Here is a 52,418-nt window from a genome sequence, read left to right as displayed (position 1 = left end):
TCATCCCCCCCGACCTGTCCCAAAAACTGCTGATGATCATCGCTTTGACGATGCTGATCACACCGCTTCTGTTTATCATCTACGATCTTCTGTCGCGAAAGATCAGCGACACTTCCAAAGAACCTGTGCCGGACGAAATTGACGAAAAAGGCCCCGTCATCATCGCCGGGATCGGTCGGTTCGGGCAGATTGTAAACCGGTTGGTGCGGGCCAGCGGGTTCAAGACGGTTGTGCTGGACCACGATATCGAAACCATTCAGTTGATGCGCCGTTTCGGCGTCAAAGGTTTTCTGGGCGATCCTACACGCCCCGAATTGCTGCGCGCTGCGGGGTTGGAAAAAGCGTCGGTCCTTGTTGCTGTCATGGATGACCACAAGCAAGTCACGCGGCTGGTCGGGTATGCCAGACGGCAGCGCCCCGACCTGCACATCATCGCCCGCGCCCGCGACCGGACCCATGTGTACGAGCTTTATCAGGCTGGCGCCAACGACATCGTGCGGGAACTGTTCGACAGCTCATTGCGCGCAGGCCGCTATGTTCTGGAGAATGTCGGGCTGAGTGAGTACGAGGCCGCACAGGCGGAACAGACCTTTTATCACCACGACCGGACGACTGTTCGCGATCTCGCCGAGCTGTGGGTCCCGGGCCTGCCAACGGCCGAAAACAAGAAATACATCGAGCGCGCCCAGCAACTGGAGAAGGATCTGGAAACCGCGTTGCTGGAACTGGCCGAAAAGCACGCCAAGAAATCCGCCTGACCCAAGCCTGCGCCCGGGTCAGGCAAATAGTCAACCGTCGGACACTCCTGCCTCGGCAAAGGTTGCCATACCGGAATGGCAGGCCACGGCGCTTTTGAGAATATTGATCGCCAGTGCCCCGCCCGACCCTTCGCCCAGCCGAAGACCAAGGCTCAACAGCGGTTCTTTGCCCAGCTTTGCCAATACGGCACCGTGCGCGGCCTCGGCGCTTTGGTGGCCGGCCACGGCGTGATCCAGCGCGGTTTCCGACAGCCTCCACAGGCAGGCAGCGGCAGCCGTACAGATGAAACCATCCAGGATCACAGGAATGCGCAATATCCGCGCGGCGGCAATCGCCCCGGCCATCGCCGCAATCTCACGACCTCCGAGGCAGCGCAGGGTTTCAAGGCCATCCTCTGACGTGTGCAACGCAACACCTTCGGCGACAACGCGGGTCTTGTTGGTCAACCCTGCATCATCGACGCCCGTCCCGCGACCTGTCCAATCGGCCGCGTCACCACCGAACAGCGCGCAGGCAATGGCGGCTGCCGGGGTGGTGTTGCCAATACCCATCTCGCCCACGACCAACAGATCTGCCTGCGGATCCACGGCCTGCCAGCCGGTGCGCAGCGCGTCCAGCAATTCGGCCTCCGTCATGGCCGGTGCCCAGGTGAAATCTGCGGTCGGGTTGTCCAGATCCAGCGCGTGAACATCCATCGTTGCACCCGCCGCCCGGGCCAGCTGGTTGATCGCCGCACCGCCATGTTCGAAATTCATCACCATCTGCACTGTCACTTCCGACGGAAAAGCCGAAACCCCCTGTGCAGTGACGCCGTGGTTTCCGGCAAAGACGATGACCTGTGGCGCCGCGATCTGTGGCCGGGCATCTCCGCGCCATCCTGCGTACCAGATTGCCAAATCTTCAAGTCGCCCCAGCGCGCCCGGGGGTTTCGTCAGTTGTCCGTTTCGCTCTGCCGCGCCCTGCGCCGCGGTGGCATCCGGCCCCGGAGCCGCTGCGAGCGCAGCACGGAACGCGTTTAAATCATTCAGTTCAGGCAACATGAAAGCCTCATTGCATCAGAGTGGTCCTGTGTGTTTAACCGAAGCATCGAATCCAACAAGACCCCGAAAGGCACGGGCGTGCATAAAAACGACACCAATCCCTTTTCCCTGTGGGATATTCCGCTGGCTCTGGTGCTGTTGACCCGCCTGCCCCTGCCCCGATTGCCCGAGCCTGTATTCAAGCGGCAGGCACAGGCGGCATGGGCCTTTCCCATCGCCGGGCTGGCGGTCGGAGCGATTGCCTGTCTGGTCGGATGGTTGGCAATGGTCTTTCATCTGCCCCCTTTTGTTGCCGCGACCCTGTTGGTTGCAACGTTGATCATGGCGACGGGTGCGATGCACGAGGACGGTCTGGCCGATACGTTCGACGGCCTCTGGGGTGGGTTCACCCCTGAACGTCGACTTGAAATCATGAAAGACAGCCAGATCGGAACCTATGGTGTTCTTGCTTTGGTTGTCTCTCAGCTTGCTCGGGTGTCCGCAGTTGCCACGATTTTGGCAACCGGGTCGATTTGGGCGATTCTGGCAGCCTGCGTGTTCTCACGCGCCCTGATGCCGGTTTTGATGGCATTCCTGCCAAACGCCAGAAAATCGGGGCTGAGCCATTCAGTGGGAACCCCCGGCGCGATTTCGGTCAGCATGTCCTTGGGCGTGGCCGTTCCAATCGCCGTTTTCCTGTGCGGGGGTGTGGCGATGACCGCCATCATCTCTGCTGCCTTGATTGCTGCCATCTTGGCGCTGACAGCGCGCAAGAAGATCGGCGGCCAGACCGGGGATATACTCGGGGCATCGCAACAACTGGCAGAGATCGCGTTTCTGCTTGCCATCAGCGCGCAGATTTAGGACACGCCGCCCGTTTCAATCCGAAGTGTTCCACCACAATGCTTGCAATGCACGGCATCCGGGTCATGCCGGTACAACCCGCAGCTTGGGCATTTGTGACGTACCTTTTGCGGCATGAAAATCGCCTGCGCCAAACGGACAAACAACGCGACACCCACGACCATGATGAAAACCGAGAACAGCTTGCCCCAAGGGGTGTTCAGCGTGATGTCACCGAACCCGGTTGTGGTCAGGGTGGCCATGGTGAAATACAGCGCGTCTATGTAAGGCGTCTGTGCGTCTTCCGGAATGAAGAACACCAAAACCGCCGTAGAGGTGGCAAAGACAAAAACCATCAGATTGATTGCTGCAATCACCGCGTCTTCGTGGGTGCGAAAAAACGTACTGTCGCGTCGCAAGTCCCTAAGCAGGTGGTATGAGTGGATCAGGCGCAAGGCACGCAGAATCCTCAGGAACGCCAGGTTGCCCGTCAGGAACGGATCCAGAACCAACGAGGCGATAACGACAATATCCGCCAGCGTATAAATCTGGCGCAGCAACTTCCACCGATCCTTTGAAATCCAAAGCCGCGCAGAAAAGTCCAAGAAAATCAAAAAACCGATCAACTGGCTTGCAATCACCAACCCGGGACCATGAGGGACGTGAGCCGTTGCGACAAAGAAAACGATTGTCGCAACATCGAACAGGATCAGAGCGTATCGAAACCAGACCGAAATCGGGTCATGTCCGATATACAGATATCTAACTGTCTGCTTCATGTCCGCCCTGTAGCTTGCTGCACACAAAGTGAAATTAGCGGCACTCGCGGATTTCACCAAGCCACGAAAAAGGCCGCCCCGATGGTGGAGCGGCCTGTTGTCTTGTCGAATTCGCTGTCAGGCAGCGCGAGAGGTCAAAACTTCGTCCACCTGTTTGGCAGCGGATACTTCGCCGGCGCCGGAAACCGCCGCGACCTCACGGGTCAGACGTTCCAGGGCAGCTTCATACAACTGACGCTCGGAATAGCTCTGTTCGCGCTGATCGTCCGTGCGATGCAGATCGCGGACCACTTCCGCAATCGAAATCAGATCACCCGAATTGATTTTCTGCTCGTATTCCTGAGCACGGCGCGACCACATGGCGCGTTTGACCTTTGCCTTCCCTTTCAGCGTTTTCATCGCCTGACTGATCACGTCGGGCGAGCTGAGCGACCGCAGACCGGATTCGGTAACCTTGTTGGTCGGCACGCGCAGCGTCATCTTGTCTTTCTCAAATGAGATGACGAACAGCTCCAGAGAGAACCCCGCGACATCCTGTTCTTCGATCGAGATGATCTGGCCTACGCCGTGGGCGGGGTAGACAACATAGTCGTTCGGGCGGAACTCGAGCTTTTTCGACTTTGTCATTCAGTTTTTTCCTTGCTTTCGGACGGGACACAGACAACAAAAGCACCACATGCGGGGACTATTTCAGCCCCGACAGGCGGCGATATTGTCACAAATTCAATTCTCCAAAGCGAGCATACTTGTGGAGCGCATCCCAATCTCGGTCATCATACAAGAACCAAGTATATCACAAAAATACGACACCCGAAAGTTTACCCGACGGTAAATTTTCATATTCAAACCGTTTTCAACAGGTTGTGCCGCGATCTTTGCACATCAGACAGGGGTTTGAGCGCGAATCGTTCAACCACCCTCGCCCGGTGCTTCCGAGAAATACTTCTCCATCTTGCCTTCTTCACCGTCGCGTTCCTCCGCATCGGGAAGCGGATCTTTTTTGGTAACGATCACAGGCCACATTTCCGAGTACTTGCGGTTGAATTCGACCCATTGATCCATGCCCGGTTCAGTATCGGGGCGGATCGCGTCGGCCGGGCATTCCGGTTCGCAAACACCGCAGTCGATGCATTCGTCGGGATGGATGACCAGCGTGTTCTCACCTTCATAGAAACAGTCCACCGGACATACTTCGACACAGTCGGTATATTTGCAGGCGATACAGTTTTCGGTGACAACATAGGTCATGATCGGATTCCCGTTTGCGGTTTGAGCGTTTAGCTAATTCAGTCTGGCCTACTCTTCAAGATATGATCAGCGATCTTCGGTGCGAGAAAGATCAAGAGACCGGCGATCTTTCTTTGTCGGGCGACCTTTTCCCTCAAACCCCGGATTTTTGGGCGGGACGTCCTGTTTTTCGGTCATATCGAAATACAGCGTTTGCGCTTCGGGGGCCGGACCACGGCGATCCCCGATTTTTTCGATGCGCACGACGCGGACGATACGGCCCTGAGGAAAGGTCAGAACGTCGCCCGGGGCCACGGCCTGCGCCGGTTTCAGCACCCGGTTTCCGTTCAACCTGACATGGCCACCGCTGACCTGTTTGGCGGCCAGGCTGCGGGTCTTGAAGAACCGCGCCTGCCACAACCATTTGTCAACCCGCAGCTTGGCCTCGGCCATTTCGGATCAGTTACCGTCCTTCAAACCCATCAGCGCAGCTGCAAACGGGTTGTCGGGATCAATCGCCTTTTCCTTTTTCGGCGGCCGCGACGAGAAGGTCTTGGCGCCCTGAGGCTTGCCACCCTTCTTGCCATGCGGTTTGCCACGGCCATCCTGCGGCTTGCTGCGCGGTTTGCCCTTGCTTTGCCCCTGCTCGCGGCGCGGGCCTCGGCTGGGCTGTCGCTGACGGGCCCAGGTGAAGGTATAGAACACTTCAACCTCGGGTTCGTCAGACACTGGTTCTGCGGGAAGGCTTTCCGCGCCAGTCTCCGCTGCGGCCTCTGTGCCGTCGGTGGCCTCGGCGGGTACGGCGACCTCTTCTGCCGCGACTTCACTTGCCGGGGCCTCTTCGGCGGTCGGTTTGTCCGCCACAGCTGCCGCCGGCTGTTCGACCGGTACAGGTTTGACTTTCGGACGCTCGCCGCGTTCTGCCTTGTATCCCAGCCCCTGCATCAGGTCTGCAAACTGATCCAGCGTCATGCCGGTGATCGACAGCATGTCAGGCTTGGCTTCGAAACCGCCACGGCTGTCTTCAGCGCGCAGCATGTCCGCCAAACGTTCCAGCATGTCGATACGGATCGAACGCTCGCCGGCATCGCGGTAGCCACACATGGTGTCATAGCCCTGTGGTGCATCCTTGGCGACCGGCACGGTGACCAGACCCGGAGGTGGCGCTTCGGGGAATTCCTGCAACCCGCTGGACAGCGCCCAAAGCACGAGACGCAGACGCGTGGGGGCAGGTTTCAGCAGCAGCGGCATGAAGATGGTGAACTGGCCGAACCGGATACCATGCTTGCGCAAGGCGCCACGGGCGTCCTGATCCAGATCCTTAACCTCTTGTGCGACCCCGGCGCGGGGCAGGATACCCAGCGCTTCGACCATGCGGAAAGCAAACCCCTTGGCAAGGCCGTTGAGTTCCTCATCCCGCGACAGGTTCAGCAGCGGCTCGAACAGTGCGGCCACCTTGCGGTCAATGAAGTGCTGCAAACGGCGCTGCACTTTCTGCTCGACGTCCGGGCCGGCGGCTTCATCCACAAAAACCTCGACCACGGGCTTGAGAGGTTCCGCCCCGGCAACCAGCTTGCCAACGGCGTATTCACCCCACATCAGGCCACCCTGATCAGTGAAATCAATTTCAGTATCGGGCGCGTTGTAGAAGCGATCGGCGCGCAGATGGAATTGCGGCGCGAGTGCTTGCAGAGACGCCGATTTCAGAGCTTTCGCCTCGGTTCCCTGCGCGCTTTTGTCCGGGATGAACCGGAACCCTTCCAGACGACCGACGAATTCGCCTTCGACGGTCACTTCACCCTTGTCATTTACTTCGGCCAAAAGGGCCTCCTTCTGCTTGAGCCGGCGCAACAAAACGGATGTACGCCGATCCACAAATCTTTGCGTGAGACGCTCGTGCAAAGCGTCGGACAACCTGTCTTCTACAGTGCGGGTTTCGTCACGCCAATGTGATTCGTCACGAACCCACCCTTTCCGCTGCGCAACATATGTCCACGTGCGAATATATGCCAATCTTTTAGATAAAGCGTCGATATCGCCGTGGGTCTGATCGATCCGTCTGATCTGCCGTGCCATGAACTCGTCGGGAATAGATCCCCGTTCATGCAGATGGCCATAGATCACCTCCAGCAAGCTGGCGTGTTCCGCATGGCTGATACCGCGAAAATCAGGGATTCTGCACACATCCCACAACAACCGGATGGACGGGCCGTCGCTTGCCCGGGCGACAACCTCGGTCACTTGCGACAGCGATTTCAACGCGTTCAGGTCGTCAGCAGGGCGGGCCTTGATCAGGTGTTCATCATCCGGGCCGACCTCAAGCGAGTCGATCAGCGCATCAATCGAGCCGAACCGAAGGGCGGCATTCCGCCAGTTCAGCTTTTTCATCGGCGTAAACCGGCTGTCCATGATCGCCTGCGCCACGCCCTCGTCCAGCGGCGGGGCCTCTCCGGTTACGCCGAAGGTGCCATCCGACATCCCGCGACCTGCCCGGCCCGCGATCTGCGCCAGCTCATTCGGCGCAAGCGGACGCATCCTGCGCCCGTCGAACTTGGACAGGGATGAAAACGCAACGTGGTTCACATCCAGGTTCAACCCCATCCCGATAGCGTCCGTGGCAACCAGGTAATCAACCTCGCCGTTTTGGTACAGGTCCACCTGTGCATTCCGGGTCCGCGGGCTGAGCGCCCCCATGACCACCGCAGCACCACCTTTCTGGCGGCGCAGCAATTCGGCGATGGCATAGACGTTTTCAACCGAGAATCCCACGATGGCGCTGCGCGCAGGCATCCGGCTGATCTTTCTGGACCCCGAGTAAACCAGCTGTGACATCCGCTCTCGCCGCACGAACTGCGCCTGGGGGACCAGCGCCGAAATGGGGCCACGCATTGTGTCCGCGCCCAGGAACAATGTCTCGTTCGTGCCGCGAGACCTGAGCAGACGGTCGGTGAAGACGTGACCCCGTTCCGGATCGGCACACAGCTGAATCTCATCGATGGCAACAAAATCAGCGCCCATGCCTTCCGGCATCGCCTCAACCGTGCACACCCAATACTGCGCACGGGGCGGTACGATCCGTTCTTCGCCCGTGACCAGAGCCACCACCGACGGCCCACGGATCGCAACGATCTTGTCATAGACCTCGCGCGCCAGCAGGCGCAGCGGCAGACCGATCACGCCGGTCCGATGGCCCAGCATGCGTTCGATAGCGTAATGGGTTTTACCAGTGTTGGTCGGGCCAAGTACGGCCACGATTCGGGATGACCCGCTCACATTCGCCCCCTGCCCCGAGCCTTACAGCGCCTTGCCTTCAACCTGAGGCTTCAGCCGATTCACGGCATTGGTTACTTCTTCGTGATGGGGATGTATAGCCAACGCCCGAGAATAAGCCTCGTAGGCTTTCCGAGGTTCCCCGATAACTTCAAAGATCAGACCCAGACCGTAAATCGCCTCATAGTGATTTGGATTCAGCGTCAGCACATGTTCCAGATCGGCGGCCGCCATACCAAATCGCTCGACCCCGAAAAAGGCAGATGCGCGCAGATGCCAGCCTTCGGCAAAATCAGGCGCGTGATCCGTCAGCGCGGTCAAGTGATCCAATGCAGCGTCGACGTCGCCCTCATCCAATGCCTCGCGTCCCCGCTCCAGCAGCAGATCAGCCGACGCAGACCCCGATTGCGACCACAGCGCCTGCAACTGCCGATCCAGTGCAATTGCCTGTTCCGGGGTCGACTGCGCCAGTTTTTGCAGCAATTCATCCTCGTCCCGTGAATCCGCCTGCTGCGCGAAACAATTGGTGGAAAACGTGACTAGGACAAAAAGTGCCGCAACGGTACCTTTGAGATTGTGAATTGCAATGCTCATAACAATAGTCAGTGTAGCGTTGCGACCGGGGATGTCCATTCACGGCGCACTAACAATATGAGGAAAAGTATGAGCGAGACTCTTGAAAAAGCGGCTGCCGCACTGAACGAAAAACTGGATGGCGGCGCGTTTGATGATACGGCCAAGTTTGCCATCACCGATCTGGGTTCGATCGTTCTGGACGAAAACGGTGCGCGGGTCAGCGATGAAGAGGCCAGTGTCACCATGAGCGCTGACGCAGAGACGTTCGAACAGATCCTCAGCGGTGAGCTGAATCCGACCGGCGCGTTCATGTCCGGAAAGCTGAGCATTGATGGCGACATGGGTGTTGCCATGAAACTTGCATCGGTACTGGCCTGATGGAGTTCTCGCCGGCCCCCCTGTTTGAAGACGCGGCCGGCGGCCCTGCCGGTGGAAAGGCCCATTGGTTGACGACGTCTGACCAAAAACGCATTCGCGTGGGTCACTGGCTTCCGGATGATGGTGCACGTGGCACCGTCATGATGTTCCCCGGACGCACCGAATATATCGAAAAATATGGCAGTACCGCCGGTGAATTCACGAAACGCGGCTTTGCGATGCTGGCCGTGGACTGGCGCGGTCAGGGTCTTGCGGATCGGCTGCTGGAAAACCCACGCATCGGCCATGTCGATCATTTCACCGACTACCAATACGATGTTCAGTCAACTCTGGACCTTGCAAACGCTCTGGATTTGCCCAAGCCGTGGTACGTCGTCGGGCATTCGATGGGCGGCGCCATCGGGTTGCGTGCCGTCATAGAAAAAGGGTGTTTTGCCGCGTGCGCGTTCACCGGCCCGATGTGGGGAATTTTCTTCACTCCGGTCATGAAACCTCTGAGCCGCGTTGCCGCATATTGGGGCACGGCGCTTGGCCTTGGCGAACGCACGCCCCCGACCACGACGCTTGAAAGCTATGTCCTGTCGCAACCTTTCGACAGGAATATGCTGACCCGCGATCCGGACATGTACCGGATGATGCAAAATCAGTTGAATGCGCATCCCGAACTGGCTCTTGGTGCCCCTTCCAACCGCTGGCTGCGCGAGTCGCTGGACGAATGCGAATGGTTGATGGAACAGCCCGCGCCGGCGACACCTTGTCTGACTTTTCTGGGCAGCCACGAGCAAATCGTCGATCGCAAGGCCATACGGGCGCGCATGGCCAATTGGCCAAATGGCACATTGGTCGAAATCCCGAACGGTGAACATGAGGTGCTGATGGAAGCACCCGAGGTTCGAGGGCCGGTTCTGGACAAGATTACGGCGCATTTTCTGGCCAATCAGGCCAATGGCGCATCCGAGCTGGTTTCCTCGTAAACCCTTTCACCTTGGGATTGGCCGCTTGTGATCCGGGCGCACCAGCCCTAGATGTTTGCAAAAGCAGTCTACTAAAGGTGATGCATGCGCGACCTCCCCTTCCCTGTCCGTGACGCGAACGCAATCGGTGGCTCCGGCAATCTGGGCAATCTTCCGGAATGGGATCTGACGGATCTCTACGCCTCCGAAGAGGCGCCCGAACTGGCGCGTGATCTGGATTGGCTGGAAGGCGAAAGTGCCGCCTTTGCTGCTGACTATGAAGGCAAGCTGGCAAAGCTGGACGCCGCGGCTCTTTTGGCCTGCGTTCAGCGCAATGAAAAGATCAACGCCGTCGCAGGCCGTATCATGTCCTTTGCCGGTCTGCGCTATTACCAACTGACCACCGACGCAGAGCGCGCCAAATTCCTGTCTGACATGCAGGAAAAGATCACCGTGTTCACAACGCCCCTGGTGTTTTTCACGCTCGAGATCAACCGGATCGAAGACGATGTTCTGAAAGCGCATTTTGCGGCCAACACGGATCTCGCCCGCTACGAACCTGTGTTCCGTCGCATCCGCGCAATGAAGCCCTACCAACTGTCTGACGAGCTGGAAAAATTCCTTCATGATCTGGGGGTTGTCGGCGACGCGTGGGAACGTCTGTTCGACGAAACGATTGCCGGACTGGCATTTCATGTCGACGGTGAAGAACTGAACATCGAAGGCACCCTGAATCTGCTGACGGAACAGGACTGCGCGAAACGTGAGGCTGCGGCGCGCGAACTGGCCAACGTGTTTCAGGAGAACATCAAAACATTTGCCCGTGTCCACAACACGCAGGCCAAAGAGAAAGAAATCGTCGATCGCTGGCGCAAGATGCCGACCGCGCAAACAGGGCGTCACTTGTCGAACGATGTCGAGCCCGAAGTGGTCGAAGCCCTGCGCGAGGCGGTCGTGGCCGCCTATCCCAAACTCAGCCATCGGTACTATGAGCTCAAGCGCAAGTGGCTGGGTCTGGATGTGATGCAGGTCTGGGACCGCAACGCGCCGCTGCCGATGGAAGACACCCGCACCGTGTCGTGGGAGGACGCCGAGAAAACCGTGATGGAGGCTTACGCCGCCTTCGATCCTCGCATGGCCGACATCGCGGCGCCGTTCTTCTCGAAAGGCTGGATCGACGCGGCGGTGAAGCCCGGCAAGGCGCCGGGCGCCTTCGCGCATCCCACCGTGACCGAGGTGCATCCTTACGTGATGCTGAACTACCTGGGCAAGCCGCGCGACGTGATGACCCTGGCGCACGAGCTGGGCCACGGCGTGCATCAGGTGCTGGCCGCCGATCAGGGCGAGATGCTGTCCTCGACCCCGCTGACACTCGCCGAAACCGCCAGCGTCTTCGGCGAGATGCTGACCTTCCGCAAGATGCTGGACCAGGCCGAAACGCCCGAACAGCGCAAGGTGCTGCTGGCCGGCAAGGTCGAGGACATGATCAACACGGTGGTCCGCCAGATCGCGTTTTACGACTTTGAATGCAAACTGCACGCCGCCCGGCGCGAGGGGGAACTGACCCCGGACGACATCAACGCCCTGTGGATGAGCGTTCAGGCCGAAAGCCTTGGCCCCGCGTTTGAATTCATGGACGGGTACGAGACCTTCTGGGCCTATATCCCGCACTTTGTTCATTCGCCCTTCTACGTCTATGCCTATGCCTTCGGAGACGGGTTGGTGAACGCGCTATACTCGGTCTATGAAAGCGGCGCCGACGGGTTCGAGGACAAGTATTTCGACATGCTGCGCGCAGGTGGATCAAAGCACCACAAGGAACTGTTGGCCCCGTTCGGGCTGGATGCCAGCGACCCGAAATTCTGGGACAAGGGGCTGTCGATGATCTCGGGCTTCATTGACGAGTTGGAGGCGATGGAGGGCTGAGACGCCCTAAACAGAAGGTGGCGACATCTGCCTTGTGGAAATCCTTCGTTCTCGGCAATGTCGCGCCCAAAAGGCTCCTGAATGCCCGCTGCGCGGGACAAAACAGTCATTGCCTCGGGTAACGCTTGGGCTGGGTGCACCCCCAGTTACTCGCCGAGATGTTCGTCCAGAAAACCGATAATGCGGTCACTCAAAGCGCTGCGGGTGCCATCGTCAGCCAGCGACACTGCGCCATGCGGATAGAAGTGGGCGAAACCCGGAACCCAAGCGAGCTGATAATCGACCCCTGCGCCTTGCATCAGACGGACAATTCCGGGGAGTTGTCCGAGTTGCGTGTGTTCATCGAACTGCGAATATACAAGAAGTGTGGGAGGCAGGTCGCCAATCTGAGCGACGGCAATATGCTCAAACAGAATGTCTGTACCGGAAAGCGGAAACACGGCGGCCAATGGTGTCCGTAAACCGAAGGCCACGTTCATCGTAATCCCACCACCTGCCGAGTGTCCGCCCATCGCGATCCGCTCGGGGTCAACGCCGAACTGATCAGCATTTTTAACCACGAAGTCGAAGGCCATCCGCACATCCTCAGCGGCGGCAACACCTGCATCCCAAAGAAACCGCCGCCCCTCGGCTGTGTCCGGCAGTGGTTCCAGCCCCATGGCACCGCGCGCACGCACCGTTGCTGCGAACACTTCAGGTGTGACATAGCTGTCGACATCTTCACGAAGGTTCGCTTGTCCGGGTAACAAGGTCGGAACAGGATTTTCCATCGCCAGCCGATACTCGACGACAAACACGACATATCCAAGCGGGGCGAGCAGGCGTGCATAGTCTTCAGGTCGGGAATGGACAGCAGCCTCAAGCCGGAATGGTTGCTCCCTGCGACCGCCGCGATGATGAGCGCCACCGTGGACGTAAATGACTGCCGGGCGCGTTGTGCTCGGTTGGTAAGCGCCACGTGAGAAATCGGCGTTCTCCTCAGTCGGATAATAGACGTCCATTTTGAGATCGCGTTCAACGTCGACGCCGTCGGGGGCAATGGTCGCCTGACCGAAAACGACATCAAGGTCTGCGCGGTATCCCAGTGAACCTTCCGCAGACGCAACGCCTGCCGTTATGACCAGCGCGCCTAAAGTCGAAATCATGGCAAATGCTGTCTGTCTCATAGTCTCTCCAAACCCTGTGCCGATGGCACGCCGAAACATCTACTATCAGCCGTTCGATGACGGCATGCAGAGCCATATTGGCCAAGACGCTTCTAACCAGGTTGGGTCAATGACCAATGGCCTTATTGGGCTCATAGCAGACATACCCAAGATCACTTCAACTGACTGTCCTTCGACCCCCGCCGATTGACGCCGCCGCGCGCCTTGAACGCGCCGTCCCGCTCTTGCTGGCAATCCAGACACAGCTTTACTCCCGGCAACGCGACGCGGCGCTTTTCCGGTATGGGTTCTTCGCATTCGGCACAATGGGTCAGGCTTTCGCCCTGGGGCCGCCTTTGCGCCTGCATCCGCGCCAGTTCATCTGAGATCGACGCTTCGATCTGTTCGCTCACAGCGCCGTCGCGTGCCCAACCTCCGGCCATCGGTCATCTCCTGAAATTGTGAAACTCAGGATAGCTGAGCCGCTGGCCGCAACGCAAGTTACAGCGAAACCGCGCCTTCGAATACACGATCAATCACCTCTTGCGTCCCGCGTGAAAATTCCAAAGGACAGGGATATTCCGCCCCGTCCCGGATCGAACGGCAAAAGGCCTCGACCTGCAACTTGTAATGGTCTGCTCCGGGGAATCGGGTAACCTGAACTTCAAGCCCCGGCCGGTGCAGTTCGACCCGGGCCTCTCCGAACACACGCGCGTTGAACGGGGTCGTCAGACGGATCAAACCGCTTTCGCCGTGAAACACCATCTCCTGATGGGGATGCATCCGTATGGACACATAGCTGGAATAGGTAAATCCGGGGAACTGGGCGCGAATTTCAGTGAAGATGTCGATATCATCCTGCCAACGGATCGCGGATTGCACCGACACAGGTTCTTGCCCGGTTGCAAAGCGCGCTCCGCCAATCACGTAGACCCCGATGTCACGCAATCCACCGCCGCCCGTTTCCGCACGGTTTCGAATGTTCCGAGTGTCAGAGCGATTGTCGAAACTGAATGCACCGGTCACATGTACCAAATTGCCGATGGCACCATCAGCGATCAGTTTCCTTGCAAGCTGCCATTGAGGGTGATGGACGATCATGTATGCCTCGGCGGCCAGCAGGCCGCTTTGGTCCCGCTTTTGGATCAATGCGTCGAATTCATCCGCCTTCATGGTCATGGGTTTTTCGCACAGAACATGCTTGCCAGCGCTCAAAGCCTTAAGGCTCCATTCCGCATGCATATGGTTGGGCAACGGGATGTAGATTGCGTCAATTCCGGCGTCTGCCAACAACGCATCATAGCTGTCATAGACTTGCAAATCCGGACAAAAGGACTGAAACGGTTCTGCTTTCGCGGCATCCGAGGTTGCCAGCGCGGCCAAGCGCGCGCCATTTGCTGCATGTATCGCCGGGGCCATGTATTCGCGGGCAAATTTCGCTGCACCCAATACACCAAATTGAACCGGTTTTTGCATTGCGCCCTCCGTATTCGGCTTGTTTCAAATAGTGCGCTTCCCGAAGGGTCACCAGCGCCCGTTCTGCTACAAAATCAAAGACAAAACACGTCTTTTTCCTAGCACAGCTTTCGACCTTCAGCCATTGATTTAGGTCTCAGGTTCAGTTTCTGCCAACATTCGCAAAAAACGCCCCCTGAATATCAGAGGGCGTTTTCCGTCATTGCTTGAACGCAAAAGACTCATCCTGTGGGGCAAGCAGGGGCGTAACCGTCAGCTGACACCCAGCATGCCTTTTTCCCGCGCCAGATCCCGCATTTTCTTTTGCAACTTCTCGAACGCGCGCACTTCGATCTGGCGAATGCGCTCGCGGCTCACGTTGTACTGTGCGCTCAACTCCTCGAGCGTGACGGGCTGATCCATCAAACGGCGCTGGGTCAGGATATCCTTTTCCCGATCATTCAGCACATCCAAAGCCGCCGCCAGCAATTCCCGACGCGCTTCCAGCTCATCGCGTGCTTCGTAATCACCGGCCTGATCGGCATCCTCATCCTCAAGCCAGTCCTGCCACTGCATGGTGCCTTCGCCTTCGGACCCGACCGTGGCGTTCAGGGACGCATCACCTCCGGACATTCGGCGGTTCATGCTGATCACTTCCTCTTCGGTCACGCCCAGATCAGTGGCGATCTTCTTGACGTTTTCAGGGCGCAGGTCGCCCTCTTCCAATGCACCGATGCGGGCCTTGGCCTTGCGCAGGTTGAAAAACAGCTTTTTCTGCGCCGAGGTCGTGCCCAGTTTCACCAGAGACCAGGACCGCAGGATGTATTCCTGGATCGAGGCACGTATCCACCACATGGCATAGGTCGCCAGACGGAAGCCCTTTTCAGGGTCAAACCGTTTGACCGCCTGCATCAGGCCCACATTGGCCTCGGAAATCACTTCGGCCTGCGGCAGTCCATAGCCGCGATAGCCCATGGCGATCTTGGCCGCCAGACGCAGGTGAGACGTCACCATCTTGTGCGCGGCTTCGGTGTCCTGCTCTTCGACCCAACGCTTGGCCAGCATGTATTCTTCTTCCGGCTCCAGCAGAGGAAACTTGCGGATTTCCTGCATATAGCGATTCAGGCCGCCCTCGGGCGTCGGTGCGGGAAGATTTGCGTAGTTTGCCATTATATGTGTCCCTCCGACAAATGTTTAGGTATTTAACATAGGATATGGGTAAGGAACCCTTCCCATTCAAGAGGTTCTGCTAACAGTCTGAAATTAATCTTACGTTAAGGAAAGGTAAAAAGCCCCTAATCACAGGACTTTGCTTATTATGACAGCGGTCTGCGCAGCCGTTCGACAAGGTTTTGCATATCTGGCGGCAAATCGGCCTCGAACCGCAGGGATTCACCAGTGACAGGGTGCTCGAACCCCAAAACGGCGGCATGAAGCGCCTGACGGGGAAAAGCGCCTGCAAAACCGGCGGCGGCGGCTGAAAACGCTTTGGCCGACAGCTTTCGCTTGCCGCCATAAACCGGGTCGCCCACCAGCCCGTGCCCTGCGTGGGCCATATGAACGCGGATCTGATGCGTTCGGCCGGTTTCAAGCCAGCATTCGATCAGAGCAAGACCCGCCGGCACACCAAATGTCTCGACAACGCGCGCGCGTGTCACGGCATGCCGCCCGCCATGGAACAGAACCGCCTGTCTCTGACGGTCGGTCTTGTGTCGCGCAAGTTGCGTCGTAACGCGCATGATGTTGCCGGGTTCAAAGCTGATCCCTTTGACGCCGCGCAAACGAGGATCGTTGGCATCCGGCACCCCGTAACACACCGCGCGGTAATACCGTTCGACACTATGCGCCGCGAACTGCTCGGCCAGACCGTGATGCGCAGCGTCTGACTTTGCGACCACCAGAAGGCCACTGGTTTCCTTGTCGATGCGATGCACGATACCGGGGCGCTTCACCCCGCCGACGCCCGACAGATCGTCTCCGCAATGGTGGAGCAAAGCATTCACCAATGTCCCGCTGGGTGATCCCGGCGCGGGGTGTACGACCATGCCTGCGGGTTTGTTGACGACGATTACGTCCGCATCCTCGAAGACGATCTCGAGCGGGATGTCCTCGGGGCCGATATGGCTGTCTTCGGCCTCGGCCACGACAATCGTGACCCGCGCCCCTTCGGCCACCTTGGCCTTGGGGTCGCGTACCTCGGCACCGTCGATCTGCACCGCCCCCCCTTCGATCAGGCGCGCAAGTCGGGTGCGCGACAGGTTTTCCCCGTCTGGCACATCGCGGGAAAGCGCCTTATCAAGGCGAGGCGGCGGATCGGCCGCGATCTGAAACTCAATCTGGCGGGTGCCCATGACTGTCCCTTCCGAACCTCAAGAACCGCAGGAAACTCCGCAACTGCGATTGCTGCGGCGGATGGTCATGCTGTTGACCGCGGTGATGATTGGCGGGGTTCTAGTGACATTCGCCCTGATTGTCATCCGCCTATCGGACCGCACCCCCACCTTGCCGGATCAGATCGAGCTGCCCGACGGGGCCCGGGCGCAGGCCCTGACCATCGGTTCAAACTGGTATGCCGTCGCAACCGATGACAACCGCATTCTGATCTTTGACAAAACAACAGGAAAACTGCGCCAGGAAATCGCGGTCGAATAGACCCCGCCGCCTGTTCCGGCGGCATGAAAGATCCGGGGATCGTCCAGCCTCAGCCGGGAAACAGCCGAGTTCCGGTCCACGCAGCACCCAGACGCTGATCCAGCGCATCCGACCGCATCTTGTGCTTGCCTGACACCGGCGCCAACATGATGTCGCCCAAGCAAATCCTGTCACCAACCGGGAAAAGCTCTACGCTTGCGCATTCAAGGTCTTGCCCCAGGGTTTCAGCGATCCGGATCATGTCTTCAAAGCGTTCGGGCCGGGGTTCAACAGTGCTGCTGGTTGGTGAATACAACTCATCTGCAAGGTAATTGTAGTCGCGATCATGGAGCATCTGGATGCGCCCTCGCCCCCGGTCACGGTCAACCTGCACCAGCTGCACGCGTCCGGCGATTACCCAAAATTTCCAGGTGCCGGCCTGTCGATCCCCGGCGGACAAGTCTTCTTCGATGTAATAGAGGGGCTTTTGCGTGGCGCGCCACCATTCGCCTGTCCAGAAACCTTCGGGCGTTTTTGTCTTGTGCCACGCGGCCAGTTTCTGTTTGGCATCGTCGCGCTGCGTGCCATCCAGCGGGAACGACAGGGCCAGCTTGTGACCATGGCTCATCGTTCCTTTCAACCAATACTGGCCGGGCCCGAGGTCGAGTGTTTCGGGCAATGCCGGAATGTGCGCCTCCCACATGCGCTGTGGGCAGGCCAGCGGTTCCGAGGCGCTGCCCACGTATTTGGACCGGTCAGAAATCAACCCATCAGGGACTTCGCCAAACAGCTTCATGACCACCAGCTTTTCGGCGAATGTCTTTGGCGCGCGCAGATCGGGTAAAGACCGATGGCTATCCGCATAGTTGTACAGTGACATGCCAAGCGCATTCAGCCGTGCAGGATCACTGCCATAGTGTTCCCAACCGCGCGAAAAACCGGCGCGTGGCGGGGTGTTGGCGCCATGCAGATTGTCAGCTGCAATTGCGTCGAGATCAGCCTGAGCCGCCTTGAGATAGTCTTCCCGGTCAGAGAGCAGCGCAACGGACACGACGCCGCCGGTGGCGTCGTGGATTTCTTCGGTCGTCGCGCGCAATGTGGGCAGGTTTGCCGGAAACTCCACCGGTTTGAGGCCCCCACGGCCGTGGCGCGGCAAAGGCGCGTCGCCCGGTCGCACCCCCAGGTTCCTCAAACGTCGATCCAGAAACGAATGCCGCTTGATCCCGTTTGCAATCCACCACCGCATCCGGCGCCCCCACAGATGCACGGCAAGCGTTTCCTCTTTGATATACGCGTCCCTGAACTCTCGGACGTGAATGTCATTGGCGTGCCCTGCCCGTCTGAACGGCAAAGGATAAAAGACCGGTATGGGGCTGGCATGCTTCAACTCGTCGTGGTGGCGGAGAAACCATGTCATGACACCGGGGCCGTAGACACTGTGTTCCTGATCTGACGCATGAGGTAACTCACCGGTCTGTTTCAGGCGTTCCAGTTCTTTTCGTTCTTCCCCTTCAACCCAGGGGCGGATCGGATAGGGGTCCTGGCAGTATTCGGAATACGCGTTCAACGTGGGGCTGTCGTGCGGCAGCCGCATTACTGCATTGCAGATGGTATCGCGGTTGAAATACCCAAAGACATGATCTGCCTTTGGTATCGGGGCAAGCGCCAACACATCCGTGTCGCACCACAGAAAATCCGTTTTCTTCATCAGGTGCAATCTGAAGATATCGGATTGGGGCACCGGCGTCTTGAACTGGTTGTTCACGATGAACTGCTTGGGCTCGTGGATTTCGTTTGCCGACACCAGTTCGATACCGTCCGGAACGTTGTCGACTTGTCCATAGTGAAACAAAACGACCCTGTGCCCGCATTCGACGAATGACAGCATGCACATCTGTTCCAGAAAGCTCAGGCTGCCTTCCATCCACAGCATCCCAATCGTCGGAAGAGAGTGATCCGCAACCATTCGTCTATTTCTCCAGGGGCTGTTTTGTCAGGACTCTGTCCGGTTTTCGTCAGTCGAAGACGGCGCGCTAGCCGACAGGCGTTCCCTTACGCCACGGTCCTTTGCGACAAAATCCACAGCAGGTTTTTCAAGAAGTTTCTGGTACAGCGCATCATACTCTGGCAGTTTCAGCAGATCGTTGATCAGGGCCTTGTGCCAGCGGAACGCTCTTCTATGTAGCCGTCGAAGCCTGTCGTCAGCGCGAAACTCTTCCAGCACCGCATCCACTTCATCCTTGTACCTCAGGATTGTTTCATCCTTGGCACCGCCGCGGTTCCAGCGGTCCCAATAGTCGGTTCCAAGTGTTTGCGAGGAATGATTTGCCCGACCTCGGCTGCGCTTGGCCAGATAGGCCTGCGTGGATCTGACGGCATAGTGGTTGATCTGTGCGACTTCAAAACCAAACGGAGGCGAGACATGATTGCCGAAGGGCGCAGGTTCCGTGGCGTGCCCTCCGGGCACCGACCGGAACACGCCGGCCTGAAGTTCGGGACGGGGGTGCGGGTTGTGCAATCCGAAGCGAAGATAGAAATCGCCCTGCCTGAACAGGGATTTGACAAACCGGCGCCCTGCCCCGCCCTGTTCGAAATCCAGTTCACAATCGTAAAACTGCCGCGTCACCAGCGTATCGCGCATAACATGCCGACCACTGTTCGAGAATATCTTCCAGGGGATGGAAATGACGTCAACGCCAGGCGTTGCCTCGATCAGATCATCAACCCTGTGATTTCCCACGTGAATATTCAGAAATTCATCCGCGTCGCCGACATATATCCACTTTGCGTCTTTCACCACCGGCAAGCGCCGTGCCTGCCTCAGCGCAGACCGGTGAATACCTCCGGTTCCGACCCGGTTTCTGTGAAACTCCACATGACCCAAGTCCTGCAACCGTCTCAGAATCTGGTTGGTGCCGTCTGTACAATCATTGGTGTAGACAATGATCCGATCAAACCCCAGCACCTTGTGATGGGCCACCCATTCCAGAATATAGGGGCCCTCGTTCTTCATCGCAGTAATGAGGATTTTTTCAGGCTTTTCCATCGCTGCCACTTATCCCCGCCGCCTAGTCGTTCTGACCTTTGCTGTCATCTTGCGGGACGATCTTTTCGATGGCGATCTGCGCGCCGGCAATCGCGCGGATGCGCAACTCTCGGGGGTGCTGGCCCAGAAACTCGTTGACCGCACGGATCACCCCGTCGCCCCACCAGCCGCGGCGGTGGTAGTCGTCGAATGCCATGATCCCACCGGGTTTGATCTTGGGAAACAAAGCGGCCAGATCGGCGGTGACGCCTTCATATGAATGGTCTCCGTCGACATAGGCGAACGAGATGCTTTCATCATCAAAAAGCTCCAACGCAGGTACCGAAAAATCGCGTATAATACCAACCTTGCCTTCTTCGATCTCGGCCTCGAAAGTCTTTACGACCTTCTGGAAGATGGCCTCCATCTTTTCGTCTTCGGTCCGACCCACAAACGCGGTTGTGTGCGACTCCTCACCAATATGCTTCCACGGGTCGATCAGAAAAAGCTGACTGGGCTCGATCAGTTTCAGAATGGTCGGAGAGAACTCACCCTGCCAGACGCCGATTTCAACGGCCAAGCCCCCCTTTGGCAAACGTGAAAGGAATGTGCGGCGGATTGCGTCTTTGCTGTTTTTGCGCTTGGTCGCCTTGTCAGCCTTCGGTTTCTTCTGGCTGCCGGGCGCAACACCGATAACCTTGGATTCGTTTGACATCTCGACCTCACTTGCAGACGGGTATCCCATTCACTCAGAACCCGTTTTGTTCATTGCGCCATGGCTAACACGCCACAGCCTCAAGAACCAGAAGCTATGTTTCCTTTTTGCCAAGCGGTGGCAACTTGTCGATGCCAAGCCACGGTGGCTGCAAGCTGGTTATCCGGTATCGTGCAGCATTGCGCCCGAGGAAACTATTTATTGCCGCATTCATACCCGTATACGACCCGCCTCCGTGACGGCGATAGGATGTGAACGCGATACTCCCCCCGGGCGCAAGAACCCGGTCGATCCGACGCAACAGCTGGTTCATTACCTGCTCTGCCCGCACCCCGCGGATGATGACGACGCCGACGCTTTCGTCTTCAAACAGCTTCAGCATCAAAGGGGGCAGCGCCCGGTAGACATGCAATCGTCCGGCGAGAATGGGATCGCGGAAATATTCCAGCAATGCATAAAACGTGCGGTCCAATTCCTGTAGCTCGGGATCCTGAGTTGCATCCGGACATGTGAAACCGTCCCATGACAGCCCCCACGGCCCTATGACCGTCAATTTCTCGACAGCGTCCAGATCAAGTATTTCTTCAATGATTTCAGTCTCAACATGCCCGATCAGCAACCAGTTCTTCTTGCCGCTGATTGATCGAAGAAAACTCTGCCGCTGGTCTTTTGTTCTTTCAACTTCCGGAGGGACAGCAGGCAGGTAAACAGGATCCTTTGGATCGAACGGCACCGAAACCTGTTTGGCATCCGTGATTTGCGTGTGCTGCGCGGCGGCCTCTTCGTAATCGAACGAGGTTGCGAGGGAATCGAGCCGAACGAACCAAGGAAAATTGTATGGCTTGGAGTTCTCGGGCTTGGACATCTTACCGAGCCGCGTCCATTTCGCGACCTGGGCAAAGGTAATTTCCGGGTCCTTGTACATTTCAGCGTTGAAAGACAGATCGCCATCTTCCATCACGCCGAGTTCCAGCGCCTTGACATAGCGCCCGCTGCGGAAGCGGCTGAACTTTGCAACAAAATCCTGCGCCACCTCGGTTTTTCTGAGGCCTGCGATGCGTTCCTTGTGAAATGCAACCGCCCGCTGATGCAATTGCCCCAGAACAGGATCGGATCGCAGTTCTTCGTAAACCTTCCGCAGTCGCGCGACTTTGGACAGGATCGAGGTTTCTTCGATGTCGTTATAGCAATGCAGCTTCCAGTAGGCCTGACCTGTTGCCTCCATCTTCGGATGAAAACTCGAGGTATTCACATCCCCGCGCAACCGTTTCATCAGATAGCTTTCCACAGATCTCACCGCATAGTGGTTCATCCGAAAAAGCCTGCGCCCGAACCCGGCGCCCGTTGATGAATACGCCCACCCTCGCCTTCGCATGGCCGGCGGCAACGGATCACCGTCCCCGTCGACCCAGGCAAATCGATCCGCCTTGCTGGGTATCGGACCGCGCGGTCGATGCGTGCTGATTGTGCGATACGATCCGTTGTTGCGAAACAGCGATTTGAACGCCCGCAAGTTGTGGGGGCTGACGGCGCCAAGCTCGCCCGCACGGGTGAATTGCTCGACAACGAACCTGTCTTCGAACTCGACGATTCCGTTGTGTCCGAACAAATGCCAGATTGCGGCAAATCCGTCCGCATGTGGCAACGCACGAAACAAATCGTCCAGTGTTCCGTCGCCGACGCGAATATCAAGGAATTCATCCACGTCGCAGACCAATATCCATTCGGCTTCTTTGCACCAGGGGTGTTCCATGGCGTTTGCATAAGCTGAAGCCTGAGGTCCAAATTCCCACGGGCCGGGGTTGTCGATTTGCGCCAGAAACCCCAGTTCCTGGCATCGCTGAAGGATCGCGTCGGTGCCATCGGAACAATCGTTCGAATTGACGATAAAGTGGGTGAAGCCAATCGAAAGATAGTATGCAATCCATTCCAGGATGAACGGCCCTTCGTCTTTCATCGTGGATATGACAAGTCTCATCGCGTCTACCTGTACCCGTGGCCCGCAAATTCAGGATAGCGGGAAAAAACGCATCTTTGCAGATGTATAGCGCGCATCCCTGCCTGCGGCTTTGTTACGGGCCCCGGAAATGCATTGCAAGTGGACGAGCCCGCCGGTTCAGCGACTGCCAACTCCAAATTCCGCAGACAATCGCAGCCCCGCAGGCAGCGATCCCCCAGCGAGTCTCCGCCTTGAAACCGTCATTCGGATTGCCATCGCGCGCCAACCATCTATAGCTGGCATTCACTGCTGCCGAAGTCCTATGGCAGCAAAGGCGCGGCATCTCGAATGGATCATGACAGGTAATCTCAAAGATCAAAGGGCGCATGGCCTTGATGCACTGCGCGGTATCGCAGCGTCTGCGGTCGTGTTTGTACACGCGGTGAAAATTCATCCGCTTGGTGTCAATTACACAGATTGGGGGGACGACTATTTTTTGATGGGAGTGCCGCTGTTCTTCATAATCAGCGCGATGTCCATGTCGCTGGCTTATCCAAAAGGGATTTCTTTTGATCGAAGCTGGGCCTATGCCTTGCGCAGGTTTTTTCGGATTGCACCACTCTTTTACCTTATGCTCTTTGCTTGGCTCTACGTAGGTCTCCAAGCTGAAACGGGTACGATCATCAGAAATATGGCATTTCTGTTTGGTTTTTTTCCCAGTGAACAAACCAGTCTCGTTCCTGCGGGATGGTCAATTGGCGTCGAAGCTATCTTCTATCTTCTGTTCCCCTTCCTTTGGGTTTGGCGGAACATATGGTCGGCAGTGTTTCTCTTATTAATTGCCTGCTTGGGATGGGCGGCAGTAAACGCAAATGGCCAGGGCGAAGTTCCTGACTATTACTATTGGACCAGCTTTTTCACGAACGCCCCATATTTTGCGTTGGGCCTGATCATCTGGTGCATCTACAGTTCGACACCCGCGTCGTTAAAGCGGCCAATTGGATATTTGACCCTCGCGGCGGGAATGGCCGGGTTGATTTGCCTATACTCGTATGGGCCAGTCGTTGATCAGACGCGAACGCAATACAAACCGGTTCCGCTCGTACTGGTACTGGGTTGGGGCTTCGCCTTTGCAAGCCTTGCGCTATCGCAGGCACTTCGACCCGTTTCTTTTCTCTATAACCCTTTTACCCGCTTTCTTGGAAAGATCAGTTACAGCCTATATCTGATGCATCCGTTTCTTATCTATAACACTAACCTGACCCGATGGGCCGCAACGCTAACGGACAACCCGGATCTTGTGGTGCCCGTGGTCTGCGCAGTTACCCTTGCCGTGGCAGTACCCATTGCAACTGTTATTTATTATGCCGTCGAAGTTCCGTTCATGCGTCTGGCCCGCCGGATAACCAAGCCAGATCTGAGAGATACAATGTCACGACGACAGGCGTCGTGATGGCAGAGCACACCCACCGGCACAATGCGGATCTATAGTACCAGGGGAATAATCTCGCCTCGATTGCGGGCGATCTCGGTAATGTCAAAATCACCGCTTTGCATTTCAGCCTCGCCCCGAACAACCATTGCAGAGTGATTTTTCACGATGACTTCGCGAACGATATCTGGCCGGCAGGCGCAGGACATGACGCATTGAAGTACCAGGTTCGCCAGCGCCTCTTTCCCGTCGAAATAGTCGGAGTTGTAATGTTCTTCCATTGTGGACCATTGCCAGTCTTCAATGACGAAGACGCCCCCTTCCGACATGCGCGGAAAAACGAGGTTGAACGACAACAACGTTTCCAAATACTGGTGCGATGCGTCATCTATGACGAGATCAATCTTCTCGTTGCCGAACTCTGCATCCAGCAATTCGCCGAACCGGTTGATGTCAGCCTGACTGACCCCCTTGTAAAGGCGCACGTTGTCCTGCCGCGTATACCTTTCTATATAAGCGTCAAGGTGAGGCAGTTCGCGCGTCGAATATTCAACTGCAACCAGTTTATCGGGCCGAAAAACACGATCGAGGAGAGCGACGCTCCCACCCTGCCATACTCCGATATCGACGATATTGTTAACATCAATCTTCGAGGTGCAATCCAGTTCAGCCTCGATCATTTCGCGGGTTTTCACCAGCAGAAACTCGTTATCGTTCGATGTGATTTCGTGGTATTCCGCAATATCGACCGTGGCGAAAAAATTGACGCCGTCAACGGTACATCTGTTCCGCTCGGACCAGACTATCGGTTGAATTTTCTTCTGTTGCGAACCGCCTGAAACTGAGCGCAAGACAGTCGAGACAACTTCCGTAAATTTGCTCACCACTATGCCCTTACCTGATGGCTAGTGTGCTTCATCTCCTGAAAGGCACGGGTTTACAAGCTTCCTTTACATCAAACGCAGAAAGAAGCGCGAGGCAGCCGTTTCACGGCCTTGAAAATGGGCTGGGTCAGAATATGATCGCCGAGAACGGTGCAAGCCTTCATGTATTGCCCGGCGTTGAAAAAGATAGGTTTTATTCTGCATGCCAAGGTTGAATAAAACCGGATGCCTGAGTTGAATAAGGCATATTTTGCCGAAAATGTGACTCTGATTAGCCAAGCCCCCAGGCCATTTCCCGCGATTCTTGTTGAATCTTTATAATAGAAAGGCCAGAACCAGCCGGACATCTATGCAAGGTGATAATCTATGCTCGCGGAACTTCGGGAACAATATCTGACCACGGTTGCCCGTGCCCTGGATGGCACGATCTATGAAGACCCACCAATTCTGTTTGGAGACACCAAACCGGATTATGACTCCAAGAACCGTGAATACGGCTGGGATTGGCCGTCTGTTGCGTTCACTATGGTGGGCAGCAAGCGGTTGGCCAATGTTCGCGCCATGGTGGAATCCGTCATTGGCAACCAGGTTCCCGGCGATTTTGTAGAAACCGGTGTATGGCGTGGCGGTGCCAGCATCTTTGCGAAAGCGGTTCTCTTTACATATGGCCAGAATGACAGACGTGTCGTTCTGTGTGACTCTTTCAAGGGACTGCCCGAGCCGAACGAAGAACTTTACCCTCACGACAAGGGGTCTGATTTCCACAAGTACGATGCCCTGGCCGTGTCAGCCGATTCTGTAAGGGCGAATTTCGAAAAGTTCGGGCTTCTGGACGATAATGTCGTGTTCATCGAGGGCTTTTTCAAGGACACCATGCCCTTGGTGCCCAGCGAACAGATTGCAGTGCTGCGTCTTGACGGCGACATGTATGAATCAACCATTGATCCTTTGCGGCACCTTTTCAGCAAGGTCTCGAAAGGCGGATGGATCATCGTTGACGACTATCACGTGGTTCCCGCAGCCAAAGCTGCCGTTCATGACTATCTTGACGAAGTGGGCTATCAGCCACCCGCGATCAACGAAATCGATGGTGTGGGCGTCTATTTCCAAAAGGTCTAGAGAGGACCGGGCCTTGGGTTCTGGTCACGGGTCAGGTTGCGCCCGCCGCTTGCGGGCGCAGCTGACGCCGGCGCCCGTCACCTGAACACCTCAAACGTCACGCTCAGCAAGGCTGCGGCCCGTTCGTGTTTCAGAATGGCCGACCAGGCAAACACCCTGGGGGTGCTACCGGGCAGAAACCTCGACATTCCGATGAACGTCCAGAATGTGGAACTGATTCAAGTTCTGAAAGCGGATCTTTCACATGGTACCGCTGTCTTCGGCAACCCTTTCGGACGTCGCACGGTGGGCACCACACCGAATGCAATCCTCGCACCCGCCCTCAATTTCCAGTTCATTCACTGAAAGTTGGTGCGGTCGAGAAGACTCGAACTTCCACGGGAGTTACCCCACAGCGACCTCAACGCTGCGCGTCTACCAATTCCGCCACGACCGCACTGCCAATGACTTGGTAAAGCGGCGTATAGACGTTGGTGCGCGCGATGTGAAGAGGCAAAAACGCAGTGGTTTAAATTCCTTCGCCACGGGCATATCTCTCCAGTGAACAACACGCCATTGACCTGACAGGAGCCACACGATGCCCCCGCCCGATAACCGCCCGATCGTTCAGATCGATATTGTCTCGGATATTGTGTGTCCCTGGTGCGTTGTCGGGTTTCGACAGCTTGACATGGCGTTGCAGCAACAGGGTGTCCTTGCCCGGCTTCGCTGGCATCCGTTCGAGTTGAACCCGGACATGCCCCCCGAAGGCCAGAACCTGCGCGAACATATCATGGCGAAATACGGCTCAACCGCCGAGCAAAGCCAGCAGGCCCGGGACAAGCTTACCTCGATCGGGGCCGAGCTGGGTTTTGCCTTCAACTTCGACGATGACAGCAGAATGGTGAACACATTCGCGGCGCATCAGTTGCTGGATTGGGCGGAATCAGCCGGCCAACAACATCCATTGAAACTGGCTCTGTTCGACGCCTATTTCACAAAGCAGAGGGATGTTTCCGATATGGATGTTCTGCTGGAAGTTGTTCGATCCATCGGGCTGGACGCAGATATGGCGCGACAAGCGCTTGAAAGCGGAAAACACATAGCCCCGGTGCGTGAAAAGCAGCTGTTCTGGACCAGCCGGGGCATTTCAGGCGTGCCATCCATGGTTTTTGGCGGAAAATATCTGCTGACCGGCGCACAGGGTTCTGAAACCTATTCGCAGGTTCTGCAACGTTGCCTGTCCGAGGCCGCCTGACCCCTTTTCTTGACCGATCCAGACGGATATGAGACCGGCATGGAATGGAAAATCACCGATGGTCTGACCAGCTATGACGACGCCGTTGCCTTTATGGAGGCGCGCGTCGCCGCAATCGCAAATGGCGAAGCCGACGAATGTGTCTGGCTGTTGGAACACCCGCCGCTGTATACGGCCGGAACTTCGGCCAAGATCGAGGATCTGACCGACCCCGATCGTTTTCCCGTTTACGAAAGCAAACGCGGCGGCGAATACACCTATCACGGGCCCGGTCAGCGTGTCGCCTATGTCATGCTGGATTTGAACAAACGTGGTCGCGACGTGCGTCAGTTTGTGAAACAGCTGGAGACCTGGGTGATCTCGGCGCTGGCGGAATTCAACGTGCAAGGCGAGATCCGTGATGGGCGCGTTGGGGTTTGGGTTCGGCGTGATGACAAGCCGTTGACAGTGACCGGCAAACCGGCGGAAGACAAGATCGCCGCCATTGGTCTGCGCCTGCGCAAATGGGTCAGTTTTCACGGAATCTCGGTGAATGTCGAACCGGATCTGGAACATTTTTCCGGCATCGTCCCTTGCGGGATCAGCGAATACGGCGTGACCTCATTGGTCGATCTGGGGTTGCCGGTAACGATGGCAGACCTTGATGCCGCACTGAAAAAGACATTCGCAGACGTTTTCGGTCCTGTGGCACCCTGAATCCATCCGTCGATCACTGCGCAGCGAATCGCTGCGCGCCACTGTCGCAAACAACAATCCCTGTGACCGGCTGGCTCTGTTTCCCACGCGTAAGGCAATTAACCCTGAATTCGGTGGATTTATGGAAGTCTTTAAGCATTTTTTAACTCAGGTGGATACAAAGGCTCTGTTAACGAGTAATATGGAACTGCCAATCAAGAGTGAGTGGTATGTTAACCGGTGATCCTGGGCTCGCCCTCGAAATCCGAGAAGTGTTTGGTTACGAGTCTGCCGTTCCGACCCCAAATCGGAACGGCAATTCTCTTTGAGGCACCGCTATTCTTCCTGATGCCCAAATCGGGAAGAACCGACGCAGGCGCGGCCGGCCTGTTCCAGTTCGAGCGTCGCATGACCCACCCCGAAACGGACTTGCAGCGTGTGCCTGACACTGTCCCGTACCATTTCGGCATTTGACCAGGCGTTCGCATCGATGACCAGATGCGCCGTCAGCGCGGGCTGCCGTTCCTGCATGCTCCACAAATGCACGTGATGCACTTCGGACACCCCATCTGTTTCTTCGATCGCCGCGGCAACCTGCTCTGGCTCCAGGTCGGGCGGAGCGCCCAGCATCAGAACGCGGACCGTCTCGCCTATCTCTTCTTTGACATGCCACATGATGTAGACCGAGATCAGGATCGTCACCGCCGGGTCCACCCACGTCCAGCCGAACAGGATCACTGCGGTGCCCGCTACGATCACGGCGATTGATCCCAAGGCGTCCGCAACATTATGGATGAATGCGGCCCGGATATTCATGCTGTCCTTGGCCATGGTATACGTCAGAGCAGCGGTTACGAGATCGACCACCAATGCCAGCGCGGCGACCCAGACCACAAGCCATCCGTTGATCGGCTCGGGTTCAAAAAACCGCATGACGCCTTCGTAGAACAGATAGACCGACAACACGATCAACGTGGTGTAGTTGATCAATGCCGCAACGACCTCCGCCCGGCCATAGCCAAAGCTCATCCGAGGATCAGCCGGACGCCGTGCAATCTTGCGGGCGAAAAACGCGATGATCAGCGCAACAGCGTCCGAAAAGTTGTGCAGCGCGTCGGCAATCAACGCCAGAGAACCCGAAATGATGCCCCCGATGACCTGAGCCAATGTCAGGAACATGTTCACCGCAATCGCCCAGGCGACGCGCGCATCGCCTGCGTCTGGATCAATGTGGTTGTGCTGGTGACCATGCCCGGTGTGGGAATGCTGGTGTGCCATATCGTTTCATGTCCCTTGTTACGGCTTCCGAGAACATGTAATTCCTCTAGCTACTAGAGGTTCAAGGGGTCGCAACGGAAAAATGTATTCGATCGGGGACTTATCGCGCCGAACCGGAGTGAAAATTCCGACAATCCGGTTTTATGAAGACAAAGGCCTGTTGCCCATGCCAGAGCGAACCGTGGGCAATCAACGCCGGTATGACGATGCGGCGTTGAAACGGCTGATCTTCATTCGCCATTGCCGTGATCTGGGATTGCCACTGGCCGACGTCGTGGGTTTGCTGTCCCTTGAAGGCGCGTCTGGCAGCGACCTTAACCGGGCGCACGAAATTGCCGAAAAGCAACTGGCCGACCTCCGGGACCGAATTGCCCGTCTGCAAAACCTCCAGGCTGAACTGACCCGAATTGCAGCGGCCTGCGACGGGCAGCACGATCATGTCTGTGCCGTGCTGCACGCGTTTCAGGATCATGGCGAATGCATGGGGCCCCATGGCGCCGAATGATCAGGCGAGAGCGGCGCTGATCTTTTTCGCGTGTTCACCGATAAGCTCGAAATCCCCCATCTTGCCCGGCGGGCGCATGGAAACCCCTTCGTGCCGCGGCAGGACGTGAAAATGCAGGTGGAAGACTTCCTGCCCGCCTGCCGCCTCGTTGAATTGCTGAATCGTCACCCCGTCCGCGTCAAATGCGGACTTGACCGCCCGGGCCATCTTCTGAACCGTTTTCATGACCGCCATCAGTTGCTCGGGTGTGGCATCCAGTACGTTGCGGCATGGTGTTTTGGGGATCACCAACAGATGCCCGTCCGCGCGCGGCATGATATCCATGAAAGCCAGCGTTTCATCATCCTCGTACACGCGCATGCACGGGATTTCTTCGCGCAGGATTTTGGCAAAGATATTGTCGGGGTCGTAATCAGCCATCTCAAACCTCTGAATTGCGGGTCTTGTCACAGTTCTGAGACGCGCGCGGGCAACGGTCAAGGTGGAACTCTGCCACCGGCCTTGCCACATCGACGGGCCGGGCTTGAATTCTCATCCGCCATGCCCAGATAACCCACGTTCAAGGCCGGAAAATCGTGCGGCACCCGCCTGCCCGCGACAATTAATCTTGATCCAGATCAAACTCGGCCATTGAAGGTGCCCTCTTCACATTCTAAAACCAGCAGGAATCCCGCGCGTTGGAGAGGTCCGACTGCGCGGTGCAGTTGCAACAGGAGGCACCTATAATGGCAGACGCAGCCATTCACGGTCACGACCATGAAGATCAGCGCAGCTTTTTCCAGCGCTGGTTCATGTCGACCAACCACAAGGACATCGGGATTCTGTACCTGGTCGTTTCGGCCCTTGCCGGTCTGATCTCGGTGGCGATGACCGTTTACATGCGGCTCGAGCTGATGCACCCGGGCGTTCAGTACATGTGTCTGGAAGGCTTCATGGCCGACCCGTGTACGCCCAACGGGCATCTGTGGAACGTGATGATCACCTATCACGGTGTTCTGATGATGTTCTTTGTTGTCATCCCTGCCCTGTTCGGCGGATTTGGCAACTATTTCATGCCGTTGCAGATCGGTGCGCCGGATATGGCGTTCCCGCGGATGAACAACCTGTCCTTCTGGCTCTATGTCGCTGGTACCTCGCTGGGTGTCGCCTCGCTGCTGGCCCCCGGCGGCAACGATCAGATGGGATCGGGCGTGGGCTGGGTTCTGTACCCGCCGCTGTCGACGACCGAAGGCGGCATGTCCATGGACCTGGCGATTTTCGCCGTGCACGTATCGGGCGCCTCCTCGATCCTCGGCGCGATCAACATGATCACCACCTTCCTGAACATGCGTGCCCCGGGCATGACCCTGTTCAAGGTGCCGCTGTTCAGCTGGTCGATCTTCGTCACTTCGTGGCTGATTCTGCTGTCGCTGCCGGTTCTGGCTGGCGCGATCACCATGCTGCTGATGGACCGCAACTTTGGTTTCACCTTCTTTGACCCGGCCGGTGGCGGCGACCCGATCCTGTATCAGCACATCCTGTGGTTCTTCGGACACCCGGAAGTGTACATCGTGATCCTGCCCGGTTTCGGCATCATCAGCCATGTCATTGCGACCTTCTCGCGCAAGCCGATCTTCGGCTATCTGCCGATGGTCTGGGCGATCATCGCAATCGGCGTGCTGGGCTTTGTCGTGTGGGCGCACCACATGTACACTGTCGGCATGTCGCTGCGTCAGCAGGCCTATTTCATGCTGGCCACGATGGTCATCGCGGTTCCGACGGGGGTCAAGGTGTTCTCGTGGATCGCGACCATGTGGGGCGGCTCGATCGAGTTCAAGACACCGATGCTGTTCGCCTTCGGCTTCCTGTTCCTGTTCACCGTCGGCGGTGTGACCGGTGTGGTTCTGTCGCAGGCCGGTGTCGACCGTGCCTATCATGACACCTACTATGTGGTGGCACACTTCCACTACGTGATGAGCTTGGGTGCTGTTTTTGCGATCTTTGCTGGGGTGTACTTCTACTTCAGCAAGATGACGGGCCGTCAGTATTCCGAGTTCTGGGGCAAGGTTCACTTCTGGCTGTTCTTCATCGGCGCCAACCTGACCTTCTTCCCGCAGCACTTCCTGGGCCGTCAGGGCATGCCGCGCCGTTACATCGACTACCCCGAGGCATTTGCCCAGTGGAACTTTGTATCGTCGATTGGTGCGTTCATCTCGTTCGCCTCGTTCCTGCTGTTCTTCGGCATCGTGTTCTACGCCCTGTTCCGTGGCGCGAAAGAGACACGTCCGAACCCGTGGAACGAATACGCGGATACGCTGGAATGGACCCTGCCGACGCCGCCGCCCGAACACACGTTCGAGCAGCTGCCCAAGCAGGAAGACTGGGACAAAGGCCACGCGCACTGATCCCGATCTGATACAAGGAAACCCCGCCCAAGTGGCGGGGTTTTTCGTTTTCCACCTCTGCCGGTTCGCCAAGTGTGCCAAAATCCGCTATGATACCCCCACAGAACAGTCGGAGGATCGGCAATGCCGGAAATCGACTTTTGGTATTCAATCGGCAGCACTTACAGCTTCCTTACCGTGATGCGTCTGGACGACTGGTGCGCAGAACATGACGCCACCGTTAACTGGCGGCCCTTTAATGTGCGCACGGTCATGTCAGCCCAGCAGAATATCCCGTTCGCCGGAAAACCCGAAAAATCCGCATATATGTGGCGTGATATCGAACGTCGCTGTGCCAAGTATCACATCCACGCCAGCCTGCCCGCGCCCTATCCGATTTCCGATCTTGCCTTGGCCAATCAGGTCGCTCTGCTTGGTATGATGGATGGATGGGGCAAGTCTTTTACCCAAAACCTATACCGCATCTGGTTCGAGGAAGGCGTCGAGGCGGGCAGCGAAAGCGCCTTGTCCGAAGCTTTGCTGCGGTGCCAGCAGGATCCTCGTCTGACACTGGCACGCGCGCGCAGCCCGGACATCGTCACCGCGCTGGAAGCTGAAACAGACATCGCCGTAAAACTGGGTGTTTTCGGCGCCCCCAGTTTCGTGGTGAGACAAGAGGTGTTCTGGGGCGACGACCGTTTGGATGACGCCTTGTCCTGGGCGCGTGTAGGCCACGTGGTCTGATCAAAACCCGTCGACTTGACGCAGCACTGCGATATGTTTCCGGTATGCCGTACAAATGGAATCAGACATCCGAAACCGTACACGAGTTGCGCCTCTGGCCGCACAACTCTCTGCCGCGACGTGGGGCGATGATTACCATCCTGTCCGTGTTTCTGTTCGGTTTGATCCCGTTGCTGGCCGTGCTTGGGTCGGTCGTGTTGTGGGGCCTGTTGCCGTTTCTGCTGTTGACGGTGCTTGGGCTTTGGCTGGCGATTCAGGCGAACTATCGCGCGCGCAGTACGTTTGAGGTTTTTACCTTGTCCGATTCACAAGCCCGCCTGGTGCATCACACCCCGGGCAAGGACCAACAGGAATGGTCGTGCAATCGCTATTGGGCACGACCTGAAATGTACGAAAAAGGTGGTCCGGTGCCACACTACGTCACGCTCGTCGGAGACGGGCGTGAGGTCGAAGTCGGGGCGTTTTTGTCGGAAGACGAGCGTATCACGCTCTACGACGACCTGGCCAGGAAACTGCGCGACCCCGTCGCGCAGTAGGTGTTTCAGCCTGATATCTCAGCAGTCGCTGTTGGACGCAGCGCAAAGGTGGTCCTTGACCATGGGTCCGACCTTGCCGAAGTCCATCTGTCCGGTATAGCGGGTCTTCAGCTCGCCCATGACCTTGCCCATGTCCCGAATGGAACCGGCACCGGTTGAAGTGATCGCAGCCTGAATCGCCTTTGACACTTCGTCATCATCCAGTTGCTTGGGCAGAAACTCTTCGATGACGGCGACTTCCTGCATCTCGCGCTCGGCCAGGTCCAGGCGTCCGCCCTCTTCATAGGCGCGCGCACTTTCCTTGCGTTGCTTGGTCATTTTACCAAGTATTTCAAGCACCTCTGCATCGCCGCAGCCCTTGACCTCTTCATTGTCCGAGGCGCGCGCGGCGATGTCGCGGTCCTTGATGGCCGCGTTGATCAACCGCAGTGTCGACAGACGCTCGGCTGCTTTGTCTTTCATTGCTTGCTTCAGGGCGGCATTCACCCGTGATCGCATGTCCATTTGGCTTGTCCATCCCCATGACAACGGAACCCCGAACATATCTAAACAAAAAGCGTGTTACAACCGGGGGCGACCAAGCTTAACCCATTGAAAAATAACAATAGCCCAAAAATTGAACAGACTTGACCCAAGCGCTTAACCCCCTTAGGTATGCGCCGGTTTACCTTGCAGGAGAGTCGCGCCATGGCCCAGAACGCCCCGTCCAAGCCCACCGCATGTCTGGCTTTGGCCGATGGAACGCTGTTTTACGGCATCGGTTTCGGTGCAACCGGACAGACCGTGGCTGAACTCTGCTTCAACACAGCGATGACCGGATATCAGGAGATCATGACCGACCCGTCTTATGCCGGGCAGATCGTCACCTTCACCTTCCCCCATATCGGCAATGTCGGCGTGAACCCGGAAGACGACGAAACCGGTGATCCGGTCGCCGCTGGCATGGTCGTCAAATGGGATCCGACCGAGCCGTCCAACTGGCGCTCGGCCGAGGAGCTCAAGGGCTGGCTTGCCCGCCGTGGACGCATCGCCATCGGCGGCGTTGATACCCGCCGTCTGACCCGCGCCATCCGCCAGCAGGGCGCGCCGCATGTGGCGCTGGCTCATGATCCCGAGGGCAATTTCGACATCGAAGCACTGGTTGCTGCGGCCCGCGGCTTTGCCGGGCTAGAAGGTATGGACTTGGCCAGGGATGTCACCTGTGCCCAGAGCTACCGCTGGGATGAAATGCGCTGGGCCTGGCCGGAAGGGTACAAGCGGCAAGAGGCCCCCGCCCACAAAGTCGTGGCTGTCGACTATGGTGCAAAGCGCAATATTCTGCGCTGTCTCGCCTCGGCTGGATGTGATGTAACCGTGTTGCCAGCGACGGCGACGGCTGCCGAAGTGCTGGCCCATCAGCCGGATGGCGTTTTCCTTTCGAACGGTCCCGGCGACCCGGCCGCAACGGGTGTCTATGCTGTGCCGATGATCAAGGAAATTCTGGACACAACCGATCTGCCCGTCTTTGGTATCTGCCTTGGCCACCAGATGCTGGCGCTGGCGTTGGGCGGTCATACAGTCAAGATGAACCACGGCCACCACGGCGCGAACCACCCGGTCAAAGATCTGGACACCGGCAAGGTCGAAATCACGTCGATGAATCACGGTTTTGCCGTGGACGCGCAGTCTTTGCCGGAAGGCGTGGTCGAGACCCACAGATCGCTGTTTGACGGCTCGAACTGCGGTATCCGCATGACTGACAGACCTGTATACTCGGTACAATACCACCCCGAAGCGTCGCCCGGACCCCAGGACAGTTTTTACCTGTTCGAACGTTTCGCCGATGCGATGGAAAAGAAAAAAGAGCAGGCATAAACCCTTAAGTTACCAGAGTTAACGGCACATTAACCTTGTTTGATCAACCCTGAGCGCAGGTAACTGTGCCAGGGTTTCTTTATGGTTGAACTTAACCTTCAGGATTTTACAAACGCGTCCCCGATCCCGGCGCCCGGATTTCGCAAACCGCTGGGCACATGCCTGCTGGAAACCGAGGTCATCACCCGTTCGCAACTGGACCATGCGCTGAGCCTGCAAACCAGGCAGAAAGCGCCGCTTGGCGAGATTCTGGTTGGCGAAGGGTATGCCACCAGGCAGGACGTTCTGAAGGCCCTGTCCACACAGTTCGGGTGGCAGATCGCGGACCTCGAACAAATTCCACCGATGCCCGGATTGTGCAACCTAAAGCCGGTGGATTTCTGGCTTGAGCACAATGTCATTCCCTGGATGCGCATCGGCCCTCTGGTTTTGGTCGCCACTGCCCGGCCCGATCGTTTTGCAACCGTGATCGCCGAGATACAGGACTGCGACTATGCCATCCTGCCGGTTCTTGCGGATTCTCATCAGATCGACCGGGTCATTGCACAGCACTTCCCGCGGACACTTGCAAAGGCGGCCGAAACCCGAGTGAACGCGGCGCAAAGCTGCCGCAACTGGACCGCCGGGCCCCGGCTTGTATCATCTGCGACAACGCTGGGTGTGCTGTGTCTTTTCGCCCTGTTCCCCTCGTTTGGATTGATGGTTTTGTTGGGCGCGGCCGTAGGCAGTTTGGTTCTTTTTGCGGCCTTTCGGATAATGGGCACCCTGGCCTGTCTCAGTGACCGCCTGAAAAAGCCGACTCAGCCAACAGAGGCGGCAATCGCACTCCGCCACCCCTGCGTGTCCATCATGGTGCCGTTGTACAAGGAGCGAGAAATCGCGAATGCTCTGGTGCAACGGCTGCAAAGGCTGACCTATCCCAAAGCGCTGCTGGACGTCATTCTCGTGCTCGAGGCGACGGATGACGTGACGCGCGACGCGCTTGCGCAGGTGGCTCTGCCCAGTTGGATGCGTGTTGTTGAAGTCCCGGAACTGAACGGACTGACCACCAAACCGCGCGCCATGAATTACGCGCTGGACTTTTGCCGTGGTGACATCGTTGGCGTTTGGGATGCCGAAGACGCACCACAGCCAGATCAAATCGAACGTGTGGTTGCGCATTTCACCCAAGCTTCACCCGAGGTGGTTTGCCTGCAAGGTGTTTTGGACTACTACAACCCCCGCACGAACTGGCGGTCACGCTGTTTCACCATCGAATACAACAGCTGGTTTCGGGTGATCCTGCCGGGCATCGCACGTATGGGGTTGGTCGTCCCGCTTGGGGGAACGACGTTCTTTTTCCGCCGCGAAAAGCTCTTGGAACTGGGCGGCTGGGACGCTCACAATGTCACCGAAGATGCGGATTTGGGCGTGCGGCTTTGCCGGGCGGGTTACCGGACCGAGATGGTGGACACCGCCACCTTCGAAGAGGCGAATTTCCGAGCCTGGCCGTGGGTGAAGCAACGCTCACGCTGGCTCAAGGGGTTCATGGTCACCTATCTTGTGCACATGCGGGACCCGCGGAAACTGTATGCTGATTTGGGTGCGGCCAAGTTTATCGGGCTACAGGCGTTCTTTCTGGGTACTCTGGGTCAGTTCTTGCTGGCCCCTGTTCTATGGATTTTCTGGCTATGCACCTTGGGTATACCCAATCCGATGGAGCAAATCCTGCCGCAGCAGATCACGACAGCGCTGATCTGGCTGTTTCTGGCAACCGAGGCCCTGAACATATGCGTCGGGATCATCGCTGTATCCGCGCGTGAACGTCGGTTTTTGCTGCCGTGGGTACCGACGATGTGTCTGTATTTCCCTCTGGGGGTGGTTGCCGGTTACAAAGCCCTGTGGGAACTGGCGACAAATCCGTTCTTTTGGGACAAAACCCAACACGGGCAGGCCAGTGAAGACGTTCCACTGGCCTGACGTTCATTTATCGCGACGACTGGCATCCTGTTTCAGACGTGTCATGAACGCGATTGAAATATGTTCCTTCAACGCCTGCCCGGCGGCTTCCTCGTCTCGGGCTGCGATGGCCTCGACGATTCCCTTATGCTCACTTTGCGCAATCTCGCCACGCCCCTGAACTGCCAGCGAAGTGGTCGCCATCAAAGCCATGGTCCGGTGGACCAGATCGAGTTGCTGAACCAGATAGCGGTTGTGTGACGCCAGATGAATCTGTTCGTGAAACCGTCGGTTGGCGCGCGACAAGGCCGTAGGGTCATCGATCAGCTTGTCGTCTTCGACGACCATGTCCTGAAGAACCTTGATTTCTTCTTCGGTGGCGTGTTTTGCAGCCAGGCGCGCAGCAAGCCCTTCAAGTTCCCGGCGCACGATGTAAAGCTCGGCCATCTGGTTGTGATCCAGGGACGCGACGATCAACGACCGCCCGTCCCGTTCCAGCAAAGACTGGGTTTCCAACCGTTGCAGCGCTTCGCGGATCGGGGTGCGTGACACTCCGAAACGCTCTGCCAGCTCGCTTTCGACCAACCGATCACCGGGCTTGTAGACGCCCACATCGATGGCTTCCAGGATAAGGCTGTAGGCGTCCTTGGTCGGGGATCGGGTCTGGCTCATGGGATCGTTTGTCTCCTCGTTCGGACATGTCTAGCCGTGACAGGGGGCGGCGATCAAGTACAGCATTGAAAACCGCCCGGCTGCGCCCTAAACCCAAACCATGGTCAAACCTTCGTTTCGTCATGTCACACAATGGGTGTTCGATCTGGACAACACCCTGTACCCACCGCATATGCGGCTGTTCGATCAGATAGAAGTTCTGATGACGGATTATGTGGTGCAAGCCATCGGTGTTGACCGGGCCGAGGCCGACCGGCTACGTGCGCATTACTGGCGGGAATACGGAACCACGCTGGCCGGGTTGATGGCCGAACATGATCTGGACCCCGACCCCTACCTGCACGCGGTACATCAGGTTGACATGAGCCACATGGACCCGGATGCGGAACTGGCCGATCACATCCGCGCCCTGCCCGGGCGACGTATTGTCTATACCAACGGCAGCGCGCCTTATGCTGAACGGGTTTTGCAGGCTCGAGGACTTTCAGGCCTGTTCGACGCGATCTATGGCGTTGAACATGCCGAGTATCGCCCCAAGCCGGAAAAGACCGCCTTCGAGACGATCTTTGCCCGCGACGGTATTCAGGCCGACAAAGCCGCGATGTTCGAAGATGACCCGCGCAATCTCGCGGCCCCGCACGAGATGGGAATGCGCACGGTTCATGTTTCTCCGGACCCGCATGAAGCCGATCACATCCACCATCACACGGACGATCTGACCGCGTTTCTGGCGCGCCTGCGATAGGCTGTCACACTGCGACGATCTGCACGTTCTGCCCGCGCATCCACACCCCTATATGCGCGGCAGCGACGAACAGATGGAGACCCCGATGAGCGCGATTGACATGCCGCTGCGCCTGCCGATTTGGCAGCGCCTTTTCTTTGCAATTCCCGTCTTTGGATGGTTGGCGCGCGACGCGGTCAACGCCAAGGCAGAAGACTTGTATTACACCGCCGCTGCGATTTTCAGCATGTGGGGCTGTTCCATCATGTTGTTCGGCCTTCCCGGCCTCTACATCCCTGCCCTTATGATGGTGCCGCTGATGTTTCTGATCCTCATCCTGATTTCACGGGGCTGAAATACGGGACAGGATGTCACTTGGCACTCGGGGCAGATCCGAACTAGGTTTTGCCCAGAATGATGAGAGGCGCCATGTCCGACAGCTGTGACATCCTGATTTCCGGTGGCGGGATCGCCGGTCTGACCGCCGCGGCGGTATTCGGAACGGCAGGTTTTGAAGTGATCTGCGTTGATCCGAGCCCTCCGATCACCGAGCGGGACGTGGACGGGTCAGACCTGCGCACCACGGCTTTTTTGCAGCCTGCGCGCGGCCTGCTGGAACAATGCGGTCTGTGGGCAAGACTGGATGCACAGGCGGCCCCGTTGCAAGTCATGCGGATCGTTGACGCCGGGGGTGACTTGCCCGAGCCACGCGTCGTCCGCGACTTCAACGCGGCCGACATCTCCGAACAACCTTTCGGCTGGAACCTGCCCAACTGGCTGTTGCGCCGTGAAATGGTGGCAAGACTGGCCGAGTTGCCAAATGTCGATTTCCGCCCCGGCACCGCGACCACCAGCCTGTTCACCCGAACCGCCGAAGCCCGCGTGGGCCTGAGCGATGGAACCCGCGTACGGTGCAGACTTGTGCTTGCTGCCGATGGTCGCAATTCGCCAATGCGCGAAGCGGCCGGCATCAAGGTGCACACAACTCGATATGGGCAAAAGGCGCTGGCATTTGCGGTGACGCACCCAATTCCACACGAGAATGTCTCGACCGAGATTCACAGATCCGGGGGACCGTTCACGCTGGTGCCTCTGCCGGATTGGAACGGCCAGCCCTCGTCCGCCATCGTCTGGATGGAACGCGGCCCGAAGGCCGTTGAACTCCTGAACCTGGAACCCGAGTCATTCGAGGCCGCCATGACCTCTCGGTCCTGCGGTTTGTTCGGCCCGCTGAAATTGGCATCCCGCAGAACGATCTGGCCGATCATCAGCCAATCGGCGGAACGGTTGGCGGGTGAACGCGTCGCGCTGATGGCCGAGGCGGCGCATGTGGTGCCTCCCATCGGGGCCCAGGGATTGAACATGTCTCTGGGCGACCTGCGTTGCCTGCTGGATTTGGCGCAGGCCCGGCCCGAAGGTCTGGGAGACGAACAGATGCTGGGCGCCTATCACAAGGCCCGTCACACCGAAGTCGAGATGCGCGTCAAAGGTATTGATTTGCTGAACCGCGCCTCGATGATCGAGACGCGGCCGCTGCGGGATGCACGGGCGATGGGGCTGAGCGCGCTCTATTCCCTGCCACCAGTGCGCAAGACTTTGATGCAGATGGGCCTTGGCGTTCGCTAAGGCCCGGTCCGCTTACAGAACCTGATCCAGCACCCGTTTCAAACGCGCGATGGTGCCGTCCACGTCGTACAGCTTGTCGAGCCCGAACAGACCCAACCGAAACGTGCTGAACCCTTCAGGCTCATCACATTGCAATGGAACACCCGCGGCAATCTGCATGCCCAGTGCCGCAAATTTCTTGCCGTTCTGGATTTCCGGATCCGAGGTGTAGCTGACCACAACTCCGGGCGCGCCGAAACCGTCGGCCGCAACCGAAACAACACCCTTGTCCTTCAGCATCGACCGCACACCGTCACCCAGCGCCCACTGCGCCGTCCGCAACCTTTCGAACCCGTATTCACGAGTCTCTGCCATGGTGTCGCGGAAGGCCAGCAACGCATCGGTCGGCATCGTGGCGTGGTAGGCGTGGCCGCCGTTTTCATAGGCTTGCATGATCTGCCGCCATTTCTTCAGATCAATGGCGAAACTGTCAGAACTGGTCTGCTCCAGACGTGCCTCTCCGCGTTCAGACAACATGACCAGACCGGCACATGGCGACGCGCTCCACCCTTTCTGCGGCGCCGAGATCAGAACATCGACACCGGTGGCTTTCATGTCCACCCAGGCGCAACCCGACGCAATGCAATCCAACACCATCAACGCACCCACCTCATGCGCCGCGCTTGCCAGCGCGGTCACATAATCATCCGGCAGAATGACCCCCGCCGACGTTTCGACATGCGGAGCAAAAACAACACCGGGCTTTTGTTCGCGAATCGAAGCGACGACCTCTTCGATCGGAGCAGGCGCAAAAGGCGATGGGCTGGAATTGCCAGTCTCGCGCGCCTTCATCACGGTGGTCGAGCTGGTCAGGGCACCGCTTTCGATGATCTGGCTCCACCGGTACGAGAACCATCCATTGCGAACCACCAGCACATCCGCGCCGCGCGCAAACTGTCGGGCGACCGCTTCCATGGCATAGGTTCCACCGCCGGGAATAACGGCAACGCCATCCGCGTTGTACACGCCCTTCAACATATCCGAAATGTCGCGCATCACCTGCTGAAACTTCTGCGACATATGGTTCAGCGAGCGGTCGGTAAATACGACCGAGAATTCTTCGAGCCCGTCCGGGTCAACGGTTTCCAGCAAGCCTGGCATGGCGCATCCTCTCCAAAGCGTTTTCGAAGTCTTGTCCGCTTTGTCAGTGCGGGTAAAGCCCTTTCGCTGCAAAATTTGACCCAACGTAAAGCTTAACAAACACTTAATTTTTCTCACTTAGTTTCCTGAAAACAGGAAAATGACGCCAACCAGTGTCACTTCCCCTTTACACTTCTACTTGCTTCTGAACAGATGCGCACACTTTATACTTGAAGGGATAGATTCACCCGTGACGATACAAAAGCGGATCAGCTTCCAGTTCGTTCGAGACGAAGTAAAACGACGCATTGAAAGCCGTGTCTGGCCACAAGGATCGCTTTTGCCGACGGAGACCCAGCTGGCAGAGGAGTTCAATTGCGCCCGGGCCACTGTGAACAGAGCCTTGAGAGAACTGGCCGACCAGGGCTTTGTCGAGCGCAAACGCAAAAGCGGCACACGTGTCAAGAAAGAGCCCAGCAAACACGCCAAACTCGAATTGTCACTGGCGCGGCAAGTGGTCGAAAGCCGGAATGCAAACTATCGTTATGCGCTTGTTGAAAGGAATGTGGTCACCAGCCCTAGGTGGCTTTCCTCGCAGATCAACGTGGCACCGGATGCGCGTGTTCTACATGTAATCTGTATGCACTATGCAGACAATCGGCCCTTCCAGATGGAAGAACGATGGATCAACATCGAGGCCGTACCTGATGTGGAGGACGCGGACCTGTTCGAACAGGGGCCACATGAATGGCTGTTGACAGCCGCACCTTTCACCGATGCCGAGGTCGCTTTCTGTGCCATTTCCGCAGATGCGCGACTGGCAGAATTCATGGGCACCACGGCGGGAACATCCATGATTCAAATGGAGCGCACCACCTGGAAAGAAGACAGGCCGCTTACCTTTGCGCGCATGACTCACCATCCGGGGTACTGCATCCGCACGAAATACTGACTCTGTTCAGCCAATGGGACCGGGCAGACGTTCTTCGCTCAGCAGAACGTTGGCCTCGACGTCGCCTGCACCCGGCAGAGTCATGATCCTGCGCCGCAATACACGTTCGAAATCGGCCAAGTCCCGGGCCACGACACGCAGTCGATAGTCATACAGCCCCAGCACGTGTTCGACTGTCTGCACCTCGGGCACGGCACTGACAGCGCGCTCAAAATCTTCAAGACTGACTTGGCCCTTGCGCCCCAGCTTGATGCCCAGAAAGACTGTGACACCGAACCCCAGCGCCTCGGCATTCAGACGCAGCCGACGGCCCTTGATTATTCCTGCCTCTTCCAGCCGGCGAATGCGGCGCCACGTGGCGGGTTGGGACAACCCGAACCGGCGACCCAATGCTCCGGCACTTTGCGTGGCATCCTGTTGCAGCGCGCGAAGCAGACGGCGATCAACCTCATCCAGCTCGATCATACCGGCAGCACCTCGTCCCGCTTGACCCGCGCGATGTGCATAAGGGCCTCGATATCGGCAATATGAGGCAGGGTCAGAATCCGGTCGCGATAAAGCTGCTGATAATGCTTCATGTCTCTTGCAATGACGGAAAGACGAACATCGACACGACCCAGAAAGGTCTGGATTTCGATTACCTCTGCCACGTCACGCGCCGCCTGCGTGAAATCGTCGAAAGCTCGGGCCTGCGTCTTGTCGAGCGTGATCCGAAGCGAAACCTCAACAGCATATCCCATCGCGGCCCAGTCTATCACGGCCTCCTGCCCTTCGATGATCCCTGCGGTCTGCATCTTTTCGATTCGCCGCCAGCAGACGCCCGCGCTGATCCGGCAAAGATCGGCCAGTTCCGCTGTTGTCAGGCTCGGGTCTGCTTGAAAGTGGCGCAGAATGCGCCGATCAATATCATCAAGCATGATTTTTTCACTTTCTCCGATTATTGCGAATTATTCTTCATCTTTTTCGTAAATACTCAAGCCCAACCCTATCGCCATTGCACGAACAGGCAGATACAACCGCTGCAATCAAACCAGAAAGGACCGGCGAAATGCGCGTCTATTACGATCGCGATTGCGATATCAACCTGATCAAAGACAAGAAAGTGGCTATCCTGGGCTATGGCTCGCAAGGCCACGCCCACGCGCTGAACCTGCGCGATTCAGGCGCAAAGAACCTGGTCATCGCCCTGCGCGAAGGCTCGCCCTCGGCCAAGAAAGCCGAAGCGGAAGGTCTGCAAGTGATGGGTATTGCCGAAGCGGCTGCCTGGTGTGACGTCATCATGTTCACCATGCCCGACGAGCTTCAGGCCGAGACCTACAAAAAATACGTCCACGACAACATCAAGCCGGGCGCGGCCATCGCCTTTGCCCACGGCCTGAACGTACATTTCGGCCTGATCGAGCCGAAAGAAGGTGTCGACGTCATCATGATGGCCCCCAAGGGCCCCGGCCATACCGTGCGCGGCGAATACACCAAAGGCGGCGGCGTGCCCTGCCTGGTCGCTGTCCACAACGATGCAACCGGCAAGGCGCTGGAAATCGGCTTGTCCTACTGCTCGGCCATCGGTGGCGGGCGCTCGGGCATCATCGAAACCAACTTCCGTGAAGAATGTGAAACCGACCTGTTCGGCGAACAAGCCGTTCTGTGCGGCGGTCTGGTCGAACTGATCCGCTGCGGCTTTGAAACTCTGGTCGAAGCCGGTTACGCCCCTGAAATGGCCTATTTCGAGTGCCTTCACGAAGTGAAACTGATCGTTGACCTGATCTACGAAGGCGGCATCGCCAACATGGATTACTCGATCTCGAACACCGCTGAGTACGGCCAGTATGTCACCGGCCCGCGCATCCTGAAATACGACGAGACCAAAGCCCGCATGAAAGCGGTTCTGGACGACATCCAGCAGGGTAAATTCGTTCGTGACTTCATGCTGGAAAACGCCGTTGGCCAGCCGACCATCAAAGCGTCGCGCCGTGCCAACGACGAGCATATGATCGAAGAAACCGGCGCCAAGCTGCGCGGCATGATGCCGTGGATCTCGGCCGGCAAAATGGTCGACAAAGAAAAGAACTAAATAGGGCGGAAGCCTGTCACAGGGCGGCCCAATTGGCCGCCCTTTTCGTTTGCACAAAGGTCCGGCAAGGCACATAAACATCCGGTCAGGTTTAATTTTTTTTGGCGCACCCGCGCGTTCCAACAGGACAATCAATGGTTCAACAGCCGACAAGACAGGACTGGAGCGGCGTCTTCACGTTGGGCCTGATCTGGGGCGCGACCTTCATGGTCGTCGCCATGGCACTTGAAGAGTATGGCCCGATCACTGTTGCCACCTCACGAACCACTCTGGGCGCTGTTACCCTGCTGCTGATGATGAGGGTGACCGGTCGCGAGCTGCCGGTTCTGACACCAGCGCTGAGTGTTTCGATTGTCCTTATTGGCGTGCTGTCTACCGCCGTGCCATTCATGTTGCTAAGCTGGGGGCAGCAATTTGTGCCATCTGCCTTTGCGGGGCTGTCCATGGCTGCGATTCCGCTGATGGTGTTGCCGCTTGCGCATTTTTTCTCGGATGAACCACTGAACCTGCGCCGATTTCTGGGGGTGTGCCTTGGGTTTTCAGGCGCATTGGTTCTGATCGGCCCCGGCCTTGCACAATTGGGCCAGGGGGCAGAACCCGTTGCGCAACTTGCCTGCATCACGGCAGCGCTGTGTTACGCAAGCTCATCCGTGCTGACGCGTCGCTGCCCGCCGGTAGACCCTTTGGTACTGGCCGCTCTGACGCTGGTTGTCGGGGCCGTGATTCTTCTGCCCATAATGCTGGTCACCGAGGGACTGCCGACCTGGCAAGGCCCACGCCCGACAATCGCCCTGATCGTTCTGGGATTGCTGCCAACCGCGTTTGCCACCCTTCTGCGCGTTTCGATCACCCGCAGCGCCGGGTCGGTTTTCCTGACTTTGGTGAATTACCAGGTGCCGATCTGGTCAATGGTGTTCGGCGCATGGATCCTGTCCGAGGCCCTTCCCCTGCGCTTTTTCATCGCTTTGGCGCTGATCCTGACCGGCATGGCCATCAGCCAGTGGTTCAGCCTGCGAAAGGTATTGTTCGGGCACTAACTTGTGGCGGCTTCGACCTCTGCCACGATGCTGTCGACAACTTGGGTCAGCAACCCATCGTCTTCGCATTCAGCCATCACGCGGATCAGCGGCTCGGTGCCGGATTTGCGGATCAACAACCGGCCCTGCCCGTTCAGTCGCGCCTCGGCATCGGCGATGGCCGCCTGAACACTTTGAACCTCCAACGGTGTTTGATCGCTGGAATAGCGCACATTCTTCAGCAACTGCGGAACGGTTTCGAACTGCTTGGACAGATCAGATGCCTTGCGCCCCGACAGAACCATTTCCGCCAGAAAATGCAGCCCTGCCATCAACCCATCACCGGTTGTGGCATAATCGCTCATCACGATATGGCCGGACTGTTCCCCACCAAGGTTGAACCCACCTTCACGCATCCGTTCGACCACATAGCGATCGCCGACGGCTGTTCGCTCGAGGCGCAAACCCTGCGCTGTCAGATGGCGTTCCAGACCCAGGTTGGACATGACGGTCGCGACCAGAGCGTCGCCCTTCAACTGGCCCGATTTCTTCCATGCCGTCGCCAGCAAAGCCATAAGCTGATCGCCGTCAGCCACCTGGCCGGTTTCGTCGACCACAACCACCCTGTCCGCGTCGCCGTCCAGACATATGCCCACGTCGGCGCCATGCGCGACAACGGTTTCTGCGGCCAGTTGTGGCTTGGTCGATCCGCAGTTGAGGTTGATGTTCTTGCCGTTGGGCGCGATTCCCACGGGAATCACGTCTGCGCCCAGCTCCCACAGAACCTCCGGCGCGGTGCGGTGGGCTGCGCCGTTTGCACAATCGATCACCACCTTCAAACCATCCAGACTGACGTTCCGCGGCAACGACGATTTCACACGTTCGCCATAGCGGAACCGTGCGTCATCGACCCGGCGCGCCCGGCCGATATTCTGCGCCTGGGCTGGCCTGACGCCTTCGTCGATCAGCCTTTCGATCTCGACCTCGGCCTGATCGGACAGTTTATAGCCGTCCGGCCCAAAGAACTTGATCCCGTTGTCTTCGGCAGGGTTATGGCTGGCCGAGATCATGACGCCTAGATCAGCCCTCATGGACCGCGTCATGAGGCCAACGGCGGGTGTCGGAACGGGCCCCAGCAGCAGCACGTTCATTCCGGTGGACGTCAATCCGGCCGTCAGCGCGTTTTCCAGCATATAGCCGGACAAACGCGTATCCTTGCCAATGACAACCCGGTGCACCCCTGTCGCGTCGCGTCGGAAATACCGCCCGACCGCGGCCCCGATGCGCAACGCCATCTCTGCCGTCATCGGATGCGTGTTGGCGGTGCCCCGCACCCCGTCGGTTCCGAACAGCTTGCGCATAGGTGTCACTCCGTGATTTGCCGTGCGACCGGATTACCGGACAGCAGCCCATAGGCGCAAGGCCTGAGAGGTCTCGGCCACGTCATGAACGCGGATGATCTGCACGCCCTGAGACAATCCCGCCAGAGCCACCGCGATTGATCCCGGCGCGCGGGCAGTCTTGCAAGGCTCTTTTCCGATGGTGCCAATAAAGCCCTTGCGCGACACGCCCAGCAGGATCGGGCAGCCCAAGCCGTGGAACAGGCTGAGATTGCGCAAAAGGGTCAGGTTGTGATCCTCGGTCTTCCCAAACCCGATCCCGGGATCCACAACGATCTGATCGCGGCTCAGGCCAAGACGCTCCAGCAACGCAATCTGGCCTTCGAGAAAATCGTAAACACCCAGCAATACGTTGTCGTATTGCGGATTGATCTGCATCGTCGCCGGATCACCCTGCATGTGCATGACACAGACAGGCACACCCTGCGCGGCACAGAACGGTGCCAATGCCGGATCGAAGGTGAAGCCCGAGACGTCGTTGACCAACCCCGCCCCGGCCGCGCAGGCGGCCTTGGCGACATCGACCTTTCGTGTATCGATGGAAATCAAAGCGCCTGTTTCCGACCGGATCGCTTCGATCAACGGGCGGGTTCGCGCGATCTCTTCCCCGGCCGGGACAAAATCCGCACCCGGACGGGTGGACTCTCCGCCGATATCCAGAATCGTGGCACCATGCGCCACCATATTCACCGCAGCCACGCGAGCCGCATCTACCGAGCTGTGAACACCACCATCCGAGAAACTGTCCGGCGTGGCATTCAGAATCCCCATGATATGAGGCACCTGCATATCAAGGCCCGCCACGTCAGCCCGCGGTTGGATCAAACGGCTCAGGTGATCTGACGGAACGTCCGAGGCCGCGACGATTTCAGGTTCAGATCCGCGCCGCAGGGCCTCGACATGGGTGAACCAAAGGGGTTGCCCCGCCAGCGGCACAGCGCCTGCGGGACGGGTCGCTCCATGCTGGACCAGTGGTCTGAAATAGGTTCTCACAGCTGGGCCTGATCCACCGCAACAGCGCGCAAGGGCGTTTTGGGTTCCGTCGGCAATGCGCCGCCGATCACCATCATTTCGCTCGCTTCGAAGGTCGCCGCGAACCATGCAGCCAGTGCCACGGCATCCGACGGGGCGGCTGACGGGCCGTCAACGGCGTCCAGTACGATCTTGGATGGCGCCCAGACACAGATCTGGCCATTTTTCATCGCCCAATCCAATTCGGTCCGCGTTGAGACCACCACACAGCGATGATCCCGTGCCGCCAGAACCCAGGCATTCTGTTCAATTGCCAACAGGTCAATTCGGCGTTGCGTCATCGCATGACCCGTTTGCGGAGCGGCCAGTTCAGACGCTCCGACACACAGGATCAGCGGGCGCTGACGGTTCTCCAACTGATCGATCCAACCCTTCAGGTTTTCCGAGGCGATGGCGTCATTCGACAGGAAGACAAGGCGGGGATGCGGGCGTTCTTCTTCGGTCACCTCATGATGGACCGAGTCTTTTCCGCGCACGATCTCAACCCCCAACGCACCCGGGCCCCGATCCAGTTTTTCGATGCGAACAAAAACCCTTACAGCCTGAGGTTCAAGCAGGATGCGTTCCGCAACGCGTTCGGCCAATGTCTCAAGCAGGTTCAGGCGTTCGGCCGCCAGCTCATAGGCGATGGATTCCGTTACGCGGTCATATGACAGGATGCGATCCACATCATCATCAATCGGGTCCGTCAGAGGCCGGACTTCGACGACGATATTAAAACAGATCCGCTGGGTTGTTCCCCGCTCGGCCTGGAAGGCACCGATTTCGACTTCGACGATATGGTCGCGCAACGAGATACGATCCAACGGCCCCCGAGGAGACGTCGCCTCGGACCGTTCGGACGGGTGTGCGAATGCCAGACGGATTTCAGAACTCATGGGTCAGGCCTTTTCGGGCTCGTTGCATAGTTTGCCTACTATAGGCGTCGCGAGGGCCTATAGCATTCAAACAAGCGCCATTCCAACCGCCGAATGCGGCGTCACGAAATCCGAAACCAGCTCATCATCCCGGAAGCAGCATGCCCAAGCATATGACAATGCAGCAACCAATTCCCGGGGTTGTCCGCGATCAATGCGATTTGGCGCGTCTGTCCCCGCCCGACCAGAACGGTATCACGCCACGGGCCAAGAGAACCATCGTCCATAATCAGCCGGAAGTGATGCCCGTGCAGATGCATTGCGTGCGGAAATGCGGTTTCATTCACGAACTCGATCCTGTGCAAACTGCCGACGGCCGCATCCAGAAACGGATCTTCGGGGCGCTCAGCGTAACCGTTCAGCGCCCAGAATTTGCCCAACTGCGCCAGCTCGCGGCCTGACAGTTCCGTTTCACCCAGCCGGGCGCTTTCCAGCCAGCGCATTGCGCCACCTTGAAGAACCATCTGGTGCAATGGAGCGGATGAGATATCCTTAATGACTGGCAAAGGGTTGGGCGGCAGCGCTGCCATGCCTTGTCGCGGCGCAGGTGCGAGAGGTTCGTCGACATCGAACCGAACGATGCCAAAGGCACCGTCGCGTTCAACACTCACCAGACTTGCCGTATCACCCGCAGCCACGACATCCACAACAAGATCGATGCGTTGTGCAGGGGCGATTGGGAAAGCCCCCGACAATGGGATCGGTGTTTCCAGTGGCATACCGTCAAGGGCGACGATCCATCCTGACAACCCATCGAGATTCAGGTCAAAAATCCGCGCGTTGGAGGCGTTGATCAGGCGTAGCCGGAGACGGTCGTTCCGTCGCGCCTGAACGCGCGGGTCAAGGGATCCGTTGACAGTGATGATATTTCCCAGTCGGCCAGCGTGGCTGAGATCATGGCCATTGTCAAAATCATCCGTGATCTGGGCGGTTTCCGGATCAAGCCGCCAGTCGTCCAGCATCAGCACCAGATCCTGATCCACATCGGGGGCCACGGCTTCTTCGACAATCAGCGGCCCGTAAAGCCCGCGCGCAACCTGTTCCATCGACTGGTTATGCGCATGGTACCAATAGGTCCCTGCATCAGGAACGACAAAGGAGTAATCAAAGCTTGCGCCCGTCTCGACCGCGTCCTGCGTCAGGCCGGGCACGCCGTCCATGGCGTTTTCAATGCGAATGCCGTGCCAATGGACTGACGTGGCTTGCGGAAGCTGGTTCATCAAGGTGCGCTGGATGCGGTCGCCCTGCCTGACGCGCAGTTCAACGCCGGGAACAGACCCGTCATATGTCCAGACTGCCGTTTCAGGATAACTTGCCGGCGCGATCGGGTGTTTGGCTACACGCGCATTAAGCGGTGCAAAACCCGCGCTGGCCACACGCGGCATCAGCAATGCTGCGGCGGCGGATTGCAAAAGGTGTCTGCGGTTCAAAATCATCACGGGCCTCCTGGCCCGCAATATAGGATGCAACCTGCCCCACGCCAGCAAGCTTCCAGCGCGGGTGCGTCAATCAGTTGCTCGCTGTCCGATAGTTGTGGCGGTAGAAAATGTGCACGCCGATTTTCGCCGTCTGTTTATAGACCCGCGACCAGGATGGGCGAACCGATGTCGTGTGATAGTGCGTCGCCCCTTCGGTCAACTCATCCGCCACACCATCAATGGCTGCCCGCGCGACTTTTGCCACACGCTCATACGCCGTTTTCTCGTGGATGACCTCTTTGCGGCCATCACAGGTGTATGTGAATTGGCACTGGTATTTCTTGCCGGTCCCCTGATGGATCACTCCGCACAGAGAATCCGGGAAACGGCTGCTTTTGACCCGGTTCAGGATCACTTCGGCAACCGCGAACTGGCCGCGCACGCTTTCGCCGCGCGCCTCGAAGTACAGGGCTTCGGACAGGCATTTCCAGTTTTCACCACCCGAGGCCTTTGGTTGCTGGTCAAGCCAGTCTTTGGAGAAGGACACTTCGACAGGTTCAGCAGCCTTGCGGGGCTGGAACAGCTTGAAATAGTCCCGGAAACTTTGCGCCGGCAGCTCACTGCGGGCGACAAGTTCTTTCTTTGCAGTATCAATTGCTTCCCTCTCGGCGAAGGACGCACTCGGCAGCACGGTTGCCGCCATTGTGGCAACAGCCATTATGTAACGTAGCATCAGATAACCTCGCACAGGCACATCACGCGCCATACCCTCCCCCGGCGGGCGCGACGAGGCATCTAACGCAATCCTGCGCAAAGGTCCAGTATCCTGAAAAAAGCAAGTGGAAAATTGCCCGTGGCGAAAATATTATTCGCCTACGAGTGACCGAATAACCCACTAATCCTTGGGGTTCAGCGCGGTGTCAACCCCCAAGTCTGGAGGAAATCGCCAGTTGAGCGGCAGCCAGCCGAGCGACCGGAACCCGGAACGGTGAACACGAAACATAGTCGAACCCCAAATCCCTGCAAATGGCGATTGATTCGGGGTTCCCGCCGTGTTCGCCACAGACCGAAAGGGTCACATCCGGTTTCGCGGCACGCCCACGTTCCGCCCCGAGTTTCAGCAATTCCCCGACCCCATCCGGATCAAGAACGTGGAACGGATCTTCGCCAAAGACTCCCTGCCGAACATAGGCGGACATGAATCGGCCGGCATCGTCGCGGGACAGACCATAAGTCATCTGCGTCAGGTCGTTTGTACCAAAACTCATGAAGGCCGTCTGCGGCGCGATCTCTTCCGCGCGCAGACAGGCGCGTGGCGTTTCGACCATGACGCCCAGCCGATATTCGAACTTCTGCCCCCGTTCAGATTCAACGGCGGCGGCGACCGAGTCGATGCGGGATTTGACCAGTTCAACTTCGCGCTTGGCAGATACCAGCGGGATCATCACTTCGGGCACCACCGGGGCACCGTTTTTTCTGGCCTCAAGCGTGGCTTCGAAAATCGCGCGCGCCTGCATGTCGTAAATCTCGGGCACGGTAACACCCAGACGAACGCCGCGCAGGCCCAGCATTGGGTTGTATTCGGTCATCGCCTCAACCCGGCGTTCGACGTCGGACACGGGCAGGTCCAGCGCCTCGGCCAGTTCCCGTTGCCCAGTGCGCGTTGTCGGCAGGAATTCATGCAAGGGTGGATCGAACAGGCGGATGCAGACAGGCTGGCCTTCCATGATCCTGAACAGCTGAACAAAATCCTCGCGCTGCATCGGAAGCAGGCGTTCCAGCACCGCCGCCCTGCCCGCCGAGGTTTGCGCAAAGATCATTTCGCGCATCACGATCAGACGGCCGGGATCAAAGAACATATGTTCTGTCCGGCACAGACCGATCCCCTGAGCCTGAAAATTCCGAGCTGTCTGCGCGTCAGCCGGTGTGTCGGCATTGGCGCGGATGTCGATGTCACGCTCAGCATCGGCCCAGCCCATCAGCGTCTGGAAACAGTCATCCAACGCGGCCTCGAGCATGGCGGGCTGACCGGCCAGCACCTGACCCGAGCTGCCGTCGATGGTGACAATATCGCCGGTTTTAAATACCCGCCCATCCGGTGCGGTCAGCATCTTGTCTTTCGTCTGAAACCGCATTTCCGAGGCCCCGACGATACAGGGCAGACCCAATCCGCGCCCGATTACGGCCGCGTGGCTGGTCATGCCGCCCTTTTCCGTCAGAACTGCAACGGCGGCGTGCATCCCGCGCACATCCTCGGGCGAGGTTT

General features: G+C 57.9%; 53 protein-coding genes and 1 tRNA gene (1 of these 54 only partly in view). 23 read left to right on the top strand and 31 right to left on the bottom strand.

All coding sequences use genetic code 11. From position 1 onward, the window contains the following. Window positions 1-758: NAD-binding protein (locus AC2FNN_RS02035; protein ID WP_496756245.1), on the top strand; the 758-nt coding region annotated here is incomplete at its 5' end. 30 nt (window positions 759-788) lie between these two features. On the opposite strand, the gene cobT is transcribed toward AC2FNN_RS02035, so the two are convergent. Further along, window positions 789-1,799 (bottom strand): nicotinate-nucleotide--dimethylbenzimidazole phosphoribosyltransferase, encoded by a 1,011-nt coding sequence (cobT, locus tag AC2FNN_RS02030; RefSeq protein WP_496756244.1) that lies wholly within the window; start codon window positions 1,797-1,799, stop codon window positions 789-791. Window positions 1,800-1,877: 78 nt separating this feature from the next. Between cobT and cobS the strand changes: the two genes are divergently transcribed. Continuing rightward, entirely contained in the window at window positions 1,878-2,642 is a 765-nt protein-coding gene (gene cobS / locus AC2FNN_RS02025; protein WP_496756242.1) for an adenosylcobinamide-GDP ribazoletransferase, read from the top strand. Here cobS and AC2FNN_RS02020 read toward each other — a convergent pair. The 6 genes from AC2FNN_RS02020 to AC2FNN_RS01995 all read right to left on the bottom strand — a co-directional run bounded on the left by AC2FNN_RS02020 (window position 2,639) and on the right by AC2FNN_RS01995 (window position 8,530). Then, window positions 2,639-3,400: an ion channel gene (locus tag AC2FNN_RS02020; protein ID WP_496756241.1), complete on the bottom strand. Its 762-nt coding sequence runs from the start codon at window positions 3,398-3,400 to the stop codon at window positions 2,639-2,641. The two genes, cobS and AC2FNN_RS02020, sit on opposite strands and share 4 nt — an antisense overlap. Window positions 3,401-3,517: 117 nt before the next feature. Further along, entirely contained in the window at window positions 3,518-4,027 is a 510-nt protein-coding gene (locus AC2FNN_RS02015) for a CarD family transcriptional regulator (RefSeq protein ID WP_209504207.1), read from the bottom strand. A 282-nt stretch (window positions 4,028-4,309) separates the two neighbouring features. After that, a complete protein-coding gene (gene fdxA, locus AC2FNN_RS02010) occupies window positions 4,310-4,648 on the bottom strand; it encodes a ferredoxin FdxA (RefSeq protein ID WP_152457680.1) in 339 nt (112 codons plus the stop codon). Between the two features lie 66 nt (window positions 4,649-4,714). Next, on the bottom strand, window positions 4,715-5,080 hold the full coding sequence (locus tag AC2FNN_RS02005) for an RNA-binding S4 domain-containing protein (protein ID WP_496756240.1): 366 nt from the start codon (window positions 5,078-5,080) through the stop codon (window positions 4,715-4,717). Window positions 5,081-5,086: 6 nt separating this feature from the next. Continuing rightward, window positions 5,087-7,900, bottom strand: a complete 2,814-nt coding sequence (locus AC2FNN_RS02000; protein ID WP_496756238.1) for a helicase-related protein — start codon at window positions 7,898-7,900, stop codon at window positions 5,087-5,089. Between the two features lie 21 nt (window positions 7,901-7,921). Further along, the gene (locus tag AC2FNN_RS01995) at window positions 7,922-8,530 is read right to left on the bottom strand and encodes a tetratricopeptide repeat protein (RefSeq protein WP_496756236.1); all 609 of its coding nucleotides are present in this window, start codon (window positions 8,528-8,530) and stop codon (window positions 7,922-7,924) included. A gap of 30 nt (window positions 8,531-8,560) precedes the next feature. Between AC2FNN_RS01995 and AC2FNN_RS01990 the strand changes: the two genes are divergently transcribed. The 3 genes from AC2FNN_RS01990 to AC2FNN_RS01980 all read left to right on the top strand — a co-directional run bounded on the left by AC2FNN_RS01990 (window position 8,561) and on the right by AC2FNN_RS01980 (window position 11,730). Further along, the gene (locus AC2FNN_RS01990) at window positions 8,561-8,851 is read left to right on the top strand and encodes an SCP2 sterol-binding domain-containing protein (protein WP_152457676.1); all 291 of its coding nucleotides are present in this window, start codon (window positions 8,561-8,563) and stop codon (window positions 8,849-8,851) included. Beyond that, complete coding sequence (locus AC2FNN_RS01985) at window positions 8,851-9,825, top strand: alpha/beta fold hydrolase (RefSeq protein ID WP_496756234.1); 975 nt, start codon at window positions 8,851-8,853, stop codon at window positions 9,823-9,825. The genes AC2FNN_RS01990 and AC2FNN_RS01985 overlap by 1 nt, the downstream gene beginning before the upstream one ends. A gap of 84 nt (window positions 9,826-9,909) precedes the next feature. Beyond that, complete coding sequence (locus AC2FNN_RS01980) at window positions 9,910-11,730, top strand: M3 family oligoendopeptidase (RefSeq protein WP_496756233.1); 1,821 nt, start codon at window positions 9,910-9,912, stop codon at window positions 11,728-11,730. Between the two features lie 146 nt (window positions 11,731-11,876). Here AC2FNN_RS01980 and AC2FNN_RS01975 read toward each other — a convergent pair whose 3' ends face one another. From AC2FNN_RS01975 to AC2FNN_RS01955, 5 genes are all read right to left on the bottom strand, one after another. After that, window positions 11,877-12,896, bottom strand: coding sequence for an alpha/beta hydrolase (locus tag AC2FNN_RS01975; RefSeq protein WP_496756231.1), 1,020 nt, complete (start codon window positions 12,894-12,896; stop codon window positions 11,877-11,879). 152 nt (window positions 12,897-13,048) lie between these two features. Next, on the bottom strand, window positions 13,049-13,318 hold the full coding sequence (locus AC2FNN_RS01970; protein ID WP_496756229.1) for a DksA/TraR family C4-type zinc finger protein: 270 nt from the start codon (window positions 13,316-13,318) through the stop codon (window positions 13,049-13,051). A 58-nt stretch (window positions 13,319-13,376) separates the two neighbouring features. After that, entirely contained in the window at window positions 13,377-14,351 is a 975-nt protein-coding gene (locus AC2FNN_RS01965) for a Gfo/Idh/MocA family protein (protein WP_496756227.1), read from the bottom strand. Between the two features lie 252 nt (window positions 14,352-14,603). Then, on the bottom strand, window positions 14,604-15,500 hold the full coding sequence (gene rpoH, locus AC2FNN_RS01960) for an RNA polymerase sigma factor RpoH (protein ID WP_496756225.1): 897 nt from the start codon (window positions 15,498-15,500) through the stop codon (window positions 14,604-14,606). Window positions 15,501-15,646: 146 nt separating this feature from the next. After that, complete coding sequence (locus AC2FNN_RS01955) at window positions 15,647-16,681, bottom strand: RluA family pseudouridine synthase (RefSeq protein WP_496756223.1); 1,035 nt, start codon at window positions 16,679-16,681, stop codon at window positions 15,647-15,649. Here AC2FNN_RS01955 and AC2FNN_RS01950 point away from each other — a divergent pair. Beyond that, entirely contained in the window at window positions 16,680-16,982 is a 303-nt protein-coding gene (locus AC2FNN_RS01950) for a DUF6476 family protein (RefSeq protein ID WP_224855318.1), read from the top strand. The two genes, AC2FNN_RS01955 and AC2FNN_RS01950, sit on opposite strands and share 2 nt — an antisense overlap. 49 nt (window positions 16,983-17,031) lie before the next feature. Here AC2FNN_RS01950 and AC2FNN_RS01945 read toward each other — a convergent pair whose 3' ends face one another. From AC2FNN_RS01945 to AC2FNN_RS01930, 4 genes are all read right to left on the bottom strand, one after another. Then, window positions 17,032-18,927: an ATP-grasp fold amidoligase family protein gene (locus AC2FNN_RS01945; protein ID WP_496756221.1), complete on the bottom strand. Its 1,896-nt coding sequence runs from the start codon at window positions 18,925-18,927 to the stop codon at window positions 17,032-17,034. A gap of 27 nt (window positions 18,928-18,954) precedes the next feature. Continuing rightward, complete coding sequence (locus AC2FNN_RS01940; RefSeq protein ID WP_496756219.1) at window positions 18,955-20,007, bottom strand: glycosyltransferase family 2 protein; 1,053 nt, start codon at window positions 20,005-20,007, stop codon at window positions 18,955-18,957. 22 nt (window positions 20,008-20,029) lie between these two features. Further along, window positions 20,030-20,701: a class I SAM-dependent methyltransferase gene (locus tag AC2FNN_RS01935; RefSeq protein WP_224855312.1), complete on the bottom strand. Its 672-nt coding sequence runs from the start codon at window positions 20,699-20,701 to the stop codon at window positions 20,030-20,032. Window positions 20,702-20,795: 94 nt separating this feature from the next. Then, window positions 20,796-22,679, bottom strand: coding sequence for a glycosyltransferase family 92 protein (locus tag AC2FNN_RS01930; protein ID WP_496756218.1), 1,884 nt, complete (start codon window positions 22,677-22,679; stop codon window positions 20,796-20,798). 283 nt (window positions 22,680-22,962) lie between these two features. Between AC2FNN_RS01930 and AC2FNN_RS01925 the strand changes: the two genes are divergently transcribed. Further along, the gene (locus AC2FNN_RS01925) at window positions 22,963-24,093 is read left to right on the top strand and encodes an acyltransferase family protein (RefSeq protein ID WP_496756217.1); all 1,131 of its coding nucleotides are present in this window, start codon (window positions 22,963-22,965) and stop codon (window positions 24,091-24,093) included. 32 nt (window positions 24,094-24,125) lie between these two features. Here the strand turns inward: AC2FNN_RS01925 and AC2FNN_RS01920 are convergent, their stop codons facing one another. Further along, window positions 24,126-24,767, bottom strand: a complete 642-nt coding sequence (locus AC2FNN_RS01920) for a class I SAM-dependent methyltransferase (RefSeq protein WP_496756216.1) — start codon at window positions 24,765-24,767, stop codon at window positions 24,126-24,128. A gap of 555 nt (window positions 24,768-25,322) precedes the next feature. Here AC2FNN_RS01920 and AC2FNN_RS01915 point away from each other — a divergent pair. Together AC2FNN_RS01915 and AC2FNN_RS01910 are read left to right on the top strand one after the other, a co-directional pair. Beyond that, a complete protein-coding gene (locus AC2FNN_RS01915) occupies window positions 25,323-26,075 on the top strand; it encodes a TylF/MycF/NovP-related O-methyltransferase (protein WP_496756214.1) in 753 nt (250 codons plus the stop codon). A 135-nt stretch (window positions 26,076-26,210) separates the two neighbouring features. Then, entirely contained in the window at window positions 26,211-26,420 is a 210-nt protein-coding gene (locus tag AC2FNN_RS01910; RefSeq protein WP_496756212.1) for a hypothetical protein, read from the top strand. A 4-nt stretch (window positions 26,421-26,424) separates the two neighbouring features. On the opposite strand, the gene AC2FNN_RS01905 is transcribed toward AC2FNN_RS01910, so the two are convergent. Beyond that, window positions 26,425-26,511: transfer RNA gene (locus AC2FNN_RS01905), tRNA-Leu, on the bottom strand. Window positions 26,512-26,652: 141 nt separating this feature from the next. On the opposite strand from AC2FNN_RS01905, the gene AC2FNN_RS01900 reads away from it, so the two are divergent. Together AC2FNN_RS01900 and lipB are read left to right on the top strand one after the other, a co-directional pair. After that, window positions 26,653-27,312, top strand: coding sequence for a DsbA family oxidoreductase (locus AC2FNN_RS01900; RefSeq protein WP_496756210.1), 660 nt, complete (start codon window positions 26,653-26,655; stop codon window positions 27,310-27,312). A 39-nt stretch (window positions 27,313-27,351) separates the two neighbouring features. Further along, on the top strand, window positions 27,352-28,008 hold the full coding sequence (gene lipB, locus AC2FNN_RS01895) for a lipoyl(octanoyl) transferase LipB (protein ID WP_496756208.1): 657 nt from the start codon (window positions 27,352-27,354) through the stop codon (window positions 28,006-28,008). 315 nt (window positions 28,009-28,323) lie between these two features. On the opposite strand, the gene AC2FNN_RS01890 is transcribed toward lipB, so the two are convergent. Beyond that, window positions 28,324-29,265 carry a cation diffusion facilitator family transporter gene (locus tag AC2FNN_RS01890; RefSeq protein WP_496756206.1) on the bottom strand — a complete coding sequence of 314 codons (942 nt, stop codon included), beginning with the start codon at window positions 29,263-29,265 and terminating at the stop codon, window positions 28,324-28,326. 82 nt (window positions 29,266-29,347) lie between these two features. Between AC2FNN_RS01890 and AC2FNN_RS01885 the strand changes: the two genes are divergently transcribed. Further along, window positions 29,348-29,770, top strand: coding sequence for a MerR family transcriptional regulator (locus AC2FNN_RS01885; protein ID WP_496756205.1), 423 nt, complete (start codon window positions 29,348-29,350; stop codon window positions 29,768-29,770). Here the strand turns inward: AC2FNN_RS01885 and AC2FNN_RS01880 are convergent, their stop codons facing one another. Beyond that, window positions 29,771-30,190 (bottom strand): HIT family protein, encoded by a 420-nt coding sequence (locus AC2FNN_RS01880; protein ID WP_496756204.1) that lies wholly within the window; start codon window positions 30,188-30,190, stop codon window positions 29,771-29,773. It lies immediately after the preceding gene. A 305-nt stretch (window positions 30,191-30,495) separates the two neighbouring features. Here AC2FNN_RS01880 and ctaD point away from each other — a divergent pair, with 305 nt between their 5' ends. From ctaD to AC2FNN_RS01865, 3 genes are all read left to right on the top strand, one after another. Further along, window positions 30,496-32,154 carry a cytochrome c oxidase subunit I gene (gene ctaD, locus AC2FNN_RS01875; RefSeq protein WP_496756203.1) on the top strand — a complete coding sequence of 553 codons (1,659 nt, stop codon included), beginning with the start codon at window positions 30,496-30,498 and terminating at the stop codon, window positions 32,152-32,154. A 123-nt stretch (window positions 32,155-32,277) separates the two neighbouring features. Further along, on the top strand, window positions 32,278-32,877 hold the full coding sequence (locus AC2FNN_RS01870) for a 2-hydroxychromene-2-carboxylate isomerase (RefSeq protein ID WP_496756201.1): 600 nt from the start codon (window positions 32,278-32,280) through the stop codon (window positions 32,875-32,877). Between the two features lie 44 nt (window positions 32,878-32,921). Further along, on the top strand, window positions 32,922-33,413 hold the full coding sequence (locus AC2FNN_RS01865; RefSeq protein WP_496756199.1) for a DUF2244 domain-containing protein: 492 nt from the start codon (window positions 32,922-32,924) through the stop codon (window positions 33,411-33,413). Between the two features lie 18 nt (window positions 33,414-33,431). Here AC2FNN_RS01865 and AC2FNN_RS01860 read toward each other — a convergent pair whose 3' ends face one another. Further along, complete coding sequence (locus tag AC2FNN_RS01860; protein WP_496756197.1) at window positions 33,432-33,917, bottom strand: GatB/YqeY domain-containing protein; 486 nt, start codon at window positions 33,915-33,917, stop codon at window positions 33,432-33,434. 183 nt (window positions 33,918-34,100) lie between these two features. Here AC2FNN_RS01860 and carA point away from each other — a divergent pair, with 183 nt between their 5' ends. Further along, window positions 34,101-35,267: a glutamine-hydrolyzing carbamoyl-phosphate synthase small subunit gene (gene carA, locus AC2FNN_RS01855; protein WP_496756196.1), complete on the top strand. Its 1,167-nt coding sequence runs from the start codon at window positions 34,101-34,103 to the stop codon at window positions 35,265-35,267. Between the two features lie 81 nt (window positions 35,268-35,348). Next, a complete protein-coding gene (locus AC2FNN_RS01850; RefSeq protein ID WP_496756195.1) occupies window positions 35,349-37,226 on the top strand; it encodes a glycosyltransferase in 1,878 nt (625 codons plus the stop codon). A gap of 3 nt (window positions 37,227-37,229) precedes the next feature. On the opposite strand, the gene AC2FNN_RS01845 is transcribed toward AC2FNN_RS01850, so the two are convergent. After that, window positions 37,230-37,877, bottom strand: coding sequence for a GntR family transcriptional regulator (locus tag AC2FNN_RS01845; RefSeq protein WP_171633258.1), 648 nt, complete (start codon window positions 37,875-37,877; stop codon window positions 37,230-37,232). 100 nt (window positions 37,878-37,977) lie between these two features. Between AC2FNN_RS01845 and AC2FNN_RS01840 the strand changes: the two genes are divergently transcribed. The 3 genes from AC2FNN_RS01840 (at window position 37,978) to AC2FNN_RS01830 (ending at window position 40,227) form a co-directional block, all read left to right on the top strand. Next, the gene (locus AC2FNN_RS01840; protein WP_496756193.1) at window positions 37,978-38,622 is read left to right on the top strand and encodes a pyrimidine 5'-nucleotidase; all 645 of its coding nucleotides are present in this window, start codon (window positions 37,978-37,980) and stop codon (window positions 38,620-38,622) included. 85 nt (window positions 38,623-38,707) lie between these two features. Next, window positions 38,708-38,956: a hypothetical protein gene (locus AC2FNN_RS01835; protein ID WP_171228521.1), complete on the top strand. Its 249-nt coding sequence runs from the start codon at window positions 38,708-38,710 to the stop codon at window positions 38,954-38,956. 74 nt (window positions 38,957-39,030) lie between these two features. After that, a complete protein-coding gene (locus AC2FNN_RS01830) occupies window positions 39,031-40,227 on the top strand; it encodes a UbiH/UbiF family hydroxylase (protein ID WP_496756192.1) in 1,197 nt (398 codons plus the stop codon). A 12-nt stretch (window positions 40,228-40,239) separates the two neighbouring features. Here the strand turns inward: AC2FNN_RS01830 and AC2FNN_RS01825 are convergent, their stop codons facing one another. Beyond that, entirely contained in the window at window positions 40,240-41,367 is a 1,128-nt protein-coding gene (locus AC2FNN_RS01825) for an aminotransferase class V-fold PLP-dependent enzyme (RefSeq protein WP_496756191.1), read from the bottom strand. Window positions 41,368-41,596: 229 nt separating this feature from the next. Here AC2FNN_RS01825 and hutC point away from each other — a divergent pair, with 229 nt between their 5' ends. Further along, window positions 41,597-42,298, top strand: coding sequence for a histidine utilization transcriptional repressor HutC (gene hutC, locus AC2FNN_RS01820; protein ID WP_496756190.1), 702 nt, complete (start codon window positions 41,597-41,599; stop codon window positions 42,296-42,298). 6 nt (window positions 42,299-42,304) lie between these two features. Here the strand turns inward: hutC and AC2FNN_RS01815 are convergent, their stop codons facing one another. After that, on the bottom strand, window positions 42,305-42,763 hold the full coding sequence (locus AC2FNN_RS01815) for an Lrp/AsnC family transcriptional regulator (RefSeq protein ID WP_496756189.1): 459 nt from the start codon (window positions 42,761-42,763) through the stop codon (window positions 42,305-42,307). Next, window positions 42,760-43,215: an Lrp/AsnC family transcriptional regulator gene (locus AC2FNN_RS01810; protein ID WP_209833413.1), complete on the bottom strand. Its 456-nt coding sequence runs from the start codon at window positions 43,213-43,215 to the stop codon at window positions 42,760-42,762. The genes AC2FNN_RS01815 and AC2FNN_RS01810 overlap by 4 nt, the downstream gene beginning before the upstream one ends. A gap of 131 nt (window positions 43,216-43,346) precedes the next feature. Between AC2FNN_RS01810 and ilvC the strand changes: the two genes are divergently transcribed. Together ilvC and AC2FNN_RS01800 are read left to right on the top strand one after the other, a co-directional pair. Next, window positions 43,347-44,369, top strand: a complete 1,023-nt coding sequence (gene ilvC, locus AC2FNN_RS01805; protein ID WP_480570502.1) for a ketol-acid reductoisomerase — start codon at window positions 43,347-43,349, stop codon at window positions 44,367-44,369. Window positions 44,370-44,503: 134 nt separating this feature from the next. After that, complete coding sequence (locus AC2FNN_RS01800; protein ID WP_496756187.1) at window positions 44,504-45,406, top strand: DMT family transporter; 903 nt, start codon at window positions 44,504-44,506, stop codon at window positions 45,404-45,406. Here AC2FNN_RS01800 and glmM read toward each other — a convergent pair. The 6 genes from glmM to AC2FNN_RS01770 form a co-directional block, all read right to left on the bottom strand. Further along, a complete protein-coding gene (glmM, locus tag AC2FNN_RS01795; protein WP_496756186.1) occupies window positions 45,403-46,746 on the bottom strand; it encodes a phosphoglucosamine mutase in 1,344 nt (447 codons plus the stop codon). The two genes, AC2FNN_RS01800 and glmM, sit on opposite strands and share 4 nt — an antisense overlap. 33 nt (window positions 46,747-46,779) lie before the next feature. After that, a complete protein-coding gene (folP, locus tag AC2FNN_RS01790) occupies window positions 46,780-47,778 on the bottom strand; it encodes a dihydropteroate synthase (RefSeq protein ID WP_496756185.1) in 999 nt (332 codons plus the stop codon). Next, window positions 47,775-48,695 (bottom strand): dihydroneopterin aldolase, encoded by a 921-nt coding sequence (locus tag AC2FNN_RS01785; RefSeq protein ID WP_496756184.1) that lies wholly within the window; start codon window positions 48,693-48,695, stop codon window positions 47,775-47,777. The genes folP and AC2FNN_RS01785 overlap by 4 nt, the downstream gene beginning before the upstream one ends. Before the next feature lie 101 nt (window positions 48,696-48,796). Further along, window positions 48,797-50,170, bottom strand: a complete 1,374-nt coding sequence (locus AC2FNN_RS01780; protein ID WP_496756183.1) for a multicopper oxidase family protein — start codon at window positions 50,168-50,170, stop codon at window positions 48,797-48,799. Window positions 50,171-50,243: 73 nt separating this feature from the next. Continuing rightward, window positions 50,244-50,885 carry a cell wall hydrolase gene (locus tag AC2FNN_RS01775; RefSeq protein ID WP_171723483.1) on the bottom strand — a complete coding sequence of 214 codons (642 nt, stop codon included), beginning with the start codon at window positions 50,883-50,885 and terminating at the stop codon, window positions 50,244-50,246. Window positions 50,886-51,072: 187 nt separating this feature from the next. Then, a protein-coding gene (locus tag AC2FNN_RS01770) for a putative PEP-binding protein (protein WP_496756182.1) crosses the window boundary here: on the bottom strand, window positions 51,073-52,418 show its 3' portion. 1,195 nt of this gene lie beyond the right edge of the window; 1,346 of the gene's 2,541 nt are visible here — the last part of the coding sequence; the start codon falls outside the window, past its right edge; it ends in the stop codon at window positions 51,073-51,075.

Source organism: Ruegeria sp. BHSA118 (assembly GCF_059613405.1).
The sequence above is the reverse complement of the archived record's forward strand: the minus strand, read 5'-3'. Positions and strand labels throughout refer to the sequence as shown.

Bases quoted from the DNA above. Each gene is read 5' to 3' on its own strand.
- AC2FNN_RS01845 (WP_171633258.1), bottom strand. From the start codon at position 37,877: ATGAGCCAGACCCGATCCCCGACCAAGGACGCCTACAGCCTTATCCTG.
- lipB (WP_496756208.1), top strand. From the start codon at position 27,352: ATGGAATGGAAAATCACCGATGGTCTGACCAGCTATGACGACGCCGTT.
- AC2FNN_RS01940 (WP_496756219.1), bottom strand. From the start codon at position 20,007: ATGGAAAAGCCTGAAAAAATCCTCATTACTGCGATGAAGAACGAGGGC.
- AC2FNN_RS02015 (WP_209504207.1), bottom strand. From the start codon at position 4,027: ATGACAAAGTCGAAAAAGCTCGAGTTCCGCCCGAACGACTATGTTGTC.
- AC2FNN_RS01800 (WP_496756187.1), top strand. From the start codon at position 44,504: ATGGTTCAACAGCCGACAAGACAGGACTGGAGCGGCGTCTTCACGTTG.
- AC2FNN_RS01830 (WP_496756192.1), top strand. From the start codon at position 39,031: ATGTCCGACAGCTGTGACATCCTGATTTCCGGTGGCGGGATCGCCGGT.
- AC2FNN_RS01860 (WP_496756197.1), bottom strand. From the start codon at position 33,917: ATGGACATGCGATCACGGGTGAATGCCGCCCTGAAGCAAGCAATGAAA.
- fdxA (WP_152457680.1), bottom strand. From the start codon at position 4,648: ATGACCTATGTTGTCACCGAAAACTGTATCGCCTGCAAATATACCGAC.
- AC2FNN_RS01865 (WP_496756199.1), top strand. From the start codon at position 32,922: ATGCCGTACAAATGGAATCAGACATCCGAAACCGTACACGAGTTGCGC.
- AC2FNN_RS02020 (WP_496756241.1), bottom strand. From the start codon at position 3,400: ATGAAGCAGACAGTTAGATATCTGTATATCGGACATGACCCGATTTCG.
- AC2FNN_RS01775 (WP_171723483.1), bottom strand. From the start codon at position 50,885: ATGCTACGTTACATAATGGCTGTTGCCACAATGGCGGCAACCGTGCTG.
- AC2FNN_RS01995 (WP_496756236.1), bottom strand. From the start codon at position 8,530: ATGGACATCCCCGGTCGCAACGCTACACTGACTATTGTTATGAGCATT.
- AC2FNN_RS01880 (WP_496756204.1), bottom strand. From the start codon at position 30,190: ATGGCTGATTACGACCCCGACAATATCTTTGCCAAAATCCTGCGCGAA.
- AC2FNN_RS01985 (WP_496756234.1), top strand. From the start codon at position 8,851: ATGGAGTTCTCGCCGGCCCCCCTGTTTGAAGACGCGGCCGGCGGCCCT.
- AC2FNN_RS01840 (WP_496756193.1), top strand. From the start codon at position 37,978: ATGGTCAAACCTTCGTTTCGTCATGTCACACAATGGGTGTTCGATCTG.
- AC2FNN_RS01900 (WP_496756210.1), top strand. From the start codon at position 26,653: ATGCCCCCGCCCGATAACCGCCCGATCGTTCAGATCGATATTGTCTCG.
- carA (WP_496756196.1), top strand. From the start codon at position 34,101: ATGGCCCAGAACGCCCCGTCCAAGCCCACCGCATGTCTGGCTTTGGCC.
- AC2FNN_RS01990 (WP_152457676.1), top strand. From the start codon at position 8,561: ATGAGCGAGACTCTTGAAAAAGCGGCTGCCGCACTGAACGAAAAACTG.
- AC2FNN_RS01810 (WP_209833413.1), bottom strand. From the start codon at position 43,215: ATGCTTGATGATATTGATCGGCGCATTCTGCGCCACTTTCAAGCAGAC.
- AC2FNN_RS01980 (WP_496756233.1), top strand. From the start codon at position 9,910: ATGCGCGACCTCCCCTTCCCTGTCCGTGACGCGAACGCAATCGGTGGC.
- AC2FNN_RS01890 (WP_496756206.1), bottom strand. From the start codon at position 29,265: ATGGCACACCAGCATTCCCACACCGGGCATGGTCACCAGCACAACCAC.
- ilvC (WP_480570502.1), top strand. From the start codon at position 43,347: ATGCGCGTCTATTACGATCGCGATTGCGATATCAACCTGATCAAAGAC.
- AC2FNN_RS01950 (WP_224855318.1), top strand. From the start codon at position 16,680: ATGACTGTCCCTTCCGAACCTCAAGAACCGCAGGAAACTCCGCAACTG.
- AC2FNN_RS01815 (WP_496756189.1), bottom strand. From the start codon at position 42,763: ATGATCGAGCTGGATGAGGTTGATCGCCGTCTGCTTCGCGCGCTGCAA.
- AC2FNN_RS01785 (WP_496756184.1), bottom strand. From the start codon at position 48,695: ATGAGTTCTGAAATCCGTCTGGCATTCGCACACCCGTCCGAACGGTCC.
- AC2FNN_RS01885 (WP_496756205.1), top strand. From the start codon at position 29,348: ATGTATTCGATCGGGGACTTATCGCGCCGAACCGGAGTGAAAATTCCG.
- AC2FNN_RS01825 (WP_496756191.1), bottom strand. From the start codon at position 41,367: ATGCCAGGCTTGCTGGAAACCGTTGACCCGGACGGGCTCGAAGAATTC.
- AC2FNN_RS01780 (WP_496756183.1), bottom strand. From the start codon at position 50,170: ATGATTTTGAACCGCAGACACCTTTTGCAATCCGCCGCCGCAGCATTG.
- AC2FNN_RS01870 (WP_496756201.1), top strand. From the start codon at position 32,278: ATGCCGGAAATCGACTTTTGGTATTCAATCGGCAGCACTTACAGCTTC.
- AC2FNN_RS01970 (WP_496756229.1), bottom strand. From the start codon at position 13,318: ATGGCCGGAGGTTGGGCACGCGACGGCGCTGTGAGCGAACAGATCGAA.
- AC2FNN_RS01965 (WP_496756227.1), bottom strand. From the start codon at position 14,351: ATGCAAAAACCGGTTCAATTTGGTGTATTGGGTGCAGCGAAATTTGCC.
- cobT (WP_496756244.1), bottom strand. From the start codon at position 1,799: ATGTTGCCTGAACTGAATGATTTAAACGCGTTCCGTGCTGCGCTCGCA.
- AC2FNN_RS01910 (WP_496756212.1), top strand. From the start codon at position 26,211: ATGGCCGACCAGGCAAACACCCTGGGGGTGCTACCGGGCAGAAACCTC.
- AC2FNN_RS02005 (WP_496756240.1), bottom strand. From the start codon at position 5,080: ATGGCCGAGGCCAAGCTGCGGGTTGACAAATGGTTGTGGCAGGCGCGG.
- rpoH (WP_496756225.1), bottom strand. From the start codon at position 15,500: ATGGCAAACTACGCAAATCTTCCCGCACCGACGCCCGAGGGCGGCCTG.
- AC2FNN_RS01835 (WP_171228521.1), top strand. From the start codon at position 38,708: ATGAGCGCGATTGACATGCCGCTGCGCCTGCCGATTTGGCAGCGCCTT.
- AC2FNN_RS01915 (WP_496756214.1), top strand. From the start codon at position 25,323: ATGCTCGCGGAACTTCGGGAACAATATCTGACCACGGTTGCCCGTGCC.
- AC2FNN_RS01955 (WP_496756223.1), bottom strand. From the start codon at position 16,681: ATGGGCACCCGCCAGATTGAGTTTCAGATCGCGGCCGATCCGCCGCCT.
- AC2FNN_RS01935 (WP_224855312.1), bottom strand. From the start codon at position 20,701: ATGTCAAACGAATCCAAGGTTATCGGTGTTGCGCCCGGCAGCCAGAAG.
- AC2FNN_RS01975 (WP_496756231.1), bottom strand. From the start codon at position 12,896: ATGAGACAGACAGCATTTGCCATGATTTCGACTTTAGGCGCGCTGGTC.
- AC2FNN_RS01945 (WP_496756221.1), bottom strand. From the start codon at position 18,927: ATGGTTGCGGATCACTCTCTTCCGACGATTGGGATGCTGTGGATGGAA.
- ctaD (WP_496756203.1), top strand. From the start codon at position 30,496: ATGGCAGACGCAGCCATTCACGGTCACGACCATGAAGATCAGCGCAGC.
- AC2FNN_RS01930 (WP_496756218.1), bottom strand. From the start codon at position 22,679: ATGAGACTTGTCATATCCACGATGAAAGACGAAGGGCCGTTCATCCTG.
- AC2FNN_RS01850 (WP_496756195.1), top strand. From the start codon at position 35,349: ATGGTTGAACTTAACCTTCAGGATTTTACAAACGCGTCCCCGATCCCG.
- glmM (WP_496756186.1), bottom strand. From the start codon at position 46,746: ATGCGCAAGCTGTTCGGAACCGACGGGGTGCGGGGCACCGCCAACACG.
- AC2FNN_RS01925 (WP_496756217.1), top strand. From the start codon at position 22,963: ATGGCAGCAAAGGCGCGGCATCTCGAATGGATCATGACAGGTAATCTC.